Source organism: Proteus cibi (assembly GCF_003144405.1).
In the GTDB taxonomy this organism is placed as follows: domain Bacteria; phylum Pseudomonadota; class Gammaproteobacteria; order Enterobacterales; family Enterobacteriaceae; genus Proteus; species Proteus cibi.
This window is the reverse complement of sequence record NZ_PENW01000008.1, coordinates 115,344-173,014: the sequence shown is the minus strand read 5'-3', so window position 1 is coordinate 173,014 and position 57,671 is coordinate 115,344. Positions and strand designations below refer to the sequence as shown.

51 protein-coding genes (2 of these 51 cut by a window edge) are annotated in these 57,671 nt (G+C 36.3%); 16 read left to right on the top strand and 35 right to left on the bottom strand.

What is annotated here, in order from left to right; all coding sequences use genetic code 11:
- The 6 genes from DK865_RS03455 to phoH form a co-directional block, all read right to left on the bottom strand.
- Positions 1-291, bottom strand: the 5' portion of a protein-coding gene (locus DK865_RS03455) for a fimbrial biogenesis chaperone (protein WP_036912898.1). It extends 402 nt beyond the left edge of the window; the window shows 291 of its 693 coding nt (coding positions 1-291); it begins with the start codon at positions 289-291; its stop codon lies off the left edge, out of view.
- A gap of 25 nt (positions 292-316) precedes the next feature.
- The gene (locus DK865_RS03450; RefSeq protein ID WP_109391201.1) at positions 317-1,396 is read right to left on the bottom strand and encodes a fimbrial protein; all 1,080 of its coding nucleotides are present in this window, start codon (positions 1,394-1,396) and stop codon (positions 317-319) included.
- An 11-nt stretch (positions 1,397-1,407) separates the two neighbouring features.
- Positions 1,408-3,921: a fimbria/pilus outer membrane usher protein gene (locus DK865_RS03445; protein WP_228407722.1), complete on the bottom strand. Its 2,514-nt coding sequence runs from the start codon at positions 3,919-3,921 to the stop codon at positions 1,408-1,410.
- Between the two features lie 13 nt (positions 3,922-3,934).
- Positions 3,935-4,627, bottom strand: a complete 693-nt coding sequence (locus DK865_RS03440) for a fimbrial biogenesis chaperone (RefSeq protein WP_109391199.1) — start codon at positions 4,625-4,627, stop codon at positions 3,935-3,937.
- A 50-nt stretch (positions 4,628-4,677) separates the two neighbouring features.
- The gene (locus DK865_RS03435; protein WP_109391198.1) at positions 4,678-5,268 is read right to left on the bottom strand and encodes a fimbrial protein; all 591 of its coding nucleotides are present in this window, start codon (positions 5,266-5,268) and stop codon (positions 4,678-4,680) included.
- 467 nt (positions 5,269-5,735) lie between these two features.
- Positions 5,736-6,521 carry a phosphate starvation-inducible protein PhoH gene (phoH, locus tag DK865_RS03430; RefSeq protein ID WP_109391197.1) on the bottom strand — a complete coding sequence of 262 codons (786 nt, stop codon included), beginning with the start codon at positions 6,519-6,521 and terminating at the stop codon, positions 5,736-5,738.
- A 350-nt stretch (positions 6,522-6,871) separates the two neighbouring features.
- On the opposite strand from phoH, the gene DK865_RS03425 reads away from it, so the two are divergent.
- Positions 6,872-7,315 (top strand): methyltransferase family protein, encoded by a 444-nt coding sequence (locus DK865_RS03425; RefSeq protein WP_023582013.1) that lies wholly within the window; start codon positions 6,872-6,874, stop codon positions 7,313-7,315.
- A 15-nt stretch (positions 7,316-7,330) separates the two neighbouring features.
- On the opposite strand, the gene DK865_RS03420 is transcribed toward DK865_RS03425, so the two are convergent.
- Positions 7,331-8,308 carry an endonuclease gene (locus DK865_RS03420; RefSeq protein WP_109391196.1) on the bottom strand — a complete coding sequence of 326 codons (978 nt, stop codon included), beginning with the start codon at positions 8,306-8,308 and terminating at the stop codon, positions 7,331-7,333.
- A 232-nt stretch (positions 8,309-8,540) separates the two neighbouring features.
- On the opposite strand from DK865_RS03420, the gene DK865_RS03415 reads away from it, so the two are divergent.
- A complete protein-coding gene (locus tag DK865_RS03415; RefSeq protein WP_023582012.1) occupies positions 8,541-8,744 on the top strand; it encodes a hypothetical protein in 204 nt (67 codons plus the stop codon).
- Positions 8,745-8,748: 4 nt separating this feature from the next.
- Here the strand turns inward: DK865_RS03415 and DK865_RS03410 are convergent, their stop codons facing one another.
- The 7 genes from DK865_RS03410 to DK865_RS03380 all read right to left on the bottom strand — a co-directional run bounded on the left by DK865_RS03410 (position 8,749) and on the right by DK865_RS03380 (position 13,357).
- Positions 8,749-9,222, bottom strand: a complete 474-nt coding sequence (locus tag DK865_RS03410; RefSeq protein WP_036912879.1) for a threonine/serine exporter — start codon at positions 9,220-9,222, stop codon at positions 8,749-8,751.
- Positions 9,213-10,016, bottom strand: coding sequence for a threonine/serine exporter family protein (locus DK865_RS03405; protein WP_023582010.1), 804 nt, complete (start codon positions 10,014-10,016; stop codon positions 9,213-9,215). Before DK865_RS03405 ends, DK865_RS03410 begins: the two co-directional genes overlap by 10 nt.
- A 298-nt stretch (positions 10,017-10,314) precedes the next feature.
- Entirely contained in the window at positions 10,315-10,779 is a 465-nt protein-coding gene (locus DK865_RS03400) for a hypothetical protein (RefSeq protein WP_023582009.1), read from the bottom strand.
- Positions 10,780-10,941: 162 nt separating this feature from the next.
- A complete protein-coding gene (locus DK865_RS03395; protein ID WP_023582008.1) occupies positions 10,942-11,379 on the bottom strand; it encodes a universal stress protein in 438 nt (145 codons plus the stop codon).
- A 66-nt stretch (positions 11,380-11,445) separates the two neighbouring features.
- Positions 11,446-11,784, bottom strand: a complete 339-nt coding sequence (locus tag DK865_RS03390; protein WP_036912877.1) for a hypothetical protein — start codon at positions 11,782-11,784, stop codon at positions 11,446-11,448.
- 117 nt (positions 11,785-11,901) lie between these two features.
- Positions 11,902-12,330: a universal stress protein gene (locus tag DK865_RS03385; protein WP_036912874.1), complete on the bottom strand. Its 429-nt coding sequence runs from the start codon at positions 12,328-12,330 to the stop codon at positions 11,902-11,904.
- 142 nt (positions 12,331-12,472) lie between these two features.
- Positions 12,473-13,357: an NAD(P)H-hydrate dehydratase gene (locus tag DK865_RS03380; RefSeq protein WP_023582006.1), complete on the bottom strand. Its 885-nt coding sequence runs from the start codon at positions 13,355-13,357 to the stop codon at positions 12,473-12,475.
- 261 nt (positions 13,358-13,618) lie between these two features.
- Between DK865_RS03380 and DK865_RS03375 the strand changes: the two genes are divergently transcribed.
- The 4 genes from DK865_RS03375 (at position 13,619) to DK865_RS03355 (ending at position 16,850) form a co-directional block, all read left to right on the top strand.
- Entirely contained in the window at positions 13,619-13,840 is a 222-nt protein-coding gene (locus tag DK865_RS03375) for a DUF2594 family protein (protein WP_023582005.1), read from the top strand.
- Positions 13,841-14,585: 745 nt separating this feature from the next.
- Positions 14,586-14,948, top strand: coding sequence for a hypothetical protein (locus DK865_RS03370; RefSeq protein ID WP_023582004.1), 363 nt, complete (start codon positions 14,586-14,588; stop codon positions 14,946-14,948).
- Positions 14,949-15,242: 294 nt separating this feature from the next.
- Positions 15,243-16,220, top strand: coding sequence for a porphobilinogen synthase (gene hemB, locus DK865_RS03365; RefSeq protein WP_036912871.1), 978 nt, complete (start codon positions 15,243-15,245; stop codon positions 16,218-16,220).
- Positions 16,221-16,385: 165 nt separating this feature from the next.
- On the top strand, positions 16,386-16,850 hold the full coding sequence (locus tag DK865_RS03355; RefSeq protein WP_036912868.1) for an HIT family protein: 465 nt from the start codon (positions 16,386-16,388) through the stop codon (positions 16,848-16,850).
- A gap of 101 nt (positions 16,851-16,951) precedes the next feature.
- On the opposite strand, the gene DK865_RS03350 is transcribed toward DK865_RS03355, so the two are convergent.
- The 10 genes from DK865_RS03350 to betI form a co-directional block, all read right to left on the bottom strand.
- Positions 16,952-17,293 (bottom strand): low molecular weight protein tyrosine phosphatase family protein, encoded by a 342-nt coding sequence (locus DK865_RS03350; RefSeq protein WP_109391195.1) that lies wholly within the window; start codon positions 17,291-17,293, stop codon positions 16,952-16,954.
- Positions 17,294-17,295: 2 nt separating this feature from the next.
- Complete coding sequence (locus DK865_RS03345) at positions 17,296-17,514, bottom strand: hypothetical protein (RefSeq protein WP_036912865.1); 219 nt, start codon at positions 17,512-17,514, stop codon at positions 17,296-17,298.
- 142 nt (positions 17,515-17,656) lie between these two features.
- Positions 17,657-18,577: a hypothetical protein gene (locus DK865_RS03340; protein ID WP_109391194.1), complete on the bottom strand. Its 921-nt coding sequence runs from the start codon at positions 18,575-18,577 to the stop codon at positions 17,657-17,659.
- 14 nt (positions 18,578-18,591) lie between these two features.
- Positions 18,592-20,514: a dynamin family protein gene (locus tag DK865_RS03335; protein ID WP_109391193.1), complete on the bottom strand. Its 1,923-nt coding sequence runs from the start codon at positions 20,512-20,514 to the stop codon at positions 18,592-18,594.
- Positions 20,492-22,612 (bottom strand): hypothetical protein, encoded by a 2,121-nt coding sequence (locus DK865_RS03330; RefSeq protein ID WP_109391192.1) that lies wholly within the window; start codon positions 22,610-22,612, stop codon positions 20,492-20,494. Before DK865_RS03330 ends, DK865_RS03335 begins: the two co-directional genes overlap by 23 nt.
- Positions 22,613-22,995: 383 nt before the next feature.
- Positions 22,996-24,273, bottom strand: coding sequence for a cytosine deaminase (locus DK865_RS03325; protein ID WP_023581999.1), 1,278 nt, complete (start codon positions 24,271-24,273; stop codon positions 22,996-22,998).
- Entirely contained in the window at positions 24,263-25,513 is a 1,251-nt protein-coding gene (gene codB / locus DK865_RS03320; protein WP_109391191.1) for a cytosine permease, read from the bottom strand. Before codB ends, DK865_RS03325 begins: the two co-directional genes overlap by 11 nt.
- A 375-nt stretch (positions 25,514-25,888) precedes the next feature.
- Positions 25,889-27,559, bottom strand: a complete 1,671-nt coding sequence (gene betA, locus DK865_RS03315; RefSeq protein WP_109391190.1) for a choline dehydrogenase — start codon at positions 27,557-27,559, stop codon at positions 25,889-25,891.
- A 39-nt stretch (positions 27,560-27,598) separates the two neighbouring features.
- A complete protein-coding gene (gene betB, locus DK865_RS03310; protein ID WP_109391189.1) occupies positions 27,599-29,074 on the bottom strand; it encodes a betaine-aldehyde dehydrogenase in 1,476 nt (491 codons plus the stop codon).
- Between the two features lie 24 nt (positions 29,075-29,098).
- Positions 29,099-29,701, bottom strand: a complete 603-nt coding sequence (gene betI, locus DK865_RS03305) for a transcriptional regulator BetI (RefSeq protein ID WP_023581996.1) — start codon at positions 29,699-29,701, stop codon at positions 29,099-29,101.
- 209 nt (positions 29,702-29,910) lie between these two features.
- On the opposite strand from betI, the gene DK865_RS03300 reads away from it, so the two are divergent.
- Positions 29,911-31,953 carry a choline transporter gene (locus tag DK865_RS03300; RefSeq protein WP_109391188.1) on the top strand — a complete coding sequence of 681 codons (2,043 nt, stop codon included), beginning with the start codon at positions 29,911-29,913 and terminating at the stop codon, positions 31,951-31,953.
- A gap of 77 nt (positions 31,954-32,030) precedes the next feature.
- Here the strand turns inward: DK865_RS03300 and DK865_RS03295 are convergent, their stop codons facing one another.
- Positions 32,031-32,645, bottom strand: a complete 615-nt coding sequence (locus tag DK865_RS03295; protein WP_109391187.1) for a LysE family translocator — start codon at positions 32,643-32,645, stop codon at positions 32,031-32,033.
- A gap of 204 nt (positions 32,646-32,849) precedes the next feature.
- Between DK865_RS03295 and DK865_RS03290 the strand changes: the two genes are divergently transcribed.
- Both DK865_RS03290 and DK865_RS03285 read left to right on the top strand, forming a co-directional pair.
- Positions 32,850-33,725, top strand: a complete 876-nt coding sequence (locus DK865_RS03290; protein ID WP_023581993.1) for a LysR family transcriptional regulator — start codon at positions 32,850-32,852, stop codon at positions 33,723-33,725.
- 159 nt (positions 33,726-33,884) lie between these two features.
- Positions 33,885-35,042 (top strand): pyridoxal phosphate-dependent aminotransferase, encoded by a 1,158-nt coding sequence (locus tag DK865_RS03285; RefSeq protein WP_109391186.1) that lies wholly within the window; start codon positions 33,885-33,887, stop codon positions 35,040-35,042.
- A gap of 86 nt (positions 35,043-35,128) precedes the next feature.
- On the opposite strand, the gene oppF is transcribed toward DK865_RS03285, so the two are convergent.
- The 6 genes from oppF to DK865_RS03255 form a co-directional block, all read right to left on the bottom strand.
- The gene (gene oppF / locus DK865_RS03280) at positions 35,129-36,136 is read right to left on the bottom strand and encodes a murein tripeptide/oligopeptide ABC transporter ATP binding protein OppF (RefSeq protein ID WP_109391185.1); all 1,008 of its coding nucleotides are present in this window, start codon (positions 36,134-36,136) and stop codon (positions 35,129-35,131) included.
- Positions 36,133-37,119: an ABC transporter ATP-binding protein gene (oppD, locus tag DK865_RS03275; protein ID WP_109391184.1), complete on the bottom strand. Its 987-nt coding sequence runs from the start codon at positions 37,117-37,119 to the stop codon at positions 36,133-36,135. The genes oppF and oppD overlap by 4 nt, the downstream gene beginning before the upstream one ends.
- A 10-nt stretch (positions 37,120-37,129) precedes the next feature.
- Positions 37,130-38,038: an oligopeptide ABC transporter permease OppC gene (gene oppC / locus DK865_RS03270; RefSeq protein WP_023581989.1), complete on the bottom strand. Its 909-nt coding sequence runs from the start codon at positions 38,036-38,038 to the stop codon at positions 37,130-37,132.
- 18 nt (positions 38,039-38,056) lie between these two features.
- Positions 38,057-38,977 (bottom strand): oligopeptide ABC transporter permease OppB, encoded by a 921-nt coding sequence (gene oppB, locus DK865_RS03265; RefSeq protein ID WP_023581988.1) that lies wholly within the window; start codon positions 38,975-38,977, stop codon positions 38,057-38,059.
- A 79-nt stretch (positions 38,978-39,056) separates the two neighbouring features.
- Complete coding sequence (gene oppA, locus DK865_RS03260; protein WP_023581987.1) at positions 39,057-40,694, bottom strand: oligopeptide ABC transporter substrate-binding protein OppA; 1,638 nt, start codon at positions 40,692-40,694, stop codon at positions 39,057-39,059.
- A gap of 269 nt (positions 40,695-40,963) precedes the next feature.
- Positions 40,964-42,601 (bottom strand): ABC transporter substrate-binding protein, encoded by a 1,638-nt coding sequence (locus tag DK865_RS03255; protein WP_023581986.1) that lies wholly within the window; start codon positions 42,599-42,601, stop codon positions 40,964-40,966.
- Between the two features lie 1,179 nt (positions 42,602-43,780).
- On the opposite strand from DK865_RS03255, the gene DK865_RS03245 reads away from it, so the two are divergent.
- The 5 genes from DK865_RS03245 (at position 43,781) to DK865_RS03225 (ending at position 48,829) form a co-directional block, all read left to right on the top strand.
- Entirely contained in the window at positions 43,781-45,346 is a 1,566-nt protein-coding gene (locus DK865_RS03245) for an ABC transporter substrate-binding protein (protein WP_023581985.1), read from the top strand.
- A 77-nt stretch (positions 45,347-45,423) separates the two neighbouring features.
- Positions 45,424-46,467 (top strand): ABC transporter permease, encoded by a 1,044-nt coding sequence (locus DK865_RS03240; protein ID WP_023581984.1) that lies wholly within the window; start codon positions 45,424-45,426, stop codon positions 46,465-46,467.
- Positions 46,467-47,297 carry an ABC transporter permease gene (locus DK865_RS03235; protein WP_023581983.1) on the top strand — a complete coding sequence of 277 codons (831 nt, stop codon included), beginning with the start codon at positions 46,467-46,469 and terminating at the stop codon, positions 47,295-47,297. The genes DK865_RS03240 and DK865_RS03235 overlap by 1 nt, the downstream gene beginning before the upstream one ends.
- Positions 47,290-48,126, top strand: coding sequence for an ABC transporter ATP-binding protein (locus DK865_RS03230; RefSeq protein ID WP_109391183.1), 837 nt, complete (start codon positions 47,290-47,292; stop codon positions 48,124-48,126). Before DK865_RS03235 ends, DK865_RS03230 begins: the two co-directional genes overlap by 8 nt.
- The gene (locus tag DK865_RS03225; protein WP_109391182.1) at positions 48,116-48,829 is read left to right on the top strand and encodes an ABC transporter ATP-binding protein; all 714 of its coding nucleotides are present in this window, start codon (positions 48,116-48,118) and stop codon (positions 48,827-48,829) included. Before DK865_RS03230 ends, DK865_RS03225 begins: the two co-directional genes overlap by 11 nt.
- A 109-nt stretch (positions 48,830-48,938) precedes the next feature.
- On the opposite strand, the gene DK865_RS03220 is transcribed toward DK865_RS03225, so the two are convergent.
- A complete protein-coding gene (locus tag DK865_RS03220) occupies positions 48,939-49,583 on the bottom strand; it encodes a YchE family NAAT transporter (RefSeq protein WP_023581980.1) in 645 nt (214 codons plus the stop codon).
- A gap of 514 nt (positions 49,584-50,097) precedes the next feature.
- Between DK865_RS03220 and adhE the strand changes: the two genes are divergently transcribed.
- The gene (gene adhE, locus DK865_RS03215; protein ID WP_023581979.1) at positions 50,098-52,764 is read left to right on the top strand and encodes a bifunctional acetaldehyde-CoA/alcohol dehydrogenase; all 2,667 of its coding nucleotides are present in this window, start codon (positions 50,098-50,100) and stop codon (positions 52,762-52,764) included.
- A gap of 1,203 nt (positions 52,765-53,967) precedes the next feature.
- Here the strand turns inward: adhE and DK865_RS03210 are convergent.
- On the bottom strand, positions 53,968-54,564 hold the full coding sequence (locus DK865_RS03210) for a thymidine kinase (RefSeq protein WP_023581977.1): 597 nt from the start codon (positions 54,562-54,564) through the stop codon (positions 53,968-53,970).
- 509 nt (positions 54,565-55,073) lie between these two features.
- Between DK865_RS03210 and hns the strand changes: the two genes are divergently transcribed.
- A complete protein-coding gene (hns, locus tag DK865_RS03205; protein WP_023581976.1) occupies positions 55,074-55,478 on the top strand; it encodes a histone-like nucleoid-structuring protein H-NS in 405 nt (134 codons plus the stop codon).
- A 230-nt stretch (positions 55,479-55,708) separates the two neighbouring features.
- Here hns and DK865_RS03200 read toward each other — a convergent pair whose 3' ends face one another.
- Together DK865_RS03200 and galU are read right to left on the bottom strand one after the other, a co-directional pair.
- Positions 55,709-56,716, bottom strand: coding sequence for an NAD-dependent epimerase (locus DK865_RS03200; protein ID WP_109391181.1), 1,008 nt, complete (start codon positions 56,714-56,716; stop codon positions 55,709-55,711).
- 264 nt (positions 56,717-56,980) lie between these two features.
- Positions 56,981-57,671, bottom strand: partial view of a UTP--glucose-1-phosphate uridylyltransferase GalU gene (gene galU, locus DK865_RS03195; protein ID WP_109391180.1) — the 3' portion only. It continues 218 nt past the right edge of the window; 691 of the gene's 909 nt are visible here — the last part of the coding sequence; its start codon lies beyond the right edge, outside the window; it ends in the stop codon at positions 56,981-56,983.

The window sequence follows — 57,671 nt, the reverse complement described above, 5'->3', positions numbered from 1 at the left end:
AGGTAACCTGTTTTCTAATTGCTGTATTTTTAGTTGTAATCCACCATTTGCAGTAATTTTCACCATAGGTGGAATAACAATAAAAGGTGCCGTTGTCGTTTCGGGTGTGGACGCAATATTCCCTTCATCCACCCAACTTTGTATTAATGTTGACTGTTCACTTCGATTAAAAACTTGTAACAATATTATTGAGTTATCGGTAGGGAATATTAAACGAGTGCGTTCAAGTACTACACTTGCATAAGTAACATGTGTTATCAACATGAACAATAGCATTAAAACACCTTTCATTTTCGCTTCCATTTTTTATGGCTTATTAATCGTAAGACATCACAAGTGTTGCCGAACTTGTTATTTTTCCTTGCGTCACTGAATTAATATTATAAGGATAATAATATGCGCCCATATTTATCGCGAATGCAGAGGATATGGAGCCACCTTGATTAACACTGAAAATACTGGTCGCACTACCTTGTGTATTAATATTGTCAGATAAAATAAGCGGGCTTGCCGTGTTATCACTTTTTACTAGACGAAATCCAACACCATTCGCACCTTGTGTCGTTGTGTTAGTTAATACGGTTTTATCCGTTGCCAATAGATTTTGGCTTGATAAAAACATCTTAATATTTCTAGATGCTTTTGAACCACTTAAAAAATCTTGGCACGTAAAATTTAATGTAAAAGGCGTGTATCCTGCTTTATCTGCCGTTTTTGCATCGTTTACACTAACAGAGGGCAGTGAAACAACTAAACCCGCATTAGAAAAATTACAGGTTGTCATCACAGGATTATAGGTAATTAGCATGGGTTGTAAGAAAATATCATTTTGATCAACGGGCCATTGCCACGTTAATAAGAATTGCACAAGTTTAATAACAATATTAAGTAACCACTGAACTAACCCAACACTCGATGCATCTGACGCTAAAACAACTGGATTCACAACGACTGAACTTCCACTCACTTCGGTATAATTGGTTGAGGGCTTACTGCTCAATAACGTAAATTTTAAGGTGAAATTAGTATCTAAATCTGATGCAGGATGTATTCCCGCGGGAATATTCGTTACATTATCTTTTTCTAATGCTGTTAATGTAATAGAGACAAACTGCTTCCCACCATTAAAACCAATTGTTCCTGTTCGACCATCATTAAAAGGTGAGGCAATACCCACAGTATTAGGAAATAATATTCCTCTTGCATTACATTTAAAGGTACCTGGAAATGTTGTTCTACTCGATTTTGTCACAGTTGTTGAAGTTGCATTTAAATCTGCAGATAAGTCAAAGTTAATATTGGGTGCTGTAATCGTGTTCTCAGGTTTACAGTTAGCGATTGCCTGTTGGCTTATCGCACCTAATAACATTAAAAATATAAAAGCTGATGATTTCATAGCGCTTTCCTTTATCGACAAATATTACTATTTTTATCCATCGTATTAACTAAATGATTAATCACACACTCTGTTTTTCCTGTTTCATTTAATTTAATCGAGACAGAAGAAGGTAACGCATCACTTTTTAAATAAAGCACACTCGATTGACCAACATAACCGATACTCTGTTTCTTATTATTTAAAATTTCAGTACCAAAAGGTAAGCTTTCATTATTTTCTAAAGAAGCTCTGATAATGAACGTTTTACGCTGATCTGTCGTTAATGTGAGGTGATTAACCGCACCTAAATAAGGCGTAACATGCGTTATATTTCCTAAAACTTCTGCATTCGATGGATATTCTGTATTTGTTAATATATAAGTATTCGTTCGATAAGGGATTGTATTCGCGACTAAAACAACACCTTGATTATTGGTTAATGTCGCTTTATTCCCGTTGACCATCATATTATTCGCCATAGGCGCTTCAATAATGGTATACGTTTTTCCCGTATCCCCAGAAAACGCAATATGACTAGGAATAGCAACTATCGTTCCTCGAGTTCCCAATCCACCTTGACGATAATTATTTGCTTCAGTATAAGATGCAGATAAAGTGCTATAAGGATGGCGATAGCTCACATTAGCGCCGACTAAATTATTCCCGCCCGTTTGATTCGACCCCGTTAGAGTATAATTAATCAGGTCATCTTTACCTGCTGTTCCACTCATACTCAATGTAGATTGCTGATAGCGTGAATCCGTGGCATAGACGGAAGTATTAATATTTGCTCTTTTATCAAAAAATGAAATGGGCACACTGACGTTTAAATAATAACGAGTTTCTTCTTTATTATCGTAATTTCTTAATTTCGATACTGAAAGATTATAAGCAATATCTTTATAGTTATTTGAATAGCCTAGTTGATACTCTCGATTACTCTCTTCAGTATTCCAATAATTTCGATGCGTTCCTGAAAGAAAAATAACGCCTCGCTGTCCGCCTAAATATTGATTAAGGTTTACAGTAAACGTATTTTTTGCTCTAGAACCGCGTAGTGCATCAAATGCAGTGAGATCTAAATCAGATACAGCATTATTATTTCCTTGCTGTTTAGCCAGATCATTTTGATAATCTTTCCAAGCTTGATAATTATCATGAGCGTAAATTGAGTCCACAAAGCTATAATAATCACGGGTAGAATAACGATAAGCCGCCAGTGTTAAGTTCGTTAGTGTGGCATCCATATATTTGCTATATGCGAGACGAAAACTTTGCCCTGTTTTTTTGCCTGTTTGTAGATCTGCACTTGCATGAGTTATATCTGCAGAAATCGCCCCAAACTTGAAATTCCAACCACTACCAATCAATGCCGAATAATAATCTTCACTGGCAATTCCCCCCGCATAAAGCGTAACAAGGTTATTCAAACCATAATGAAATTCACCTTGTGCAAATTTAGGTCGATAATCAGTGTTATTAATACGTGACTCTCCCAATATCACGTTATAGCGATATACACCCTCTTTGAGCATATCGGGAACGGCTGAAAATGGCACCGTAAATGACTCTCTTCTACCATCTGCTTCTTGAACAACCACTAATAAATCACCACCACCAGCCGTTGGCTGAATATCACGAAAAGAAAATTCACCAGGTGGCACATTTTCTTGAAAAACTAAGTTTTCATTTTGATAAACACTGACTAATGCATTTGTTTGTGCAACACCTCGAATAATTGGAGCAAATCCTTGGCTTGAATTAGGTAACATTCCCATTTCTGTTGCTAACGATGCACCTCTAAATGAAATGCTAGTAAAGAGTGTGGCGGGCGTATAAAAGTCGCCAATTGTTAATCCCGAAATTATCTGACTTAATGCTTTATAAGCATAGCGCGTATTGTTTTTCCATTGACTTTTGCCATGAGAATAATAAGAGTAGTTAGATTCATCTCTAAACTGCCATGCACCTAAGTTAATTCCTGAATTAATATTGGCAAAAAAACTCTCGTTATTACTCTTATTCCCTTTCTTCTCTTTGTAGTTATAGTAATTTAAATTATAAGCTAAAATCAGCGCTGAATTACCTTGTTGCCAATAACTCGGATCAACATATCCCACTTCTGATTGTTTAACAGAAATCTGAGGTGCGGTGATATCCAGTCTTAATCTATTAATATCTAATGTTGAAGCAACACCTGTCGCCAATTCATTAGATAAAATTGCTTTTTGCTGTGCTATTTTTTGCTTTGCCGACAAAGATAAATTTAAACCTAACTTATTTACATCATCCGACTCAAAACTGATCCCTGCATTATTCCCTAGCACATTGACTTCAAATTGCCCTTTCCATGCTTGATTAACATATACATCAACAAGTTGCTTTCCTTCAGGTACTTTATCATCAATATAAAATCGTGAAATATCACCATTCTTTGATTTTCCTACTAATAAAGATGTATCAAATCCCTCTGCATACAGATTTTGAGTATAATTTTGTATTCCTAAAAAAATAAGGATTGAGAGATATCTTGGATTATTCACGATGTTGTCTCGGCTAGAGTTTAATATTCTGTGATTTATAAACACCAAAATCATCAACATAAATAACAACAGCAGAATCGCTTTTTAATGTATTAATTAAAGGTAACTCACGTGAAGATAACGGTGGGATCATTTCAGAATCGACAAGCGTAATACGAGGTGTCTCTTGTGTAGAAATAGAGGCTATTGTGAAATGATATTGTGAGTTATTTTTCACTAGAACTTTATTACCATTTAATTGATAAGTTATTTTTTCATTAATAAGATCTGGGTTATCAGTAAGTCCTTTAGGTCGATAGAAAACTTTAATTCTTGTTTTCATTGCTAATTGAAGATAGCTTTTCCCTTTTAGCGCTTCCGAATTTTCTGGAATATCTAAAATATTTAAATAATAGACTTGCTCAACATTTTCCGGTGATGTTTTATCGGAATTTTTTATTCTTAATGTTTGACCTTGCCTACCTGCAATTTTTACAATTGGCGGATATAAATAAAAAGGAGATTTTGCATCTTCAGGTGTTGAGTTTATATCACCATCATCTATCCAACTTTGTACCAATGAAGCTAAATCACCATTATTAGTTAATTGAATATTAACACTATCAGTTCCTTCATGATAAATAACACGAGTACCATTAATAATAATATTAGCAAATACACTCGTTGGTAATATCAATGTTATTAAAAAAACGATTAACTTTTTCATTATAAACATCCTAAAAAACCAGACCCAACATTGAGTCTGGCTTTTTTATATTATAAATAAGAAACAGTATAGATAACGTTAGAGTGTACTGGCCCCGTTTTAGCGGCTGTCGCATTTGTTTTATAGTAACTGGCAATTAAACGCAAAGTATCTGAATCTGGCGCTGTTTTATCGCCTTTAATACCTGTATCAAAGGTTGCGTTCAGTGGTATAGCAACTGTTGGTGCCGCCTGTGTTGATAAACTAAAGCCAACATTTTTTGCCACTAATGGATCATTTTCATTAGCAGTATCGTTGACTAAATATAATCCACTTGTGGAAATGGTATTTGCAGATGAAAAATGTATCTTTAAATTACTTCCACTTGGCGTAGATGCAGGCGCACAATCAGAGAATGTCAAAGCAAACTCTTTTTGGTTTTTGGCAATAACAGTATTTGCCGTTGTTCCAGCATCCGTTACAGTAATAGGATCTAATAAAATAGAAAAGTCTGCGCTATTTCCTCCATTAATTGTACAAGTGGTATCACTAATAGCACCAGAGAAAGAGATTATTCCACCAGCACTGTTGGTTGCGGCAAATGCCGACGTCGACAATATAGCCACTGATAATAATGACAGTGGGAGTTTATTTTTAAGCATATATAACCCCAAGAATAGACAAATATTTAATTAGCAAAAATAAGCTTCTATTATTGCCATCATTAACTAAAGGTGATGAAAGGAGACCCTAGTCAATTTGATATTAGCCATAATTTAAAAAAACAATAAATGAATTTATTGGCTTTTTTAAATTTGTGACTTAAGTCAAATTAAATTAATACTTATATTTAGTTAATATATAAACGTATTAATATTTTAACAATATCATTCATTTAAAATATTATAAACATAAGAACAATAACAATTAGCTTATTAATAAAAAATCAAAAAAAGAAATTCGTAAAAAGATTATTGGAATTATTTATTTGAATTAATTATTCTTTAATTAACAAAAAAGTTAAATAGAATAAAAATAAATTCAAAAAATAGCTTAACTCTAAAAAAATGATAAAGACCACATTACTATGTGGCCTTTATCATTCTATAAAAAAACATCTATGTTCTATTTAATCATTATAAGCCGCTAATACATGCTGACATAATGTAGAGCGTACACAATCTTCTTGCATAAATTTAATCACGCCCACTCGTTTATTAGCCTCAAATCGGCTAAGTCCATCCGCTAATCCAGACGGTACATTTGCGGGTAAATCACACTGTGTAATATCTCCATTGACCACAACAGTGACATTTTCACCCATTCTGGTTAGAAATAACTTCATTTGATTTACAGTCACATTCTGCGCTTCGTCTAAAATAACAAATGCATTCTCAAAAGTGCGCCCTCGCATATAAGCGAAAGGCGCAATTTCGACTTTACCGATTTCAGGACGTAAACAATATTGTAAGAATGAAGCCCCTAAACGTTTAACTAATACGTCGTAGACCGGACGAAAATAGGGTGCAAACTTTTCAGCAATATCACCGGGTAAGAAACCGAGATCTTCATCAGCCTGCAACACGGGGCGAGTAACAATGATACGTTCTATTTCTTTATTAATTAAGGCATCGGCTGCCATTGCAGTGCTGAGAAAGGTTTTACCACACCCCGCTTCCCCTGTGGCAAAAATAAGATCCTGATGTTTAATTGCATTTATATATTGCCGTTGTGCTTCGTTGCGAGGCGATAACATACGCTCATCACGCGTCTCTCTCGCCATACCAATAGTATTGATATCCCCAAATCCTGGTAAAACCATAACATTATCTCGATGTACCCCATTACGTTGTTCTTTACGTGAAGTGCGTTTATTTTCTCGGCGTAAACGTGTTGCTGCTTTTTGTCTACTCATAATGGTATTTACCCTTGTTAGTCTTCAAAAAGTCATCGACATCTCTGTTTGTATTCCATTCACTTACCGATGAGTCCCCTTCAGACTCTGTTGAGTCGCAGAAAACAAAAAAACCGGTCACAATCCTGAACATTAAACATCAATGAACGGTTGTTGCCGGTTTTCTGTGAGTAACGAGATATTTCCATTGCTTCTGTCATTCATATTCCCCATCATGGAGTTAGAGTGAAAATTAACGAAGCTTTATGACAGTATAATGACAAAAGAAAAATATTTTCAATAATGAGATGATTTATAACGAGACGGACTTAACATAAAAGTAACACTAAGTGTTATTTGGGGGGGAGTAAATGAATTTCTTGCGATTACCTTTTATTTATTGGTTACTACTTAACCTAATTCCATTTATTGGTTTTGAACTCCACTCTGGCTCTCTCAAAATGGGCTTCTTTTTTTACCTTGGTTTGCTCACCATTACCACTTCTGGGATCTGGCTTTTTTATTGTCTCTCATTTTTTATTAAATTAAAAACGTCTCCTAATCCCAATCATACACCTCGACAATTAGTGACAAGTGGCCCTTATAAAATAAGTCGTAACCCTATGTATCTTGGTTTTTTAGATATCAGTATTGGGCTGTTTTTTATTTTTGGTAATTGGGGATTTTTGGGCGCTGCAGTTGCGTTTTACTTTATTACTGATCGCTATACGATAGTACGTGAAGAGAAAATCTTAAGTGAATTATTTCCGCAAGCGTGGCAACAATATTGTCGCCACGTTCGTCGTTGGATGTAACCTAACTCATTGTGATTAAGGTTGTTTACAGTTATTAGCTAAACGGTAACCAGCCTTAATGGCATCGCTCTCTGTTTTAAACAAAACCGCATTTTTATCTGACATTGTTTTATAACCTGAGCAATGCGCAAAATGGTAAATCTTGCTATTTACATTACCTTTAATATCTTCAGATTGTGATGTATTTACTTGCTTAGGAGTTTCAGTTTTAGTGACAAGTGTACTATTTGATGCAGATAATCCGATGCCACTATTTTTATGCCCTAGTTGCCATTTCATTTCACCTGTCACAAAGGGATTGTGATATCCAACAATACGAGCAATACGGTTATCACGCTCTTTTTCCCATGCTGTTGGTGGATAAGCATTATCCCAAGCCATTAATAACTGTTGTTGCTGACGTGACATAGAGAGGTTATAGCGATCATGTAAATAGAAATAAACCCTCGCTACTTGTCCTTTAACTTCATTACGAGGTTCAAAAGTACGTGAAGCAAAATCAACACGGCTACGGCATTGTCCATATTGATAAGGTGCTTGTGCTGGTAATTGTCCAAAACTAAAGTTACTACGATCACCATTAACTTCACCAATAGATGGGGCTAAATTGTGTAAATCGGCTTCAATCTTACCAAATACAGGATCATTTTTTACACAGTTAGTTCTTCCCCCATTCTGCCAACATTGACGCTGGTGCCCAAATACCCATGCTGGAACAATATGTTCCCACTCAATACGCTCAGCTCTTGTTTGTTGTGTCCTTACTTGATAACCACAACTGGCTAAATCAACACGCCCTCCTGATTTACCCACCCATTCCCAATCACAACCACAATAAATCGTTCCTTGTGATTTTTGATTTTGATCATAATAAATACGTTCTTTTGCTATCTCTTTCGCTTTTGTAAAATTTTCAGGGGCCTGAGCTTGAACATTTAGCGTAATAAAAAACAAACTCAACACAACCGCGGTATAGTGTAATATTTTTCTCAAAGTGGTATCTGCCTTACTTTTTATCTTATTAAACCTAATAAGGATTATCTTTAATAATCAACTGATAATCTTATTTTTATTTAGCCTAATCTTACCTTTTTTTAATTTATTTTGGGCAATCTTTCTTGCTATTTTTTGTATAAAAAATAAAACAATAAGCGTGAATGGTGATAGAAAAAGCCGTTATTCTCGACATTAACGCAAAAGGGATTTGCTATGGTTTAGTCCATCAATGATTTGGAGAAATTTAAAAATGAATGAGAATATGCTGAATTTGATGGATGAATTAGTTGAGATAACAAAAAAGCATGCGAATAACGAAGATGTTAAAGCGCATGCTAGTTTAGAATCTGAGAATAAATTACGAATTCAAATTATTATTTCCGATAAAAATGAACTGGATATTACATTAAACTCTCTACAACACGCGATGTAAGTCATTATACACTCGGACGCTTGCGATATAACCATAACCCTGGCAAGGATAGCCCGATAGAGAGCGCACCGACAATAAATGAAGCTTTAAGGAAATTAGTAACTAAAGCTTCAAAAATTTCCGCGCTATAACCAATCTGCGTTAACTTCACCACTGAGATCATCGCTATATATGCATTTATTCCGGGAAACATAGGAATAACCGCTGCAACAGTAAAGACTTTAGGGTGTGCAAGCCACCAGCGTGACCATTGAATACCAATGCATCCCACTAAAATAGCGGCGCAAAAACTTGCCCATTCAATGTTCATACCACTCATCATTAAAACAGTACGAGAGCCATGACCTATTGCTCCTAATAGAGCGCAATATTTTAATGCCCTTAAAGGGACATTAAATACCATCGCAAAACCCACAGCAGGAATAGCGGCTAAAATCATATCTTCAATCAGGGTAAGCATTATCGTTATTATGCCCAATCTCTTAACCCCCATACTGCCATGGCTAAAATAACACCTAAACAGGTTGCCAATGTTAACATTGTTGCCATTGCCCAACGCGCTAAACCAGTATTAACGTGTCCTTTAAACATATCAGCAACAGCATTAATTAAAGGAAATCCGGGAACCAGCAATAAGACGCTGGCAGCCATTGAAATAGTCGCCGTAGTTTGAAAGTAAGAGAGCTTTAATAATAGGCCCGAAATTGAAGTCGCTACAAATGCCGTAATACAGAAATTAATTAATGGATTAATTTGGCGATGCGTTAATGCTTGGCGTACAAACATACCTAGACCACCACCAATGGCAGAAACTAAAAAGCCATCCCAATTACCTCCATTTAATTTAGAGAAACAACCACAAGATAAGGCAACCATAAAAATAATCACCCAACGCGGATAACGTAATGGTTTTATATGCTCAAAGCGTTTTCTGGCTTCATGAATATCTGCAAGATGGTGTTCAACCAAAATAACAATATGCTGAACTTCTGTCACAACATGCATATTAATGCCACGGTCAACTATCTTCCGTGTTGATGTTTGGCAATGCCCATTAACAATCGTAGTTAATACAACCGCATTAGCAGAAATTGCGCTTTCGACTTGATGTACACCTAAAGCTAAACCTAGACGGGTTGAAAGCTGCTCAACCAACATACTTTCTGCACCATGTTGCAATAGCAACAACGCAGTTTGAATACATAACTTGGTAATTTCACGCTGTTTATCTTGTGAAATGGCGGTGCACTCCGCCATTATCTCATTATCCATACTATGCCTTAGTTTTAATCAAAAACGAGCCATTGCTAATATAAAGCTTATCAGCATAGCTTGTTTCTCGCTCTATTATCTTTCAATACTATTATGAACAAATAAAATATTTTAGGCTGTAGGTAGATCAATTTTAGCGATGGATGGTCATAAATATGGTCACAGAAAAATAGGGTACAATGAAGAAATACCCATTCTTTTTTAATCACATAACCAAATAGCTATTACTCATTTAATAAAAAAGCACTCATACAAGTGCTTTATAAACTCATTTAATGAAAGAATTAATAAGGTTTACCTACCTCACCAATTCATTAGCTTGGATATACGACCCATCCAAAGTTTCTGCAACAAATACAGAAACACCATAAACAGCAGAAATAACCGACGAGAGTTGTTCGAGTTGCTCTTTGTCATTTTTTTGTGGATCGGCAGTCATTATCATGCCAGCGCAATATTCGCTAAGAAGCGTTTTTCCCCCTTTGAGCCAACGTCTAACCGCTTTCATCCCCTCCATATCTTCTTTTTTATGCTCGTTATTCTTTTTGTTGATAGTAGGATAAACCAAGACAAATTTTCTTTTTTCGTTTAGTACAATATCCATTTCAGCAGTCCAGTTATTTGCATCTTCTAATGTTTCTGGGAAGATTTTCATCGTAATAACAGGAAATTGTTCAACATCCATAACAATAAAATTTTTATTATTCAACATAATACTCATCTCTAATTGATCATAACCACTCCACTTTAGAATGACTATCATTCTCAATCAATATAGAACCAAGTATTTAAAATAAAACCGCATTAATAAGCAATCGCACTTACAAATCAATTTAAAATGACAGTGTTTGAAATATGAAAAATAAAAAACCCCTAAATAGAAATCTAGGGGTTGTATGTTATTTTCTAATTTTTATAAAAAATTTTAGCGAACAACTAACACAGATTGTTTAGCATACGCGACAATACCTGATGCATTTGAGCCCAATAGGTGTGTTGAAATACTTGGACGACGAGAACCTATTACAATCAAATCGGCATGAATTTTTTCAGCGAGCTCTAAAACTTTATCTCTTGCAGAACCAAATACAGCTGAAAATTCAACTTGTTCATTAGGCAAATCAATGCCATTGGCTAATTCTTGCAGTTGTTCTTGTACACGCTCAAGTGCTTTATTTGCAAAAGAACTGAGCATGTCATAGTGGTAACTATAACTAATAGAAAAACGTGAAATATCAGGAATGGCATGGAAAAGATGCAATTTTGCACCTTCTAATTTGGCAATATAAACAGCGTGTTGTAAGGCTTTAGTCGTTAACTCATCTTCTGAAATATCAACAGGTACTAGAATTGTCTTGTACATAGCAACTCCTCATTATCAGATTATTGTCTGTTTATTATTGTAGCGTTAAACCCACAGCTTGCTTATTTAATCTTCCTCAAGATGCCATTTATGCAATTGTCGATGAATAAAAGGTGTCACTACAAGCCCAATTGATAAAATAAAAACACACTGAAGAAATAAACCATAGATTGCAATAAAAAAGCGCCCTGTTGGGGTTGCAGGTGCCGGCTCTACCGGTTGACCACTTAACATAGAGATTGCATTTAATGAAGATTCCATAAAAGTATGCCCTTCAATTAAATAAAACCCTAATACGCCCGGTAATAATCCTAAGAAAAAGAAAATAGAGCCAATTACATAATAGCGTAAGATACGTAGAATAAAATGATCGAGCCTTAAAAGTTCTTGGGTAAATTTTTCCATTCTTATCCATTTTCTAGACTATTTATTCAATAAACTGCTTATTGGATAAACAAGATAAGCTACACAAAAACTAAAAAAATATGCTATGAGAAATGCTCATAGCATATTAGTAATATATTAACGAACAACTAACACTGAAATTTCAGCATAACGGACAACACCCGCCGCTGTTGAGCCTAATAAATGCGTGCTAATATTAGGTCTACGTGAACCAATCACAATTAAGTCAGCTTGAATATCTTTTGCTGTAACTAAAATCTCATCACGAGGTGAGCCAAAAGTAACCGTATAAGCGACCTTTTCAGCCGGCAAATCCACCGAATCTACCAACATTTGCATATCATTCTCTGCTTTCACTGTCGCTTTATCTTTAATTTCTGGATAACCCAATGAATAAGCATTAATGATTGCTGAAGAGATAGGAAGAACATGAATTAAATGTAGATTAGCTCCTGTTTCTTTTGCTAAATACACTGCATGTCGTACCGCTTTACTGGTTAACTCTTCTTCCACAATATCAATAGGCACTAAAATCGTTTTATACATAATAACTCCTCTCAACTCTCCATTTGCCTTAATCCTATCGCAATAACCCAAAGATTACTGTGAGTGAATTAACTAAAAACAATCTAACTTTAATATAAACCTACTTTAATTATTAATACGTTAAGATAAAAAATAAAAGTGATCACTCAAAATAGTTTGCATTATGTTGCTGTGTTAACGCCCATATTTGATTGCGAATATCTCGGATAGTATCAATCAATTCTGATGCCGTTAATCCTATTGGTCCAATACCTTTTTTAACTAAGATATCCGCCGCCATTCCATGTATCCAAACAGCACTTTTCACCGCATCAGACATTGTCATTCCTTGTGCTAAAAAACTTCCCATAACGCCAGTTAGTACATCTCCACTTCCTGCTGTTGATAATCCACTATTACCCGTTGTATTAATTGTGATTTCCCCTTTCGGAGAAGTCACTACGGTATTTTGACCTTTGATAATTGCCCAACAATGATAAATTTTTGCAATTTCTTTCGCCGCGTCTTCTCTATTATTTTGAATATCATTTAGCGTGCAATTAAGCAAAATAGAAGCTTCTTTAGGATGTGGTGTTAATACACAGTGATGATTCAGGGCGTGCTCTGATTTAAATTTAGCCATTAATACCAATGCATCCGCATCAAAAACATACGGTTTCTTTTCATTACGTTGTGCTAACACTATTGATAAGATCTCTTCAGAATTTGCAGACAACCCCAATCCACATCCGATCGCCCAAGCAGAAATATCTTGCTGATTTATCAATGCTTGTGCTGTTTTCAGCATAAGCTCTGGTGCACTATCAATAAAAGGAGTAGGAAGTTGTGGCTGCGCAAAACCCAGAAATACCTTTCCACACCCTGCTTTCAATGCACTTTTACCGGCTAACACAATAGCCCCGCTCATTCCCTCTGCGCTACCTACAATGCCTAATGTGCCAAATGTGCCTTTATGTGTATTTCCTGATTTGCGCTGATAAAGTGCGGGATAATGAGTGATTGCCTGTAATAATTGTTCTTCATTCATATTATTCTCCCTTCTTTTACTGCATTTTTTCTTATTGCTCGCAATGATTGTCTTACCATACTTTGTTTGTATTAACGTTCAAAGTATAGCGCGATTTCAACAAATAAAAGGGATCACTGGCTATTTTGTTTCTTTATCATGCTAACAATTTCAATATGATAAAATGCTTCCATTATCACTATTCATACCTCGCTGAGACTTTGCTATTCTAATGACCTAGCTTGATATGATTTGTAAATTAATGACAAAGGAACGCAAATAATGAACGAGAAGTTTAAAACACAAGCAGATGTGGAAACATTAGCAGACGAAGTGGCTTGCTTAAAAACACTAGTCACCTATATGTTAAAAGCACTAGGACAAGCAGATGCTGGGCGTGTTATTTTAAATATTGAACGTGCTATTGCAGAAGTTGATGACGAAAAACAAGCAGAAACATTCCGTAATACACTTAGCCAAATTAAGACAGCCTATCGTCAATAATACATTTATTTTTGAATTGAGTATTCGCACATATCTTTATTCTATTTTCTAAACTTTTTGTGCTGCACAAATAAACAAAATTTAGTTTCAAATTTTCTATATACTCAATCTCGAAATAAACCATTCTTTATTCATTTAGCTACCCCTCTATCCTTGTAGAGGGGATTTTTTTCTCTTATCCCCCCTCAATTTTTCTATTCAATTTATTTTCATGCTATTCAAATGATAATGAGTCCGTTTTCCTTTTGATTTTTTTATCTCTTAGTTACTATCAAAACTTCTTTTTGTTTAATGTTTTTAATGTTATTTAGATTAATTCGTAGAATTAGAAGTCTTGCTATCATTGCCAGCATGAACACAGATTAACCTATTAAATACAATGTATTAAAATTACTTTAATGCTTACCAATGGTTATTTAACTCTTTTTTATTCTGCTTTTTATATTTAAAACGCACATTTTGTTATTTTTAACACAAATAAAAACCAATCACATGAAATGTAAATAAAGATAAATCCTAATATTATTATATTTTACGCTATTTTATTTATTGTAAATTGTAAAATTTTATTAAGTGGAAAATTGCTAGCTTATTGTCCTTAAACACAATTATATCGAAAATCGCGAAAAACAATAGGATTAAAAATATTAACTATTTATATTTTTACACTTATTCTGATTTATCGTCGCTCCTGTTTATATGTTACACTCAATAAGTACGTACTAAAAATAAACATGAGGCTAAAATGAAACCACTTCTCTTATCTCTGCTATTATTACCTGCTGTTGCTTTTGCGAACCCAACAAAAATGGCTGATGATTACTGCGATACCTTTAAAGATATCTCAATTAAAGCTTATGATACAAAAGAGCCAGCAGAGAAAATTGCTAAAGATGCAATGGCCTCTCTGAGTGCAAAGAAATTTGATTTTGCAAAACTGGAAGCAACTGAAGCGCAATTCACTGAAGGGGCTATTGAGGTTGTTAATTCTTTACGTGAAGCCAAATCTGAAATTGGCTCACGCGCAGAATTCCAAGACGGTTTAACTCAAATTGTTGCGGCTTGTAAAATTCAAATGGTCGCGGCATTAGAAGAGCCCAAAAAATAATCTTCTCATTAAAAAATGAGTCGTAATCAATGTAAAGAGTAGAAATGATCCTGCTCTTTTTTATTCCCCTTCTTCCCTTATTTATCCCTCTTTTCTCTTTACCCATTTTCCTATAATTAACTTTCTATACTAGCGGGCGACAAGCAAATAAGACGCAAAGAGCATACATAAGTATGTAACTAGTGCAAATGAACGCAATCAACTTGAAATATGACGAGTATTCTATCTAGTGATATTAAGGGTTATAATACCTCGTTAACTACTTGTTAGTACTGGCCATAAAAAGGAGATATTGTGAGCAACGAACAATCCATCCAGCGTTTAAGAAGACTACGCCAGTCCGAAAACCTGCGCGCGCTCTTTCAAGAAACAACGCTAACTAAAAATGATCTCGCTCTGCCTATTTTCGTAGAAGAAGGGCTTGATGATTACCAACCGATTAAAAGCATGCCAGGTGTCGTTCGTATTCCTGAAAAACGTCTTGCTTATGAAATTGAACGCATTGCAAAAGCGGGCATTAAAACTGTCATGACTTTTGGGGTATCGCATCATCTTGACGAAACAGGAAGTGATGCTTGGAAAAGTGATGGCTTAGTTTCTCGCATGTCTCGTATTTGTAAAGATGCAGTACCAGAAATGATTGTCATGTCTGATACCTGTTTTTGTGAATACACATCACATGGTCACTGTGGAGTTTTACATGGTGAACATGTTGATAATGACGAAACCATCCATAATTTAGGTCTTCAAGCTGTTGCGGCTGCACAAGCTGGTGCTGATTTTATCGCTCCATCAGCGGCAATGGACGGTCAAGTTGCCGCTATTCGTGCCGCACTTGATAAAGCCGGATTTAGCGACACAGGTATTGTTTCTTACTCGACTAAATTTGCTTCTGCCTTATATGGCCCTTTCCGTGATGCAGCAGGATCTCGCTTAATTGGTGATCGTAAAACTTATCAAATGAATCCAATGAACCGCCGTGAAGCGATCCGTGAATCATTAATTGATGAGCAAGAAGGCGCTGATATGCTGATGGTAAAACCCGCAGGCGCTTATTTAGATATTATTCGCGATGTGCGTGAACGTACTTTATTACCTTTAGCCGCCTATCAAATCAGTGGTGAATATGCGCAAATTAAATTCGCAGCATTAGCCGGTGCAATTGATGAAGATCGCGTGGTGATGGAGACTTTAGGTTCCATTAAACGTGCTGGGGCGGATTTAATTCTGTCTTACTTTGCGCTTGATTTAGCGGAAAGAAACCTACTTTAACGACCTTATGCTCGATGAGTAGATACTCTAAATAATTCAAGTTGTCGCTAGGCGATAAGTGAATGAATCGCTAGGCGCATACAAGAGTATGTGACTAGCGCGAATGAATGTAGTCAACAACGCGACAACTTGAAGTATGACGAGTACTTTTATTATGAGGCTACTATGGATAATTGTATTTTCTGTCAAATCGTTGCTGGAAAGGCACCTTGCCATAAAATTTGGGAAGACGAACACCACCTTGCCTTTTTGTCTATATTTCCGAATACCAAAGGCTTTACTGTTGTTATTCCTAAAAAACACTATCCAAGTTACGCTTTTGATCTTAGTGATGAAGCCTTAGCTTTATTAGTGATTGCCACAAAAAAAGTAGCAAAAATCTTAGATAAAACATTCCCTGATGTTTCACGTTCAGGAATGTTTTTTGAAGGATTTGGGGTTGATCATGTTCATAGTAAACTGAGTCCAATGCATGGCACTGGTGATATGACAAAATGGGCGCCCATTGAAAATAAACAGAAAATTTTCTTTGATACATATCCGGGTTATCTTTCATCTCATGATTTTGAACGAGCCAGTGATGAAGAACTTGCACAATTAGCGGCACTGATCAGAAAAAACAACCAATAGTAAAACTCTCATCGGCTCTTCTTATATTTCATTTTCAAAATAAAAAAACGCCCAGTCTTATTTTTAAACTGAGCGTTTTTTTATCAAGGTTACAACATTACTTATGTTGGAAGCATGGCTTCCATGGGTAAATAAGGCTGAACTTTCTGTTCGAGGAGTTCAATTAATGCCGGATCGTTAAAGCGATAATTATCAGAAATTCCCAATACATGGGCTTTTTTATAGCGCATCGTTGCAGGAAAATATGCAGATAATCGATTTAAATGTTTAGATTCCATGACGAGCACCAAATCAGCCCATTTTAGTAATTCGTTATCAACTACACATTGTGCATCTTTGCGCGTCCCCGCTGAAAGTGTATTAATGCCTTCTCTATCTGCAAACAACAGTTCTGCGGTTGGGCTTCGCCATTGATTTTTACTGCAAATAAATAAGATATTCATTATTACTCACTATCAGATAACGCATTTAATCGACGCTGACTACGCGAAATTCTTGGATATTCAATTCCTAGTTGTGCAGCTCTGGTCATTTTAAGTGATCGAGTATATAAATTAGACCATTTTTTTTCTGGTTTAAACATCACTCGTGAACAACCCATTTCTTGATGTTTATTTTTGCGGTTAACACATTGACGCCAACCACGATCTCTTTGTGTAGACATAAAAACCTCTCAGATTAAAGGGATAGCAGCCGCAGTAATACGGAGAGGGTCTAACAATGAGTATAATACACGATAGTAATTAAATTCGATACTAAATAATACAGCCTGACTTTTTATCTTTATAGGCAGTTAGATTGATTTTTTAATTAAGTAGTCCATATTGTTTTAGAATAAGAAAAATAATTAGAGCTGTTTGAATAACTAAGAACATACTTAAACATAAAAACCTATTTTTACTCTTTTTATCATTATAAGCTATTTTAGCAACGATATTTTCTCTTTCTCGCTTACTCTCCTCAATAGAATTTAAAAAGTCATTCTTATTAATGAGATTCTTCTCTTCTATTTTTTTGTTAAGCTGATCACCTGTTTTATCTATTTTTTTATCATGTTCTTTTAGGTGTTGGAGTAAATTATCTTCAAGCAAATAAACACCATCATTAATATGACATTTCAATGCGCGTTTATCTTCTTCTAATCTATTTTTAAAAGTTTCAGCAAATTGTGTTAATTCTTTACTAAAGAAAGTATTATTCTCCGATGATATTCCATCAGCTTTATTAATAAGATCTTTACGCATCTTATCAAAACAGGTATCAAGATAACCTTTTACAACGTCAATTTTTTCTAAAATCTCTTTTTTATTTTCAATCAGTATAAGGTCATTTTCTTTTATTTTGTTAATAACTTCATTATTTTTAACTAAAATATTTTCTTGTAATTCATCTATCTGTTTATTGGTTTCACCAAATTTGTTATTTATATTCTCTTGGGTGAATTGATGTCTTGTTTCCTCTTCAAGAGATAAAAATGTGAGTGATGATTTAATATCATCCGTAGTAGAATTTAACGCTTCAAATGATTTTTTATGTAAACCAATTTTATTATTCACTCCTTTTATATTTTCATTTAAATTAAAACTTAACTCATCAATCCTCTCCATCAAAACATTTGAATTATCTTTAAATTTATCTTCAATAGAACTAACAAAAATATCTTGAACAAGCTCATCGAGCATTCTTTCTGATGAATCTTTTTTATTATCTTTAATTTTATTTTTCATGAAAACTTATCTCATTACATTAAAGGTTCTAAATTTTTTATATATAAAAAATCTTTTCTTAAAATACGGATTAAAAAAAGGTAAGAAAGTTGTTTTTCTCTATTTCCTTCACTCTTTTTAAAAAGAGTAGTTAATTCATGTTCTCTTTTTTTATATGAGTTATAGATATGAATATTGAAAAAACGACTATTTGAAATTTTTTCATCGAGTTGTAACAATTTAAATTTAAACACTTCGTTCACGGAAGACAATTCTTCTTTTTTTTCGAAAATATGCTGCTCATTTTTAGTGATAAAATATTGACTTTCCTCTATTTTTCTTGATATTGATCGTTCTTCGATTTTCTTTTTCTTTTTCTGTTTATTAAGAAAAGCATCTATAACTGATTGGGTTGCTTCAAATAATTCCTTTTGTGCTTCCTTAATCGCGGAGTGTATTGAAGAAACATCGTTATCATAATTACTATCAAAAAAATAGCGATCTATAGTATAATCGTCTAACTTATGGTATATAGAATAAAAACAGTCTAATGGATCATTTAAATATTTATTTGGATCATCCTCACTTTCAATTATTTTATAATTAAAATCGAGCCAATCATTGTAACTATCAATTATCTTCTGCTTTTCATTTAAAAGAAAAGCTTTCAAAATTCCTACTGATTTATTGCTACTGCTGAGATAATCAATGGATTGAAAACAAATAGGTTCAAGTTTCTTATTTTCATAAGAAAGTATTTTTTTCTTTTTTCTATTTTCTTTTAACGATTTGGAGATATCATCAAGTTCATTTTTTATTCCTTCAATTTTATTTTTATTTTCTCGATAATACGTTTTTTTACTTTCAATTTTTCCATCTATTTCATTTATCTCTTTGGTTAATTTATCTATATAAATATTATACTCTTCAATTTCTTTTTCTCTTTGTTGTTTTAAATATTCAGGCAACATATAACCTGTTTTTAAACGCGATAAAGGATTCATTGAATTTTCAATATCTTGGTATAATTTATTTAAAATGACTTTCCTTAACTGAATGCTTCTCTCTGTAAATTTATCATTACCTTTTATAAGACTATTCCAACTGCGACCACATTCAATAGGATATAGTTGTTCTTTAATACTTTGAGGTAATCTCAATTCCATTGTATTGATTTGTTCAAATATATAATCATTGAACGATTCTAATGAGTTGATATCATTATTAATGATTTTATCTTTTATCGATGCATTAGAAAAACTATGAGTTAAAATAACTTTATAAACTGTCGAATTAAAATACCAAGCTGATAACAATGGATTATCTAGTTCTTCATTTTTCAAAAAACCTAAACCATCAATTTTTCCTACCAGGAAGATCATATCCGCAGCGCTAATATAATTTCCAACAAGCTCTTTTACATAGCTATTTTCATTTTTGTTTCGTGCATTAATTCCTGGTAGATCATGAATAAGCAGATCGACGGCGTGATTAGCATCGGGTATAAAGTAAATATTTGGAATAAAAACATCTATTGTTGATATTTCTTTCGTTTTACCCTTTTCGACTTGAGTTCGTAACTCTTTTAATATCAATAATGCTTCTTCGTCATTAAACTGCTCTTCGCCCTTTTTTCTATGACTAAAATGCCAATATTGATCATCAGAGCGCCGATAGCGAGATGAACGTGAAGTTGCAGAATTACCTAATGTTTGCCCTGCCCTTAATACTTTATCAACTTGAGAAATTTTATTTTCATCAACACCTAACAACGTTAATATAAACGTTGTTTTTCCTACTTGTGTAGAGCCATAAATAATAATTGATGCTTGCTTTTTATTATTTAAATGCGTATTTATTAACCTATCAGAGTCAAATTTTTCAATAAAACTTTGATACGCATTTTCGGCCCATAATAAGCGTTCGGAATAAATATCATGCCAAAATGTTTGTTGCATCGATTAAATGTTCCTGAAGTGCTTTTTGAATGCTTTCTAAACGTATTCTGGCTAATGCCATATCACTTTTTAACGATAAATTATCAGGAATATCATAAAGTTGCTTTAGATTATTTTCGATAATTTCTCTTAAATCAGCCATTGCATCTGCATAAATGCTAACAACATGTTGTATATAACTGGTTTCAAAATTAAGCATTGTACTTTTAATAAATTGAATTTGAACTTGATCCGATTCTCTCACAATAGATGTTAATTGATAAAATGTATAAGCAGCTGTTATTGCTACCGCAGCTTTTCCTAAAATAGCAATAGGTGAAAATTTTGTATCAGGTTCAGGTTCATATTTTCCATCTAACTTACCATCTGCCAGATCTAACCCTAACAATACCGCTATTGAATTCTTGATTGGTGTGATTTGTTCTGTTCCATCAAAAAGTTTTTCTAGAAAGGTTTGAGGATTACATTCATTTGGATAAATGGTATCCGTTTCATTTTTTTCTGAAAGAATTAAATTTCCACGCATAAATTCCATGGCAAGTACGGGTATTAATGCCATTGCAAGTTTTTTATCTTGTGCTTGTATTTCATCTAAATCTTGCTTTTTCCCATATAGAAAACTTTCTAATGTTTTTAGAGGCATTTCTTTTACAGGAAGATTTTCAAGAGTATTATTACTATAGTTTAAAAGCTGATTAACTGATGTTGTTCTATTTTCAATCAGAAGATCATCGGCTTTACTGGTAATAAATCCATTCAGCCTAAATTCTGTACCATTTAAATGGGTTATTACATTACCAGTAATAATATTAATATTTTTTTTACTGTATTTATCTTTCCAAGCATCTTCAACTCTTTTCAGCCTTTCTCTTTGAATATCTTGCCCTTGCAGTGATAATCTTCGTCCTAAAATTTTAAGATTATTAAAAAAGCCCTCTTCTTCCTCTTTATATTTTTCTTCGCATGCATTTATTGCTGCTTGTGTATGATAACGAATATTATCTTTTAGTTTCTTGCGTAATTTTGTATTATATTTTTCGACATTTTTATCAAATTCATTTAAAAGTTCCTCAACAATACCTAATTTTCCATCATGTTTTTGGTTACAATCGCTGTTTAAATCATCAATTGTGGATAATATTCTTTCGATATCTTCATCTAATAATGTCTGAAATGCGTCAAGTAGATGCGTTTCTGTTTTTGAAGTCGAATGAATATATTTATTAATAGCTTTTTCTAGCTGTGTTGCCCACTCCGTTTTATTCCCACTCCCTGTTAAAACGATATTATCTATTTTAATCTCATGATTTTTTTCATTATATTCTTTATTAAAAACACCCGATGCAGTATTTGCTAATTGTATTTTGTCTTCTTGCGATATATTTTCGGTTTTCGTAACCGCTATAATAGGGCTTCGTTCAGAGAGAAAACAGGAAAGATCTTGTGTAATATATTGTTGGTTATTGTTAGCTAATAAAACACCATCTGTCGCAATAATGATCCCACTTGCATTTACAAAAATATGTTTCATCAGGTTTTGCCAAACATGATTTTTATAGTTTTCTTTTTCATAGCCAGGCAACAATACCCAATTCAATTTTTCCTTAATAAACGCTTTTTTACTTGGTATATATAATTTAGGGTAGAGAATACTTAAGTTTTCATTACTAAATTCAGTATTGAAATCATTCCAACCTTGCAATACCTGTTTTAGCTCTTCTTTGGTTATATTGTTTTTTTCTATAATTTTTCTTGTTTCTTTTTCTAAACAAACAAAAACTGCTTTAGGTTCAGTCAATTGTTCATCTTCAACTTGCTCAATAAATAAAGGGACTTGTTCACCTCGCCCAGGATTACCCTCTAGCCAGTCATTTGATATATTTAACATTTCCTTAACCAAGGTTGTTTTACCCGCACCTTGAGTTCCACCAATCGCATAAATATCTTTTTCTTGTAATAAAATCGTGAGCTCTATTTTTCTAATTACATTGACAATATGCTCAATCTCTTCTTTAGAAGCCTTATTTTCAATATAAATTGATAAGGTAAAATTTAATGCCTTTTTTAACTCGTTTAATAAAGATAAATTGATTTTCATTTTGTTATGCCTATTTTTCACCAGCCGACCAGTCTAAAAAATGCACCAATGTTATTTTTTTGTTAATAGTATTGGTAATGCTACCGCCATTATTTTGTCTAGTGGCAAAGTGTTTTGTTACTTAAAATATTTAACGAATGTAACCTTATAATATATCGTATATAGATAAAATAGTAATTTTAAATTAGGCAAAAATACGATTACTGTTTTAAATAAGATGTATTTAAATTTATTGATAGAATTACGTATTTCCAACTAATCAAATAAGAGGTGTCTTTTTTATTTATTTTTAGAAATTTAACTTAATAAAACAGAATAAAAAAGGATGACCCATAAAGATCATCCTTAGCCTATTTCTGTTATTACACTAAAATATGATGTGATTATTTATAATTAATCCGCGTTGGCTTGTCTAACATAATTTCTGTTTTTGCGGGTTCTGTTTGTGCAATGACTTTACCTTGACGAATGGAATAACGTACCGGTACTTGGCGACGTAAAGCGTCAAATCCATTATCTGCGGGTAAGATGATAAAGTTTGCACTGTTTCCTACTTCAACACCATAATCCGTTAAAGCAAGTGTTTTGGCACTGTTATGGCTAATTAACTGTAAGCCGTTATCAATTTGACCATAGCCCATTAATTGGCAAACATGCAGTCCCATATGTAAAACTTGGAGCATATTTGCTGTACCTAATGGATACCAAGGATCAAAAACATCATCATGACCAAAGCAGACATTAATATGACTTTCTAGCATCTCTTTTACGCGAGTAATACCACGACGCTTTGGATAAGTATCAAAACGACCTTGCAAGTGAATATTTACTAAAGGATTCGCCACAAAGTTAATACCTGACATTCTTAATAAGCGGAATAAACGCGAAGTGTACGCCCCATTATAAGAATGCATTGCAGTTGTATGACTTGCTGTCACCCTTGAGCCCATATTTTCTTTATGTGCTAAAGCGGCAACAGTTTCAACAAAGCGAGATTGCTCATCATCAATTTCATCACAATGAACATCAATTAAACGATCATATTTTTGTGCTAACGCAAAGGTTTTATGCAGTGATTCCACACCATACTCACGCGTAAATTCAAAGTGTGGAATAGCACCGACAACATCAGCACCTAATTTTAATGCTTCTTCTAATAAAGCTTCACCATTAGGGTAAGATAAAATGCCTTCTTGTGGAAAAGCAACGATTTGTAAATCAACCCAAGGTTTAATTTCTTCTTTCACTTCCAGCATTGCTTTTAATGCTGTCAGCGATGCATCCGAAACGTCAACGTGGGTTCTAACATGTTGAATGCCGTTAGCTATTTGCCATTGAAGTGTTTGCCATGCACGTTGTTTAACATCGTCATGAGTTAACAACGCTTTTCTTTCAGCCCAACGCTCAATACCTTCAAATAATGTTCCCGATTGATTCCAATTCGGCTGTCCTGCTGTTTGTGTTGTATCTAAATGAATATGAGGTTCAACAAAAGGAGCGTGAACTAAACCACCTTGCGCATCTAATGCTTCAGGATGAAAATGATTTTCAGGTTGTGGCTCTATCGTTTCAATCTTGTTGTTTTTAAGCGTAATGCGCCATAAACCTTCTTTCCCAACGAGACGAGCATGATTAATTTGTTCGATATTCTTACCCAGCATGACTTATCTCCGCTTGTCGAGCTGCACGACGATTTAATATTGGATTTAACACAGCGTAACTCATTGCACCACCTAATACTGCATTAACTGGTACGATACCCGGTAACCAGTGTCCCGCCATAATACCAATTGCAACTGACAGTAACGCAACCCAGTTAACTGATTGCATTTTATCAATATTGAAAGTGTTATAACGCGCTTTATTCATCAGATAATCTGCAATAATAACCCCGCCGACAGGTGGAATTGCTGCAGATAAAAAGGTTAACCAGCCTACAAAGTTATTATAGAGCCATAATGCACACAGTGTACCGACAATGCCATTTATTACTGAAAGCGTCTTACTTGATAAGCCCGTAATATTGGCAAAACCTAATCCAGAGGCATATAACGCATTATCATTAGTTGTCCAAATATTTAAGCCGAGTACAACAATCGCTGGAAGCAATAGTCCTTGCGCAATCATCACATCCGAAATATCTGCCATTCCCAGTGAAGCCGCCCCAGCAGCACCAAAGACAAACATCAATGTATTTCCTAAGAAGAAAGCAATAATTGCGACAATCACTGCAACTTTAGGATTTCGTCCAAAACGGACAAAGTCAGCGGTAAGCGTTCCCGCACTAATAAATGATCCGACAACCATTGCCAGTGCTAAATTGAAATCTAGTGGCTGAGCCGGTTTAACCGCCATTAGCGTTGAAAGCCCACCCATATCATGTATAGCAAGATAAACAGAATAACTTCCAAGGATAGCGATAGCAGGAACAGCAATGACAGAGAGAATAGTGAGAGCGGAAATGCCGAAGAATACAGTGATGGTCATTAAAATGCCAGAAACGGCGATGAGAAGATTAATATCAATGCCTGTCGCTTTTCCTACTGGGATGGCAAACATTGCCACACCCACACCAAACCAACCAACCTGAGTACCACCGAGTAAAAATGAGGGAAGCCAAGAACCTTTAATACCGAAAGAGTAACGCGCGAGGAGATGAGTAGTAAGACCTGTTTTTGAACCAATAAAACCAAGAAATGCGGTGTAGATACCAAGAAGAAGATTACCAATTAGAACTGCGAGGAAGAAATCATTAAAGGAAAGACCAGTACCAAGAGCGCCGCCAGTCCACATACTGGCTGAAAAAAACGTTAATCCCAACATCACAAAGGTTAACGCTAATCCACCCTTTCTTGCGGATATGGGCACAGGGCCCTGACTATAATTGTTGTCCTGAGACACTTTAACCCCCTATTAATTTCACCAGGCCAAAAAAATCTGACGAATTCTATCTACATAAAAATATTATGCAAACGTTTTCGTTGTCTGTTAACGATAATTAATGGAATGCTTTATTTAACGCGAGTTGATATTCGTCACAAAAATGGCAGAACAATCGTTGTTTTACTTGAATTTATCTCGTTATTTCGAATACGAATTATAAAGTAATTTTATTTAGAAATATTTATGATAGGAATTAATCATATTCCCTTTTCCAAAAACTCCAATTTACATAAATATTTTTTATGTAAATTTTTAGTGCTATAAAAAGGAAATATTGATAAAAGCACAAAAGAGGAATTTTCATCCCTCTTTCGTATATTGTTAATGACTCACTTAAATTCGTCTTTTTACTGGCGTATTATCTGCAACATAGTATTTAGCCTGACTTTTAGGTAATGGCGGGAGCCCTTTTATCTTATCAGCTATCTTTTCTGCTATCATAATGGTTGTTGCATTCAAATTGCCCGTGATAATTAAAGGCATAATAGATGCATCAACAACCCTTATGTTTTCGATACCATGCACTCGCCCTTCACCATCAACAACCGCCATTTCATCTGTTCCCATTTTACACGTACCACAAGGATGAAATGCGGTTTCTGCTCGTTCTCTAATAAAGGCATCAAGCTCGTCATCACTTTGGATATGTTTGCCCGGACTAATTTCTTCTCCACGATAAGCATCTAATGCCGGCTGTGCCATAATTTCTCGTGTGATCCGAATCGCCGCTCGAAACTCTTCCCAATCTTGTTCTGTAGACATGTAATTAAACAAAATACTGGGATGTTGATGAGGATCTGTAGATGATAATCTTACACGACCTCTACTAAGCGAGCGCATTGAACCTACATGCGCTTGGAAGCCATGAACTTCTACCGCATTGGTTCCATTATAATTAATGGCAACGGGCAGAAAATGGAACTGAATATTAGGCCACGCAAACTGTTCACTAGAGCGAATAAAACCGCCCGCTTCAAATTGATTACTTGCTCCGATCCCTGTTCCTTGGAATAACCATTGCGCACCAATTTTAGGCTGGTTATACCATTTTAAAGCAGGATAAAGTGAAACGGGTTGTTTACATTCATACTGCAAATACATTTCTAAATGATCTTGAAGATTTTCCCCAACACCCGGTAGTACATGTACAGGTGAAAGATTAAATTCATTTAATACTGCCTCAGGTCCAATACCAGAACGTTGTAAAATTTGAGGTGAGGCAATGGCACCCGCACAAAGTAATATTTCTCGATTGGCTTTCACATGGTGAGGTGTAGTATTTTCCCCTGAAAAATAGCGAACACCAATGGCTTTTTTACCTTCAAATTCAATAATATCTGTCGTGGCATGAGTCTCGATCGTTAAGTTTTTTCGTGCTTTCGCTTGATCAAGATAACCTCTCGCGGTACTTGCTCGGCGGCCTTTAGGTGTAACCGTTCTATCCATGGGACCAAAACCTTCTTGCTGATAACCGTTAAGATCATCAGTTTTAGGATATCCCGCCTGTACGCCAGCCTCGATCATCGCATGAAAGAGAACATTATTACCTTTTTTGGGTGTTGTGACACTCACAGGCCCTTTATTACCATGGTAATCATTAGCACCAATATCACGCGTTTCCGCTTTACGAAAATAAGGCAAACAGCTTAAATAATCCCATTCTTCAAGACCGGGTAATTTTGCCCATTCATCAAAATCCATCGCATTACCACGGATATAACACATGCCATTAATGAGCGATGATCCCCCCAGTCCTTTACCACGACCACACTCCATGCGTCGATTATTCATATAAGGTTCAGGCTCAGTTTCATAAGCCCAGTTATATCGCCTACCTTGTAACGGATAAGCTAATGCCGCTGGCATTTGTGTACGAAAATCGAACCTGTAGTCCGGACCTCCAGCTTCAAGGAGCAGCACAGTAACTTCAGGATCTTCTGTCAAGCGGGTTGCAAGAACGTTACCGGCTGAACCAGCACCGATAATAATGTAGTCATAGACCATTGTTATCTCCTCTGTTTCAGTCATTAAAAAAAGAATGGATTAAAAAACGGATGAAAACTCCCCAAGTTCGATTTGAATAGATTTTATTTGCGTATAATTCTGTAATGTGACGAGTCCGTTTTCACGCCCTACTCCAGAATGTTTATACCCCCCAACGGGCATTTCTGCTGGAGACTCCCCCCATGTGTTAATCCAACAAATCCCTGCATCCAATTGGTGAATAACACGGTGAGCGGTTGTAAGATCTTTGGTAACAAGACCCGCGGCTAAACCATAAACGCTATTATTTGCGCGTAAAATCACTTCATCTTCGGTTTGATAACTCAGAATACTCATCACCGGACCAAATATTTCGTCTTGCGTAATTTGCATATCATCCGTGCAATCAGTGAAAACTGTCGGTGCAACATAAGCACCTTGCGCAAAATTACCGTCTAATAAACGATGGCCACCACACAGTAATCTCGCCCCTTGCGATTTTCCTAATTCAATATAATTCAAGACGTTTTCAAGATGAGGAAAGCTGACCAATGGTCCAAAATTGGTGTCCATTTCAAGAGGGGAACCGACTCGAATGCGAGAAACACGTTCAGTGATTTTGGCTTCAAATGCTTTTTTTAACTTTTCTGGTATAAATACACGCGTTCCATTAGTACATACTTGACCTGAACTATAAAAGTTAGCCATCATTGCAATATCAGCAGCAGTATCTAAATCGGCATCATCAAAAATAATTAAAGGGGATTTTCCACCAAGTTCCATTGTCACTTCTTTTAAACTTGATGCAGAAGCATTTGCCATTACTTTCTTACCTGTTTCAATTCCACCCGTAAAAGAAACTTTCGCAATGTCAGGATGTTGTGTTAACCATTGCCCCACCTTGGCTTTTCCAGTCACAACGTTAAAAACCCCTTTGGGTAATCCCGCCTCTGTGTATATTTCAGCCAGTTTTAGTGCGGTCAGTGAAGTCATTTCACTGGGTTTGAAGATCATGGCATTCCCTGCAGCAAGTGCTGGTGCAGATTTCCACAAGGCTATTTGAATGGGGTAATTCCATGCACCAATGCCTGCCACTACGCCTAATGGCTCACGGCGAGTATAAGCAAAAGCGGTTTCTCTAAGAGGGATTTGCGTTCCTTCAAGTGCGGGAATTAGACCTGCGTAGTACTCTAAAACATCAGCGCCTGTCACAATATCGACATAACGTGTTTCAGATAGTGGTTTACCTGTGTCTAAGGTTTCTAAATGAGCCAATTCATCATTACGCTCGCGTAAAATATCAACAGCACGTCTCAAAATTCGCGCTCGTTCCATCGCAGTCATTGCACACCAAATTTGTTGCCCTTGCTTTGCACTCTCGACAGCCCAATTGATATCTTCTTCACTTGCAGATTGTAAATGTGCAATCACTTCGCCATTAGCTGGATTAATTGCATCAAATTGTTCACATTCCGGCTCTGCACAATCGACATATCCACCATGAATATAGAGTTTATGTAACGGTGGGTTTGGCATACTTTCTCCTTGATTATTACTTTTTTAAGTCTTTATTTGACTCCGATTTGTCAGTTGCATATCGATATATTCATTAGTAATGGCTTTGGCTTCTTCCAGAGAGAAAGGTACGTTGCTCAGTGCACTTCGTAGCCATAAACCATCAATTAATGCAGCTAAACCTTTTGCTGCCAAACGTGCTTGATCTTTGGTAAGAACACGCCCAAACTCGTAACTTAAGTTGGAATAAAGCCTTTTATCATTAACCTTTTGTAAACGATTCAAATTAGGCTGATGCATACTACTCGCCCAAAATGCTAGCCATGTTTTCATTGCAGCTTCGCTGGTTTGAGTCGTATCAAAGTTACCTTCAACAATGGCTTGAATACGTTGCTTTGGGGTTGCATCACTTAACATTCTTAAGCGTATCGCCACTGCAAAACCTAATTGATACTGAATATGGCGCATGGCTGCTTCCAACAATCCATTTTTATCACGAAAATAGTGACTAATAATGCCGTTAGAAACACCCGCTTTTCGAGCGATCAACGCGATGCTCGCCTCTTGCATTCCAACCTCATTAATGACGGCTAATGTCGCTTGGATTAATTGCTGTTTACGTATCGACTGCATTCCTATCTTCGGCATGTTTTAAAGACCTAAAAAATACATTGAACACGGTTATTAAACGTTTTTTTAATTGAACATTCAATCAATATTAACTATTGTTTATCACAATTAATTTACAATTTGATTTAGGAGGACAGTGTGAAAATTTGAATCTTTGCAACTAATTCAATTAGTTAACAAAGAATGCAACTTTTAACTTTTAGATAAATAAATTTTTGGAATTTCTGATGACAACTCTTAACAGCACAAAAAAACCACAGAAAGATAAGCTAAACACTGTCGTTTTTTTCGCTTCCGCAACGCTAATTTTAGCGTTTTCTTTTTTCACTATTTTGATGACAGAAACAGCAAATACTTGGATTGTGGCAACACTGGGATGGGTATCAAAAACCTTTGGCTGGTACTATTTATTAGCCGCAACGTTATACATTGTATTTGTTATTTTTGTTGCCACGTCTCGTTTTGGAAATATCAAATTAGGACCTGAACAATCAAAACCTGAATTCAGTGTTTTAAGTTGGTCTGCAATGTTATTTGCAGCCGGTATTGGGATTGATTTGATGTTTTTCTCTGTAGCAGAGCCAATTACACAATATATGTTACCGCCAACTGGCGAAGGTGAAACAATAGAAGCAGCCCGTCAGTCGATGGTGTGGACTTTATTCCACTATGGCCTGACGGGCTGGTCTATGTATGCACTTATTGGTATTGCACTAGGTTATTTTAGCTATCGATATAATTTGCCGTTGACCATACGTTCTGCACTTTATCCTATTTTTGGAAACCGTATTTATGGTCCAATTGGTCACACCGTTGATATTGCCGCTGTATTGGGAACCATTTTTGGTATTGCAACAACGCTAGGAATTGGTGTTGTACAACTTAATTATGGCTTAAAAGTTCTTTTTGACTTGCCCCAAGGATTAGGTGTTCAAGGTGGATTAATTTTATTATCGGTAATTATGGCCGTTATTTCGGCAACGTCAGGTGTTAATAAAGGGATCAGGATTTTATCTGAACTCAACGTATTACTCGCATTGGGACTTATTTTATTTATCTTATTTGCCGGTGATACTGAGTTTTTATTAAATGCACTGGTATTAAATGTCGGTGATTATACGAATCGCTTTTTAGGTATGACATTAAATAGCTTTGCATTTGATAGACCAACAGATTGGATGAATAGCTGGACACTCTTTTTCTGGGCTTGGTGGGTTGCATGGTCACCTTTTGTGGGTCTATTTTTAGCACGGATCTCAAGAGGACGAACAATTCGACAATTTGTTATAGGTACCTTAATTATTCCTTTTGTTTTTACACTGCTGTGGTTATCAATCTTTGGTAACAGTGCTTTATATGAAGTGATCCATGGCAATAAAGAACTGGCACAAACCGTATTAGAAGCCCCCGAAAAAGGATTCTATTCATTATTAGAACTCTACCCCGGTTTTGGTTTAACCGCTTCTGTCGCCACCATTACAGGGCTATTATTTTATGTCACTTCTGCTGACTCCGGTTCATTAGTATTAGGTAATTTTACCTCCCAATTAAGTCATGTTAATAACGATGCGCCTAACTGGCTTCGTATTTTCTGGTCTATTGCTATTGGATTATTAACATTGGGTATGCTCATGGCTGATGGTATTTCTGCCTTACAAAATACGACAATAATAATGGGATTACCCTTTAGTTTTGTTATTTTCTTTATTATGGCTGGACTTTATAAGTCATTAAAAGTCGAAGACTTTCGACGTGTTAGTTCACTCAATACCAATGCCCCCGCTCCACTTTATGGTAATACCACGATGAATTGGAAACAGCGTTTAGGACGAGTGATGAATTTCCCAGGAACAACATATACACAACGCATGTTAGATTTAACCTGTATGCCAGCAATGCAAGATGTGGCTAAAGAACTTTTATTGCGAGGTGCTAAAGTCGAATTCAATTATTACCCAATTGAAGATAATGAACGCTTACATCATTTAGAACTTGTGGTCGATCTTGATCAAGAACAGAATTTTATTTATCAAATTTGGCCACAGAAATACTCAGTGCCTGCATTTACCTATCGTGCTCGTCGAGGTAAATCAGATTATTATCGTTTAGAAACGTATTTATGGGAAGGCACACAAGGGAATGACTTAATGGATTACACCAAAGAGCAGGTTATTACCGATATTTTAGACCAATATGAAAAACACCTGAACTTTATTCACCTCAGTCGTGAAGCACCCGGTGCGACATTAACGTTCCCAGAATCAAACTAAGTAGTGAATTAAAATATAGTCACTAAAAATAAAGAAAGGAGATCACTGTTTGATCTCCTTTTTATTCAACTAATTTTCTATTTTACTGAAATAAACAATAATCCAACACCCAAAAGAATTAATAATACACCAATAATTTTATCCGCAATTTTCTGATGAGAAAGTATTTTAGCTCGCAGACGCGGAGTGGAGAAAAAGAGAGCAACACAGCTAAACCAAATCCAATGAGCAATAGAGATAAACATGCCATAAGAAAGATTTACCCAAAGTGGATTACTTAAATTAGCCACTTGGGTATAAAGTGCAATCACAAATAACATTGTTTTAGGATTTAAAGCGTTAGTAAAAAAACCAACACGTAATGCCTGAAATACACTAGGCGCTGAATTTAACGCATTTTCAATCGTCAATTGTGTTTTATTGGTTAATGACTTAAAACCTAAGTAAATTAAATATCCCACTCCTAATAATTTCATAATAAAAAAGAGCGTTGGTGATCCCATAATAATAAAAGAGATACCAAATACGGTGTAAAAAACATGGACTTGTACTCCAATCGCAATCCCCATTGCTGTAATAAGTCCAACTTTCACGCCGTAGGAATAACTGTTTTTTGTCACCATAGCAAAATCAGGTCCAGGGCTAATCACCGCCAATATTGTGATCATTGCCACTGCAATTAGTTCACTCATTGTTTTCCTTTCTCTCATTGCTGAGTTAATTATAAGTAATAAAAAGTGACATAAAATACGTTCTTATTTTAAGAAAAAACCTTTTATCTCACTGGAAACCACTCTATTTTGCTAATTTGACTAAAAATAAAAAGCGATTTATCTTGCAGTATATCTGTGACTTTTCATCGTCTATTTTTATGACTTAATTTATGGTTTACTCCTATGAAAGTACCCTCTTTAACATCATTACGTTTTTTTAATAGTGCAGCAAAAACAGGCAGTTTTGTTAATGCAGCAGAACAACTTCATGTCACACATAGTGCGGTAAGCCGACAAGTACGATTATTAGAAGATGAATTAGGTATTCCTTTATTTGAGCGTCGTAATCGAGCGGTTTATTTAAATGAAGCAGGACGATATTTATATAAAACAACCTCTTCAATCTTTGAACAACTTGAAGAAACCGTCTCACATCTGCGTTCCCCTTTAAATAGCTCTGTGTTAGTGGTTTCATGTGAGCCCACTATTGCGATGAAATGGCTTATTCCTCGTTTATCTTATTTTTACGCTTTATATCCTGAAATAACACTGCATTTAGTTGCCGCGGGTGGCGCTATTGATTTCAATAAAGAAGGTGTCGATTTAGCATTTCGACGAGATGATTTTTTATGGCATAAGAATATTTATGCAATAAAAATATGTGATGAAAGAATTGCTGCTGTCGTAAAGCCGAATAATATCCATCATTCAAACAATCAATTAACAACATTATCGCGTCCGCAGGCTTGGCAAGATTGGTATCAATATTCAGGTATACACTCTACTTATCTCCATACCAGTCAGTATGAACATTTTTATCTTGCTATTCAGGCGGCTCTTGCTGGATTAGGTACAACCATTGCTTCTTTTCTTATGGTACAAGATGAGTTAAAAGATCAACAACTTATTGCCACACATGGATTTGTTAAAGATAACTCAAGCTATTACTTGCTCTCGCCTGATGAAATCATCCCCAACTCTAAACAAGATAAGTTTAAAAACTGGATCATTGCTGAAGCAGAAAAATGCGCAATAGAGACTGAAAGATCACAGGGATAATCATATTTTCATCTCAAAAGTACTCAGCTATCTGTTTACTCCCATAAAAAAAAGATGAATAAATAATTACTTTTTTATCATATTTATTTACTTTTATCTTTTTTTTAGTAATCTATGAGAACTAATAAAACATAGAATAGTTTACTTGGGAAACATAACATGAATCGTCGGTCATTTTTAACATCATCAAGCCTTGTTATTGGTGGATTATCACTCAGTTCTTTTGTAAGTTCTGCATATGCCAATGAGACATTAAAAAATAAATTGGTATTTAATGCAGAAAATCCGTTATTGCTTAATTTCAATGAAAACTCATTAGGTATGTCGCCCAATGCCCAAAAAGCGATTATTGATGCTTTACCCAATGCATTCAGATATCCAGATGATGCACGCAGCGAATTAATTAGTGAATTAGGGAAAGAATTTAAACTTTCAGATAAACATATCACTTTGGGAAATGGCTCATCAGAGACAATTCAAGCAGCCGTACAATTTGTGGCAAACAAAGCACAAAAAGAAGGTAAAGCCGTTCAGCTGATTGTTCCTGATCCGACATTTAACTATGCTGAGCTTTATGCCGAACCTTTAGGTGTAAAAATCGTTAAAGTCCCTGTTGATAAAACGCTGGCATTTGATTTAGCAACCATGCAGAAAAAAGCGCAAGAGTTTGATGGTATTAGCATGGTGTATTTATGTAATCCCAATAACCCAACTGCGATGTTAACCCCTAGTGCAGAACTATCGAATTGGGTGAGATCAGCAAAAGAGAATGTCTTTTTTATTATTGATGAAGCGTATGCCGAGTTTGTTTCTACCCCTGCATTTGTCAGTGCAATTACGCTCGTGGCTGAGGGTTATAAAAACCTGATTGTGACTCGTACCTTCTCAAAAATTTATGCATTAGCTGGACTTCGTGTGGGGTATGGGGTTGCCGTGCCTGAAGTGATTGCACAGGTTGATGTGTTTGTTTCTATTGATAATACCAATACTGCAGGTGCAGTTGCTGCATTAGCCTCATTAAAAGATAAAGCCTATGTGGAATATAGTCGTAAATCGATTGATGTTTCTCGTCAGATGGTGATTGATGTCTTAAAAGAGCTGGATATTGAATATGCCCCTTCTCATGCAAACTTTATTTTTCATAAAGTTAAGGGGGATGTAAAAACGTATCAAAATAGAATGAAAGAGGCGAATATTATGGTTGGACGTGAATTTCCGCCTGCTTTCGGTTGGAGCCGTTTAACTTTAGGCACACCCGAAGAGATGAGCTATTTCGTTTCTACATTAAAAACCTTTAGAACTAAAGGTTGGATTTAGTCTGATTAACACTTGTTTTATTGATGAAAATGCCCTTGTAAATAATATCAAGGGCATTTTCTTTGTTATTTAATCATTCAATTGCATTAAAGCGGATCTACTTTTAAGCAAGAGACAGCATGGCGGAAGCTCCCTTCTAATAAAGGACGAGTTTTGGCACATTCTTCATCCGCCATCGGACAACGTGTACGGAAAATACAACCTGATGGTGGATTAATCGGAGAAGGCAATTCTCCCTCTAATAAATCAATATGCTTGTTACGCTCTTTATCGGGATCAGGAATAGGCACTGCGGACATCAATGCTTTGGTATAAGGATGTAGTGGATGATGATAAACTTCATCATAGGTTCCTAATTCCACGGCATGCCCTAAATACATCACCAATACACGATCTGAAATATGTTTCACCACCGCCAGATCGTGAGCAATAAAGATTAAAGATAATCCCATCTCTTTTTGAATATCTTTCAGCAAGTTAACCACTTGAGCCTGAATTGATACGTCTAGTGCTGAAACGGGTTCATCACAAATGACTAATTTAGGTTCTAGAATTAACGCGCGAGCAATACCAATACGTTGACACTGTCCACCTGAGAATTCATGAGGATAACGGTTGATTAAGTTTGGTAATAATCCGACTCGCATCATCATGGCTTTGACTTTTTCAACCACCTGCGCCGGTTTCATTTTCGGGTGATAGGTTTTAAGCGGTTCAGCAATAATATCGCCAATCGTCATTCTTGGGTTTAAGGAAGCCAGCGGATCTTGGAAAATCATCTGGATATCTTGGCGAATATCGCGCCATTGTTTATTACCCATTCCCAATAAATCATTGCCTAACCAAGTGACTGTACCACCAGAGGCTTTGACTAACCCAATAATAGCTCGCGCAAATGTCGATTTGCCACAACCCGATTCACCAACAACGCCTAATGTTTCACCTTCATATAAACGCAATGTGACACCATCGACGGCTTTGAGGCTTTTTTTAGGTTGCCAGAACCACTGTTTATTATCTTGAACATCGAAGTAAACTTTTAAATCATTCACTTCTAAAATAACTTTTCTATCTTGTAATGTGGCTTGAGTCATACCAATTCCTCCACCGCTTTAAAACAGGCACGTAATCGCCCTTGTGCAAACTGCGCTAATTGAGGTTCACTCGTTAAGCATTGTTCTGTTGCATACTGGCAACGAGGTTGGAATGGGCAGCCTTTGGGTAAACGTAATAAATTAGGCGGATTTCCCGGAATGGTGGCTAGTCGTTCATCTTCACCGTCTAAGCGAGGAACAGCCTGTAACAATCCGATAGAGTATGGATGTGATGGTTGATAGAAGATATCTCGCGCTTTACCGTATTCCATGGTACGTCCTGCGTACATCACCAATACTTTATCGCAGATACCCGCCACCACCCCCAAATCATGGGTGATCATAATAATCGCCGTGTTTAAATCATTCTTAAGCTCATTGAGCAAGGTCATGATCTGTGCTTGAACTGTCACATCAAGTGCGGTTGTCGGTTCATCAGCAATTAACAGTTTGGGTTTACAAAGCAATGCCATCGCGATCATTACGCGTTGGCGCATACCGCCTGAAAACTCATGAGGATACATACTCATTCGTTTATGGGCTTCTGGCATTTTTACCGCATCTAACATGCGTACTGATTCTGCATAAGCATCATTTTTGCTCATGCCTTTATGCAACATTAATACTTCTATAAGCTGCGCACCGACTTTCATATACGGGTTTAATGAAGTCATTGGATCTTGAAATATCATAGAGATTTCTTCAGCACGCATTTTATTTAATTCGCTTTGGCGAAGATTTAAGATCTCACGACCATTAAAATTTGCGCTACCCGCGGTGCGACCATTTTTCGCTAATAATCCCATTAATGCGAATGCCGTTTGGGATTTACCTGAGCCCGATTCACCGACGATCCCTAGGGTTTCACCTGCCGCTAATTCAAAATTCAGTTTATTAACCGCAGTGACATCACCATCAGCAGTCCCGAAAGTCACGCTGAGATCTTTAACACTTAATAACGACTTATTTGTTGTATTTGTCATTTTGTTCTCCTTAACGATCTTTCGGATCTAATGCGTCACGTAAGCCATCACCGATAAAGTTAAAGCAAAACAGTGTGACAACTAAGAACGAAGCCGGGAAAAGTAACAACCAAGGAGAAACTTCCATTGAGTTTGCACCATCACTTAATAGTGCTCCCCAACTACTTAATGGCTCTTGTGTTCCTAAACCTAAGAAGCTTAAGAAGGATTCAAATAAAATCATACTAGGGACTAATAAAGAGGCGTAAACCACAACAACACCGAGTACATTAGGTACGATATGTCTTAACACGATATTGCGTGATGACACACCACAAACTAATGCCGCTTCAATAAACTCTTTACGTTTTAAACTTAAGGTTTGTCCTCTTACAATACGTGCCATATCGAGCCAAGATACCATCCCGATCGCAACAAAAATCAGTAAGATATTTTGACCAAAGAAAGTCACCAATAAGATCACAAAGAACATAAATGGGAATGAGTTTAAGATCTCCAGTAAACGCATCATTACAGAGTCAACACGTCCACCAATATACCCTGCCATTGCGCCATACAGCGTACCAACAATGACAGCAACAAAGGCAGCCGCGATACCAACCATTAATGAAATACGTCCACCAATCGCAACACGAACTAATAAGTCACGACCAGATGAGTCAGTACCAAAATAGTGAGAGGAGGCAAAATCAGGTGCCATTGACATCATTTCCCAATCGGTATCGTCATAAACAAAGGGCGATAGCATTGGGGCAAAAATAACAAATAATAAAATAAAGAAAAGTAATACAAGGCTCGTAATTGCCGCTTTATTGTGCATAAAACGACGACGAGCGTCTTGCCATAAACTACGACCTTCAATATCGAGCTGCTCCGAGAAATTCCCCAGAGCTTCGCTATTTTCCTTCAGTGATAACATAACGCGCTCCAGTGTCTATTAATAACGAATTTTCGGATCAATAACGGCATATAAAATATCGACAATCGCATTAAAGAAAATCGTTAATGCACCTACGATAATGGTTAAGCTTAATACCAATGAGTAATCTCGATTTAAAGCACCGTTAACGAACAATTGTCCAATACCCGGTAATCCAAAGATGGTTTCAATCACCATCGAGCCCGTAATAATACCGACGAATGCCGGTCCCATATAAGAGATAACAGGTAGCAACGCAGGTTTTAAAGCATGACGCAGTACAATTCTTTTCATCGGCAAGCCTTTCGCTTTTGCCGTTCTGATAAAGTTTGAGTGTAAAACTTCAATCATTGAACTACGGGTAATACGCGAAATACTGGCAATATAAGAAAGCGACAACGCAATCATAGGTAACAACATATATTGCACCGCGCCGCCATTCCAGCCACCAGCGGGTAGCCATCTTAAGGTAATGGCAAAAATAAGTACCAGCAATGGTGCGACAACGAAACTCGGTATTACAACCCCCGTCATGGCAAAAGTCATGACGGTATAATCCCATTTGGTGTTTTGATTCAGTGCGGCTATCACGCCTGCCCCCACACCTAAAATCACAGCAAAAATAAATGCCGACAGCCCTAATTTAGCTGAAACAGGGAATGCTTTACCGACTAAGGTGTTCACACTGTAGTCTTTATATTTAAAAGAAGGCCCTAAATCCCCTTTCGACAATTGAATTAAATAATCGAAGTATTGTTTATAAATGGGATCGTTTAAGTGATATTTCGCTTCAATATTTGCCATCACCTCTGGTGGAAGTTTTCTTTCCCCTGTAAAAGGGCTACCAGGTGCTAATCGCATCATAAAAAACGAAATTGTTATTAGAATAAATAGAGTCGGTATCGCTTCTAAAAAGCGACGAAAAATAAATTTGAGCATTGCCCGTTCCTATAACACAAACCTATTCAGGCATGACGATAAAAAGACCTTGTCTTACAGAAGACAAGGTCTCGCCCGATTACTTAGCAATAATGTACAAATCTTTAGTATGTAAATTATCTAATGGATCTTTACCGGAATAACCACCCACATAAGGTTTAACTAAACGGGTGTTTACATAGTAGTAAAGGGGAACAATCGCCGAATCTTTATCTAATACGCCTTCAGCTTTTTGATAAATAGCGGCACGTTCGTCATCAGATTTCACACGTAAAGATTCTTTGATCAATGCGTCAAATTCTGTGTTTTTATAGTGAACGGTGTTGTTACTGCTGTAAGACAGCATCATGTTCAGGAATGAAGAAGGTTCGTTATAATCCGCACACCAGCCCGCACGTGCAACATCATAAGTTCCTTGGTGACGTGTATCTAAGAACGTTTTCCACTCTTGGTTTTCAAGAGACACATCTGCACCTAAGTTTTTCTTCCAAATTGAAGAAGCGGCAATCGCGACTTTTTTATGTAAGTCGGATGTATTGTACAGCAGTTTAAATTTCAGTGGGTTTGCTTTGTTATAGCCCGCCTCTTCTAACAATTGGCGTGCTTTTTCATTACGTTGTTCTTGAGTCCACGTTGCAAACCACTCTGGTTTGCTCTCTTTAATTCCATCTGTAAATGGAGGGGTAAAGCCATAAGCTGGGATATCACCTTGGTTTTTCACTTTATAAGTGATGATATCTCTGTCCATTGATAATTTTAGTGCTTCACGAACACGCGGATCGTTAAACGGTGCTTTCTCATTATTAATTTCATAATAATAAGTACATAAATATGGACTTATACGCAATTCATCAGGGATCTCTTTTTTCAATTTTTGGAAAAGTTCGATCGGTAGATTGCTATATGTCATGTCGATTTCACCCGCACGATAGCGGTTTACGTCAGTGACTTCTGATGAGATAGGTAAAAACGTAACTTTATCAATAACGGTATTTTTGTTATCCCAATAAGTTGGGCTACGCTCTAAAACAATACGTTCGTTGACTGTCCAGTCTTTTAAATTATAAGCGCCGTTACCGACGAAATTAGCAGGTTGTGTCCATTTTTCACCAAATTTTTCAATGACTTTTTGGTTGACTGGCGACATGGAGGAGTGAGCTAATAGTTTTGGTAAATAAGGCACCGCTTCAGATAAAGTGATTTCTAATGTGTTGTTATCTAATGCCTTAACACCTAATTCGGTGGCTTTTTTCTTACCTGCAATAATATCGTCGATATTCACGATATGTGCATATTGCAGATAGCTTTCATAAGGAGAAGCTGTATTAGGGTCCGCTAAACGTTGCCAACTATAAACGAAATCTTGTGCGGTAACAGGGTCGCCATTTGACCATTTAGCGCCTTCGCGAATTTTGAATGTCCAAACAGTAAAATCTTTATTTTCCCAGCTAGTTGCTGAACCGGGTAAAATTTCACCATCTGGACCAACAATAGTCACACCTTCGAAAAGATCACGCGCTAATGCAGATTCAGGTACACCTTCGATTTTATGAGGGTCAAGTGATTGTGGCTCAGAGCCGTTATTGCGCACCAGCACTTGTTTTTCAGCCAATTTCACCCCGTCTGGAACAACAGCGGCATGAGCCGTTAGTGCTGACAATCCAAAGATTGCGCTTATTGCAATCGCCAACGCACTCTTTTTAGTTAAATTACTCATCTTATAAAATACTCCCAGTTAGTGAGTTGGTTGTTAGACAACCATTCTGTGATGTTCAGTTGTGTTTTAGAACGGTTTACACAACTTATTGTTTTTACAAAAAATAAATCAAATTTTCTTATTTGTTATCAGTGCTTAATTGCCAGATAGCATTATAATTTTTTATGCCGTTATCTTTTTGTGTCGCTTTTTATTATTTAACTACTTTTTAAGTCACTTTTAATAATTCAAATCGCACATAACTATAGAATATCGATAATTTACCAGTTTTAGTTATCTGCCTTTATAAAATAGCGCTTTAAGTCCGTATAATCAAAGGGGTCTTTACCGGTAAATCCGCCTACATTTGGACTAACTAATCTAACACTGACACGATAATAAACAGGTACTATCGCAGAGTCCTTGTCTAGCAAGGCTTCAGCACGCTGATAGAGTTGATGGCGAGCACCTTTATCAACAGCAATTGAGGCATTATTTAATGCAGCATCGTAGTCATTATTTTTATAAAAGACGGTATTAAGGCTACTTGAGGAAAGAAACGAGTTTAAAAACGAGGTCGGTTCATTGTAATCGGCACACCACGTTGCTCTTGCGACTTGATAATTTCCTTGATTACGGTTTTCTAATGCTGTTTTCCACTCTTGGTTTTGCAACGTCACATTTGCCCCAATACTTTTTTTCCACATTGACGCAGCCGCGATTGCCTGCTGTTTATTTTGATCAGACGTATTGTAGAGCAAAGTAAACGTCAGAGGGTTTTGTCCATCAAATCCTGCTTCTTTTAATAATTCACGCGCTCTTTCATTGCGTTGTTGTTGTGTCCAATACGCCCATTTTGGTGGCTTAAAATTGCCATTACCAATAAAAGAAGGGGTAAACGAATAAGCGGGTATTTGCCCTTGTCCCATTATTTTTTCAGCAATAACTTCTCTATCAAGTGTCAGTTTCACTGCTTCTCGAACACGAGGATCATCAAAAGGCGCTTTTTTATTATTTAATTCATAATAGAAAGTACATAAATACGGTGTGACGTGTAAATTCTCTGGCTGTTCTTGTTTCATTTTTCGATAAAGAACAGGAGGAATAGCGCTATTAGTGATATCTATTTCACCGCTACGATAGCGATTTATATCACTGGTTTCGGAGCTAATGGGTAAAAATGTAGCTTGCTCAATAATGGTGTTTTTATTATCCCAATAAAGTGGATTACGTTTTAAAATGACCTTTTCATTCACAACCCAATTTTCAATAACATAAGCACCATTACCGACAAAGTTTTCAGGGCGAGTCCAATTCACACCATATTTTTCAACAATCTCTTTTTTAACTGGTTTTAATGGAGTATGACTGACCATATCGACTAAATAAGGAATTGGCTTGGTTAAAGTGACTTGCAAAGTGTGAGGATCTATCGCTTTCACACCTAATGTTTCGGGAGACTTTTTACCACTCAGAATATCTGCAACATTTTCAACATAAGCATATTCGAGATAACTGGCATAAGGTGAACCTGTTTTAGGATCGACCACGCGACGCCAGCTATAGACAAAGTCTTCAGCTGTAACCGGCGTGCCATCACTCCACTTTGCATCTTCTCGCAAAAAGAATGTCCACACCTTGTTATCATCCGTTTCCCAGCGTTGTGCAACACCGGGCAGACTTTCACCATTAGGTCCAACATAGGTCAGCCCTTCTAATAAATTTAAAATAATATTTGTTTCTGGTGCGCCTTCTACTTTGTGCGGATCAAGTGATGAAACTTCAGTACCGTTATTAATCACAATATTCTGTTGTTTTGCCAGAATAGTGCCTTCAGGAAGAGTGGCTGCATGAGAAAAAAAGGAGGTTAATACAAGTGACATAATACTGAGTGGAAACACCGTTTTTAACGTAACTTTATTTTTCATGGGTACCTCTCCTAATAAACAATAATTTATAGCGGGGTCGCTCAATTAACGATATGTATCGTTGTTAAATTTTGGTTGTAATATTTGTGGCTCTCAAAGATTTAAAGATATTAACGAGATAAAAATGATACCAACACTCTTCTTTTTTACACTTATCGTAAATTTTGTCAATTAATGCGGTATTCTTATCACTTAACTTTATTGAGCCCTCTAGAGTTCTATCCTGAGAAAATAAAATATATATATCGAGAGAAGCAAAACAACAAATAAACATTAAATTAACATCATGCAAGTTTTATAGATAGAAAACCTACTTAGCTCACAAAATTAATATAATTAGGATGAGTTTTATCCGACTTGCAGAACTTTATGATGCTTTATTTGTAAAGAGTTTCTCTTTGAAATTAATTAAAAATAACAATAAATTCATCTTTAAACTGAATAGCAATGCTAATCTAAACTTATTTATAGATTATTAAACATTCATTTTTATTATTTATTTTTAAAATTTAATCTAAATGTTTAATAAAAAATAGAATTAAACAATTTTTCATTTATATTTCTAGGTGTTAGATAAAGAAAACCCCTTTAATATTCATATCGAATATTAAAGGGGTTTTTAATTTTAAAATGATGACATCACTTTTTTCAGCTATTTAGCCGACGTTGATTAAAACCATTGTAGCTTATCATTCAGTTTGACAACCTCTCCCACAATAATCAGAGCAGGACTTTCCATTGTTTCTGCCATCTCTGTCAGTTGACATAATTGACCAACAACCACTTTTTGTGTTGCTAACGTCCTCTTTTCGTTTATGCAACGCGGGATTCTTCATAAAAGACAATCATATTAACGTCTTCAGAGCCACCCTTATCATTAAGCTTTTCAATATAACAGAGCCCCACCATACCGTTACCGATGATCACCGCGTGTTTTCTTGCTTATTTTAGCCTAAGACTAAAGATTTCTAAGGCTAAAAGCGGCGTTGATCATTATGTTCTTGCGGTTAATTATTCTTCTATCATAATTAATCTTAACTACTTATAACGAAGTGTTATATGTAAGCGTAATTAAAACTTTGCGCATTGGTCACGTTTTGCCTAAGTTAATTTCACAAAGTAATAACTAATAAGTTATTGACATAACGACTTTAGCAACACCGTTTCAGGGAGCGTCTCATGAAAGCAAAATTATTATCATTATTCGTTGTGGGTGCCCTTTCCGTACCGGCATTTGCAGCAACACCGGCTAATACATTAATAGTGGTACAAGGGCTTGATGATATTGTCAGCCTTGATCCTGCTGAAAGTAATGAGCTATCAAGTATTCAAACTGTGCCGAGTTTGTACCAACGTATTGTTCAACCTAATCGTGATAATCCAGAGATTAATGAGCCAATTTTAGTTGAAAGTTGGCAAGCCAATCCTGAACAGAAAACAATCGTATTTAAAATTAAACCCAATGCAAAATTCGCATCGGGTAACGCTGTACGTCCTGAAGATATTATCTTCTCTTATCAGCGCGCAATCACCATGAATAAATCACCGGCATTTATTCTCAATGTCTTGGGTTGGAAAGCCGATAACATTAATTCGTTACTGAAAAAGGTCAGTGATAACGAACTGGAAGTACGTTGGACTGCCGATGTTAGCCCTGATGTTGTGCTCAATATTCTTTCAACACCAATTGCGTCTATTGTTGATGAAAAGCTAGTTTCCGCCCATGTTAAAAATAATGACTTTGGTAATAACTGGCTGAAAATGAATTCAGCAGGAAGTGGCGCATACAAAATGCGGGCTTATCAACCACGCCAAGCCATTGTGTTAGAAGCTAACCCTCTATCACCTACTGGTGCGCCTAAAATGGCAAATATTATTATTAAGAACGTGCCCGATCCAGCATCACGTCGCTTGCTAATTGAAAAAGGTGATGCAGATATTGCTCGTGAACTGGGTACAGACCAAACTGCCGCGTTAGCAGGCAAAGCAGGGATAAAAATATTAGATATCCCTTCCGCAGAACAAGTGTATATGGCGTTTAATACTGCCAGTGGAAATCCAGCACTGAGTAACCCTGCATTTTGGGAAGCCTCTCGTTATTTAATTGACTACAAAGGTATTACTGAAGATTTAATGCGTGGTCAGTATTTTATTCACCAAAGTTTCTTACCTGTGGGTTTACCCGGCGCATTAAAAGATAACCCATTCACTTTTGATCCAGAAAAAGCTAAAGAAATTTTAGCCAAAGCCGGGATCACTCATGCACGCTTTACATTAGATGTTGAGAACAAAGTCCCTTACATTACGGTGGCACAATCCATTCAAGCAAGCTTTGCTCAAGCAGGTGTACAAGTGGATTTATTACCAGCAGCAGGTAGCCAAGTGTATAGTCGAGTGCGCGCGAAACAACATCAAGCCGCGATCCGCTTTTGGATCCCTGATTATTTTGATGCACATTCCAATGCCAGTGCCTTTGCTTATAATGACGGACAATCCAACACGGTTGCTTGGTTAAATGGCTGGAATATTCCTGAGTTGAGTCAGCAAACCTTGACTGCACTTAATGAAGCGGACAAAACAAAACGCCAATCACTCTATACTGAAATGCAAAAAGAGTTACAGCGTAGCTCACCATATGTATTTATCGATCAAGGTAAAAACCAAATCGTCATGCGCGATAATGTCAAAGGTTATGCGCAGGGGCTAAATGCAGATATGGTCTATTATGATAAAGTAACTAAGTAATATTTTTTCCTGAAACCCTTCACAGTCATGCTACTGTGGAGGGTCTATTTTTTGCCATTTCACTAGGCTATTGCTGTATGAATACTGCTATGACGTTACCTTTTCGTCTAAAAGGTCAGTTAATGACCTTTGCTCAAGGGATATTGACACTGGTGCTGACTCTTTTAGGACTTCTTGTCATCACCTTTACACTTTCTGCACTTTCACCTGTTGATCCTGTTTTACAAATTGTCGGTGATCATGCAAGCATCGAAACCTATAACCAAGTAAAACATGAATTAGGGCTGGATTTACCTATCTACATGCAATTTTTTCACTATGTAGAAGCCCTACTACAAGGACATTTAGGTACAGCGACATCAACAGGTCAGCCTGTGCTTGATGATTTATTAGCAACTTTTCCCGCCACCTTGGAATTAGCAACGGTTGCATTACTAATTGGTGCCAGTCTTGGTATTTTATTCGGCGTTTTATGCGCGCGATTTGTGGGAACACCGCTCGATTTTATTTTACGAATTCTAACGTTATTAGGCAGTTCAGTTCCTATTTTCTGGTTAGGGTTGATTTTGCTATTGATCTTCTATGCCACATTACAATGGACGGCAGGTCCCGGGCGATTAGACGATATCTATCAATTCACCATAGAGCCCATAACAGGTTTTGCATTAATTGATACATTATTAGCTGGCGATAAAGATGCTTTTTTTAATGCGTTATCACACCTTATTTTGCCCGTTTCTCTATTAGCTTATTTTGCCCTTGCTTCTATCACTCGTTTAACGCGTTCAGCCTGCTTAAACGAAATGAATAAAGAGTATGTCACGTTAGCGAGAGCAAAAGGGATTGGCGAATTACGTATTCTTTTTTATCACGTATTGCCTAATATTCGGGGGGTCTTAATGACCATTATCGCCCTCTCTTATACTGGTATGTTAGAAGGTGCCGTATTGACAGAAACAGTCTTCTCTTGGCCGGGAATTGGTCGATATCTTACAACCGCACTTTTTGCGGGTGATACCACAGCCATTATGGGCGGGACTTTAATTATCGGTTTATGCTTTGTCTTTATTAATAATATAACTGATATCGTTATTCGTTTGACTGACCCGAGGCTCCGCTAATGTCATCTTCATTTTTAAGAAAAATAATGCGTTCGCCTTCTGCCTTTATCGGTTTATCGCTACTTATTTTGCTGTTAATTATTGCTATTTTTGCACCTTGGTTAGCTCCTTATGATCCAAATTGGCAACATGCTGCCCAACGTTTGTTAGCTCCCAATGCTGAACATTGGCTAGGCACAGATAATTATGGGCGCGATATACTTTCTCGTCTTATCTATGGTACTCGCCCAATGCTTGGCTTAGTGGGGTTGGTAGCACTTATCACACTGCCGTTAGGATTGTTGATTGGGATTTTATCTGGATATTACGGTGGTTGGACTGAACGCATTTTAATGCGTTTTACCGATATTGTGATGTCGATGCCTTCTCTTATTCTTGCGTTCGCCTTTGTTGCAATGTTAGGTCCGGGTCTACTCAATGGTGCATTAGCACTGGCTTTAACAGCATGGCCAGCTTATGCGCGACAATCACGCAGTGAAATTCAACATTTACGCAAGAGTGATTATCTTGCTGCTGCTGAAATGATGGGAATTAAAGGTATCCGACTGTTATGGGGACATATTTTACCCCTATGTTTACCTTCAGCCATTGTCCGTTTAGCGCTGAACTTAGCAGTGATTATCCTCGCGGCAGCAGGATTAGGCTTTCTTGGATTGGGTGCTCGCCCACCGATGGCGGAATGGGGAGCAATGATCGCAGAAGGCATGCCCGTTATTTTTGATCAATGGTGGGTTGCTGCGATTCCGGGTACGGCAATTTTAATCAGCAGTCTGGCATTTAATTTGTTGGGTGATGGATTACGCGATGTATTGGGAGATACCCATGAATAAAACCCCCTTAATTGAGGTAAACAACCTCTGTATCGATTTCCCAAAGGCAAGAGTGGTCAATAATGTCTCTTTCACTTTAGGGCAAGAGCGTTTAGCGGTTGTCGGCGAATCAGGTTCAGGCAAATCAATGACCGCTCGTGCACTCATGGGATTAGTTCGCCATCCGGGGAAAGTCAGTGCAGATAAACTGAACTTGCAGGGAAGTAATCTATTAGATTTCTCATCTCGCCAATGGAATAACATCCGAGGTAATACAATTTCAATGGTACTACAAGATCCTCGTTACGCCTTAAATCCGGTAAAAACCATTTATCAGCAAGTAGAAGAAACCGTAAAACAACATCAAAAACTTTCGCGCCAAGATAGACGCCAACTGATCATCGATACCCTGCTGTCTGTCGGTTTACCTGAACAGAATATTTATCGCTATCCTGGTGAATTATCAGGGGGAATGGGGCAACGAGCAATGATAGCTATTGCGCTAATTAATAACCCTACTATTTTAATTGCCGATGAACCAACATCCGCACTTGATGCTCAGCTTCGCCATCAAATCCTTGAACTCATTACCACCCAGTGTGAACAACGTAACATGGGTTTATTGCTCATTAGCCATGATTTACCCCTTGTTGCCGAATATTGCGAACGTGTCATGGTGATGTACCAAGGCGAACAAGTTGACGAGCTAAATGCTAAAGCGCTACCGACTGCCACGCATCCTTATACTCGTACACTTTGGACATGCCGACCTAATGCAAGCACTTATGGTACTCAATTGCCTGTCTTAGATAGAACACTTAATTTCAAGGGACTGCACCATGCTAATTGATATTCATGATTTACATGTTCAATTTGAGCAAGGTAAACAAGCAAAGCACGTTGTAAAAGGGATCAATCTCCATGTTCGACAAGGTGAAACTTTTAGCTTAATAGGTCGTTCTGGTTGTGGAAAATCAACGGTTTTACGAGTCATTGCCGGATTATTGCCTGATTGGCAAGGTAATATATCGCTTTTAGGGCAAAAAATTAAACCTCAACAACGTTTTCAAGGGACATTACGCCGTAATATACAAATGGTGTTTCAAGATCCCTACGCCTCTTTACACCCTCAACACCGTATTGAGCGTGCATTTTCTGAGCCTTTAAAGATCCATAAAATGCCTTTTGATAAAGATACGATTGAACAAGCATTAGCCCAAGTTGGTTTGCCTGTGGATGTGACAAGTCGTTATCCTCATCAACTTTCTGGTGGACAGCGTCAACGTGTCGCTATTGCAAGAGCCCTTTTATTACAGCCTCAATTATTACTTTTAGACGAGCCAACCTCAGCGCTAGATATGTCAGTACAAGCCGAGATTTTAAATCTGCTTAACACACTGAAAAAAGAGCATAATATGACATATTTATTAGTCAGCCATGATGCCGATGTTATTGCACATATGTCGGATAGAGCCGCTTTAATGGAAAATGGTGAACTAACACAACATTATGATCGGGATGCGCTATCAAAAGGGATACATCGTCTCGATTGAGAAAAGAGAATAAATAAAAGAAAGGATCTGAGCAGTATTGCGTTATTAATACTGCTCTTTTTAAGAGTACTGTTTAGTCGTACCGTTTTTTCATTGTTCTGCGCTGTGTTTAAGCTAATAAGCCAGGAAAAATAGAACGTAATCCAGTCACAATAAATTCAATACCTAACGACATTAATAATAAGCCCATTATACGAGTAACTACGTTAATACCGGTTTGCCCTAAATATTTCACTAAGAGCGTTGCACTGCGAAACAGCAACCAACAACAAAATGCAAAAAAGATACTGGTCGCAGCTAATCCTAAAAAGTTAGTAAAACCTTCCCAACGAGAACTCCATACAATACAAGAACTAATCGCCCCCGGTCCTGCCATTAATGGTAATGCTAAAGGTACAACAGCAACACTATTACGCACTGCGGATTCGTTTCGTTCTTGATTGTTTTGCTTATCTTCCCCTAAACGTCCATTTATCATGGTCATCGCAATGGTAACAATCAGCATTCCCCCTGCTATACGAAATGAGTCGATAGAAATACCGAAAATACTCAGTATAGAGTCACCGATTAACAGAGAAGAAACCAAAATAATTGCAACGGAGCCATTCGCAATTAAGTTTGTTTTGTTACGCCCTGCATCTGTTTGATAACTCGTCATACTAATAAAGACAGGCAAAATACCAATTGGGTTTACAATCGCAAAAAGACCGACAAAAAATTTAATATAACCGGATAAATCCAGCAGTGACCCCATGAAAAGCCCCTTCTTGGCTAATAAACATGCGAATTATTCTATAAAAGATAGAATAACTTCAAAAAATGCGCGTTACTTTAAATCAATAAACCAGTTAATTCTATTAGTTAACAAGTTTTTACCTAAAATATTCTTTTGCAAACCGATCAAAACCTAGTGGTTTAATTTTATATCGAAATAAAGTGTACGACAAAAAAATCGTTGAACATTTATTACATATAAGAATCATTCTCATAAAAAGCCTTGCTGAAAGGTGTCAGCTTGCTAGTTTTGTGATATACATCACGTTAATTAATTAGAAAGATGATAAGCTGTTATCATTCAAAGAAAGAGGGTTACTTTGAAAATATATTTATCTTTATTATTGTTTTTTTTAAGTTTTTTAAGCAAATTATGCCCTCTAATAATGATTACTGAAAAGAGCGCATTATCATCTATCTAGGCTATTCTTATTAGTTATGATGAAAACGGCTAATTTGCTTAAAAAATTTAACATTTTATCAGGAGTCTCTTTATGTCTGTAACTAACGTTACTGAACTCAATGATTTGGTTGCTCGTGTAAAAAAAGCTCAACGTGAATTTGCTAACTTCTCTCAAGAACAAGTTGATGCTATTTTCCGTGCTGCTGCATTAGCTGCCGCTGATGCCCGTATTCCTCTTGCAAAATTAGCTGTTAAAGAGTCTGGTATGGGTATTGTTGAAGATAAAGTGATTAAAAACCACTTTGCTTCTGAGTATATCTACAATGCGTATAAAGACGAAAAAACCTGCGGGATCTTATCTGAAGATCTCACTTACGGCACAATAACTATTGCTGAACCTATTGGGATCATCTGTGGTATCGTACCAACAACTAACCCAACCTCTACTGCGATTTTTAAAGCATTAATTAGCTTAAAAACACGTAATGGTATTATTTTCTCTCCACACCCTCGTGCAAAAGAAGCAACAAACCGTGCGGCTGAAATCGTCTTAAATGCGGCTATTGCTGCAGGCGCACCAAAAGATATTATCGGTTGGATTGATGAGCCTTCTGTCGCCCTATCTAACGCATTAATGCACCATGATGATATTAACCTGATCTTAGCGACAGGTGGTCCAGGCATGGTTAAAGCGGCGTATAGTTCGGGTAAACCTGCTATCGGTGTTGGTGCAGGTAATACCCCTGTTGTTATTGATGACTCTGCGGATATCAAACGTGCAGTGGCTTCAATCTTAATGTCTAAAACTTTCGATAACGGTGTCATTTGTGCATCAGAGCAATCCGTTATCGTTGTTGACAGCATTTATAAACAAGTTCGTGAGCGTTTCTCAACTCACGGCGGTTACATGCTGACCGGTAAAGAATTAAAAGCTGTTCAAGATATCATCTTAAAAGACGGTAACTTAAACGCGGCTATCGTGGGTCAACCTGCAACAAAAATTGCTGAAATGGCTGGCATTGAAGTTCCTGTAAATACCAAAATTTTAATTGGTGAAGTAAAAGAAACCACAGAAGCAGAACCTTTTGCTCACGAGAAATTATCGCCACTATTAGCGATGTACCATGCTCAATCGTTTGAAGATGCTGTATTAAAAGCTGAAAAATTAGTTGAGATGGGGGGTATCGGTCACACATCTTGCCTATATACAGACCAAGATAACTGCCCTGAGCATGTCGCCTACTTCGGCGATAAGATGAAAACATCTCGTATTTTAATCAATACTCCAGCATCTCAAGGTGGTATTGGTGACTTATACAACTTTAAATTAGCTCCTTCTCTAACATTAGGTTGTGGTTCATGGGGTGGTAATTCCATTTCTGAAAACGTAGGGCCAAAACACCTTATCAACACTAAAACCGTGGCGAAAAGAGCAGAAAATATGTTGTGGCATAAACTTCCTAAATCTATTTACTTCCGCCGTGGTTGTTTACCTATCGCATTGGAAGAGATTGCGACAGATGGTAAAAAACGTGCCTTTATCGTGACCGATGGTTTCTTATTCAACAATGGTTATGTTGACGAAGTAACACGTGTACTGAAAAAATTTGGTGTTGAAACAGAAGTCTTCTTTGAAGTTGAAGCTGATCCAACATTAAGCGTTGTGCGTAAAGGCGCAGAACAGATGAATAGCTTTAAACCTGACGTGATCATCGCATTAGGTGGTGGTTCACCAATGGATGCGGCAAAAATCATGTGGGTTATGTATGAGCACCCAGAAACTCACTTCGAAGAACTCGCATTACGCTTTATGGATATCCGTAAACGTATTTACAAATTCCCGAAAATGGGTGTGAAAGCCCAAATGGTTGCTATCACAACAACATCGGGTACAGGCTCAGAAGTCACACCTTTTGCGGTAGTAACGGATGACGAAACAGGTCAAAAATATCCATTAGCAGACTATGCATTAACACCTGATATGGCTATCGTTGATGCAAACCTTGTGATGAATATGCCTAAATCTCTATGTGCATTTGGTGGTTTAGACGCAGTGACTCACGCATTAGAAGCCTATGTTTCTGTATTAGCGAACGAATATTCTGATGGACAAGCTCTGCAAGCATTAAAATTACTGAAAGAATATCTGCCTGCTAGTTATCATGAAGGTGCGAAGAATCCTGTTGCTCGTGAACGTGTTCATAATGCGGCAACTATTGCAGGTATTGCTTTTGCTAACGCCTTCTTGGGTGTTTGTCACTCAATGGCGCATAAATTAGGCTCTGAGTTCCATATTCCTCACGGTTTAGCTAATGCGTTATTAATTTCAAACGTTATTCGTTATAACGCTAATGACAACCCAACAAAACAAACTGCATTTAGCCAATACGACCGTCCTCAAGCACGTCGTCGTTATGCAGAAATCGCTGACCACTTAGAGCTTTCCGCACCGGGTGACCGTACTGCTGCTAAAATTGAGAAATTATTAGCTTGGTTAGAAGAAATGAAATCTTCATTAGGGATTCCATCTTCTATTCGTGAAGCGGGTGTCCAAGAAAGTGATTTCTTAGCAAAAGTTGATAAATTATCTGAAGATGCGTTTGACGATCAGTGTACTGGTGCTAACCCACGTTACCCACTGATTTCTGAACTTAAACAACTTTTATTAGATTCTTACTACGGTCGTGAATTTAATGAACATCCCGTTGTTGAAGTGAAAGAAGAGACAAAACCAGCTAAAAAAAGCAGTAAAAAATAATTGAAACACGCTGTGTTAGTGTGATCCTCACTATTTCGATTATTTGCTTTTAAAAATAGAAACCCAGTCCTATGGCTGGGTTTTTTTATGGTTGATCACTTGTTTATGTGTATTTTGCTACTGACCACTGAGATTGAGGAATAAAGCGAGATAAGACACTATTCAGTCATAAATATTAAGTGTTTATACTTAGCTACTGAGCTTGGTTTTTACTATAAAAACAGTGTCTTCCTTTATGTGTTCATAATTACCCCTGAGGAAGACGCTGAGCAACTTATCAGTCAAGTAATACAATCACGTTACCACATTATAAAAAATGCCGTATAAGTGATTACAGAGCGCATCAAACTCTTTTCCTCTTTCATTAGTTGGTATAATTATTTCATTCTTGCCTTATTTTCTTCATCAAATGACGATAAAAAATGCGATTTGAAACCATCATGTTTGCTTCGCGATTTACAATCGTATTTTTCTTCTTATTCGATAGAAATAAATAGACTTCATCATTTTGATTATTAATTCGTGTTAGAAATATTGAAATATAAATATTTTATATCCATATCGGCATTGGATTTATAAAAAACATAGTTTCAATAAAATATTATCAAGATGAAGCTTACTAACGTAATGAAGGTCGCTATTTGTGCATTCCACTGAAGAAATTACTCCTTTAGTAGTATAGAGGGGGACTATTTATCGGTATTAACAGGCATACATTGAAGTGCTTTATTTATTCAATAACAACTTAAGCACCTTATAATCAGCATCTATAAAACCTGATATAAATGTTTCATTATACCAACCATAGATAGCAAATATTTTTGCGTCTTTTATGACTACCTTTATTCAATTTTATTAAACTATGAATAATATAAACGCGTCAAATGTCTCTCTCTCTTATCATTTGTAAAAAACAATATCGGCATCACAAAACAAACACCTTACGTATATTTGATTATGTCTTTTTTGATTAATGATAATGAAATTGATGAAATAAATAAATTTTCCCATCAAAAAATAACATATCTTCACAAAAGAAAACCAAACTCACCGCAATTTGATATAAAAAAAGCCAATAAATTGGCTAAAATTTAAAAACATATAAACATTTTTTAGTATTACGTAATATAACACTTTATTTGAATTCTTATTTCATCCCCTCTTTCACTCTGACAAATTAGTAAAAGAGGGAATTTAAAAAGGTTACTCTTGTTCAATACACCCTTTTAGCGTTGCCTGCGTATAATGTTTACGGCAGACTGAAACATATTTTTCATTTCCACCTATTTCAACTTGCGCACCATCACTCAGTACATTTCCTTTATCATCTAAGCGTAATACTTTATTTGCTTTTCTACCGCAGTAACATACTGTTTTGAGTTCTACGAGCTTATCAGCCCATGCTAATAAATAAGCACTGCCTGTAAATAACTCTCCTCTAAAATCCGTTCTTAACCCATAAGTAAGAACGGGAATATCATAGGTATCCGTTATTTCGCAAAGTTGTTCGACATGCGCTTTACTTAAAAATTGGCATTCATCAATCAAGACACAATGAATAGGCTGTTTGTTATGTTCAGCAACAATAACGTCTCGTATATTCATATCATCACTAAAGAGTAACGCATCCGCACTTAATCCTATTCTTGAGCTAATCTTCCCCTTTGCAAAGCGTGTATCAATAGCCGCAGTGAAAATCAATGTGCGCATACCTCGTTCATTATAGTTATAAGAGGATTGCAATAAAGATGTTGATTTTCCAGCATTCATGGCTGAATAATAAAAGTAAAGCTGAGCCATCAGCTCTCTCCTTAAATAGTGTTTATTTTCACGAGCGACAGTCTAACATAAACAATCTACAAGTTATCCATAACAAGTATTTATTACCTTTATTTCTATTCTAGATATACCATCAAAAGATAAACTTCGTTGTTAATGCTAATTTTTGCTTAAAAAATAAATAGCTTTAATAAGTACTTAACATATTAAAACACACCTTGATATACCTTTATTAAAGTATGAAAGTTAGTCCGATTCCATTTTTAGAAAAAAGTCCGTTATTATAAAAAAATGAACAAAGCTTTCTATTCTTTAGCATTAGCGTTATCATCAGTTAAAAGATGCATTTCCTTACTAATATTTCCTTTATTGACTAAAGATGCCTCAACTTTTATTATTTTTTCCGTTGAGATATTAGTTTAAAAAAAAGAAATTTTACGTAAGGTTTGTATTTAGGTATTGCAGAAATTTAAATAGCAATCTATTATTAGTATTACATCAGCCAACAACATTTATTTGAGACCAGGAAAATGAGCGAATCTTTAAAAATATTAAATAACATCCGTACTCTTCGTGCACAGGCAAGAGAAACTTCTTTAGAAACTTTAGAAGAAATGCTAGAGAAACTCGAAGTTGTCGTTAATGAGCGTCGTGAAGAATTCTCATTAGAAAAAGCAGCTGAAGAAGAACGTGTTCAGAAATTACAAAAATACCGTGAAATGTTAGAAGAAGCCGGTATTGATCCAACAGACTTACTTGAAGCAAGCTCTGTTAATAAAACTGGCCGTGCTAAACGTGCAGCTCGCCCAGCTAAATACTCTTACGTTGATGAAAATGGTGAAACTAAAACTTGGACAGGCCAAGGTCGTACACCAGCTGTAATCAAACGTGCTATTGATGAAGAAGGCAAATCATTAGACGATTTCCTGCTGTAATTTAAGTCAATACTCTATTTGAAATACCCTTTTAATTATTTAAGAGGGTATTTTCTTGTTTGCCCCATTTAATTAAACAAGCGTTTAATTTTAATATGTGCTGATGTTGTTTGTATTAGATATGGGTAAGCAAAAATAGAAATGTAATAACTTCGTTATTTATTTTTATTTATAATGAAAAAGGAGCTTTTATAGCTCCTTTTCTCTTTGATTTAATTAAATTAATATTACTAATTTTTATAATAAGTTAAATACCAATCAACAAACTGTTTTACGCCATATTCGACTTCTGTATTCGGCGAGAAACCTATTGTCTCAGACAAGTCTTGGCAATCAGCACAAGTAGACAGAACATCACCATCTTGCATCGGCATTAAATTCAATTTAGCTTTAATATTTAATGATTTTTCTATCGCTTCAATGAATGCCATCAATTTTGTTGGTTGCCCATTACCCACATTATAGATTTTATAAGGTGCAGAACTTGAAGACGTTTCACCTTTTTCTACTGTCCAGCTTTCATCGGCTTTCGGTACAACGTTGACCAATCGAACAACAGAACTCACAATATCATCGATATAAGTGAAATCACGCGTCATATTTCCGCCGTTATAAACATCAATAGGTTCACCCGCTAGCATTGCCTTAGTGAATTTAAATAATGCCATATCAGGACGACCCCAAGGACCATATACCGTGAAGAAACGTAATCCTGTTGTTGGTAATTGATATAAATGTGAGTAGCTATGAGACATTAACTCATTGGCTTTCTTTGTTGCCGCATATAATGAAACGGGGTGATCAACACTATCTTCTGTTGAGAAAGGTTGCTTCTGATTTAAACCATAAACAGAGCTTGAAGAGGAGTAGATAAGATGTCCGACTTTATTATGGCGGCATCCTTCTAATATATTAATATGACCAACAATATTCGCATCAATATATGCCATTGGGTTTTCAATTGAATAGCGAACACCTGGTTGAGCGGCTAAATGGATTACTCGGTCAAATTGGTGTGATTCAAATAGTTGAGCCACTTTTACTGAATCAACGATATCAAGTTTCTCAAAATGGAATTTTTCTAGCTGTTGTAATTTAGCTAATCGAGCTTCTTTTAAACGCACATCATAATAATCATTCATGTTATCTATTCCGACAACATGATAACCCATTTCGATTAAACGCTGACTCATATGATAGCCAATAAAACCCGCCGCACCTGTTACCAATATTTTCATATTATCACTCAAACCCAATAATTTGTTTTTATGTCAACGCTATCATGCTTAATATCACCTCGATTAAACATCATAACGCTTAACATCGTCATACATTACAGAAATCAACATGGCTCAATACTAAACGCATTGAGCCATACCTTAATCTCTTACAATCGCTTTATCTAGCTTTTTCCATAAAATAATCAGCTTATTATGCATCATGCATTTATGGGTGTTATGCAATGAGATAAGCCATATAAATGATTATTAATAAGCTCTATTTCACTGTATCTTTAATGATTTTAACCATTGTGAAAAATCTTCACCAAACTCTTCGTGCTGTATTCCATATTCTACGAAGGCTTTCATATACCCTAATTTATTACCACAATCGTGGCTTTTCCCTTGTAGGTGATAAGCTTCAACAGCTTCTTTTTCAATCAACATTGCAATTGCATCCGTCAACTGAATTTCATCTCCAGCACCAGGTGCGGTTTTCGCTAATAGTGGCCAAATATTTTCAGATAATACATAACGCCCTACGATAGATAAATTCGAAGGAGCTTCTTCTTTCTTCGGTTTTTCAACAACACGAGTAATTGGTTTACTCTCACCAGGGCATAAGTTTTCACCCATGCAATCAACGATACCATAATTAGAGACTTCCTCTTCAGGAACAGGTTCGACAAGGATTTGACTTGCACCTGAATGTTCAAAGTGAGAAAGCATCTCTCTTAAGTTAACTTTCGTTAAATCAGCACTGTATCTATCTAAAATAACATCTGGCAGGATAACAGCGAAAGGCTCATCACCAATTAATGGCTTAGCACATAAAATGGCATGACCTAATCCTTTTGCTATTCCCTGACGAGTTTGCATAATAGTGACATGACTTGGACAAATGCCTTGAACTTCTTCTAGTAACTGGCGTTTAACGCGTTTTTCTAAAATCGCTTCTAATTCAAAACTCGTA

Bases quoted from the DNA above. Each gene is read 5' to 3' on its own strand.
- betB (WP_109391189.1), bottom strand. From the start codon at position 29,074: ATGCCAAACCCACCGTTACATAAACTCTATATTCATGGTGGATATGTC.
- DK865_RS03300 (WP_109391188.1), top strand. From the start codon at position 29,911: ATGACAACTCTTAACAGCACAAAAAAACCACAGAAAGATAAGCTAAAC.
- DK865_RS03335 (WP_109391193.1), bottom strand. From the start codon at position 20,514: ATGCAACAAACATTTTGGCATGATATTTATTCCGAACGCTTATTATGG.
- DK865_RS03450 (WP_109391201.1), bottom strand. From the start codon at position 1,396: ATGAAATCATCAGCTTTTATATTTTTAATGTTATTAGGTGCGATAAGC.
- DK865_RS03345 (WP_036912865.1), bottom strand. From the start codon at position 17,514: ATGTCTACACAAAGAGATCGTGGTTGGCGTCAATGTGTTAACCGCAAA.
- DK865_RS03395 (WP_023582008.1), bottom strand. From the start codon at position 11,379: ATGTACAAGACAATTCTAGTACCTGTTGATATTTCAGAAGATGAGTTA.
- oppC (WP_023581989.1), bottom strand. From the start codon at position 38,038: ATGTTATCACTGAAGGAAAATAGCGAAGCTCTGGGGAATTTCTCGGAG.
- DK865_RS03220 (WP_023581980.1), bottom strand. From the start codon at position 49,583: ATGGGGTCACTGCTGGATTTATCCGGTTATATTAAATTTTTTGTCGGT.
- oppF (WP_109391185.1), bottom strand. From the start codon at position 36,136: ATGACTCAAGCCACATTACAAGATAGAAAAGTTATTTTAGAAGTGAAT.
- DK865_RS03385 (WP_036912874.1), bottom strand. From the start codon at position 12,330: ATGTATAAAACGATTTTAGTGCCTATTGATATTGTGGAAGAAGAGTTA.
- DK865_RS03350 (WP_109391195.1), bottom strand. From the start codon at position 17,293: ATGAATATCTTATTTATTTGCAGTAAAAATCAATGGCGAAGCCCAACC.
- adhE (WP_023581979.1), top strand. From the start codon at position 50,098: ATGTCTGTAACTAACGTTACTGAACTCAATGATTTGGTTGCTCGTGTA.
- DK865_RS03200 (WP_109391181.1), bottom strand. From the start codon at position 56,716: ATGAAAATATTGGTAACAGGTGCGGCGGGTTTTATTGGCTATCATATG.
- DK865_RS03295 (WP_109391187.1), bottom strand. From the start codon at position 32,645: ATGAGTGAACTAATTGCAGTGGCAATGATCACAATATTGGCGGTGATT.
- DK865_RS03415 (WP_023582012.1), top strand. From the start codon at position 8,541: ATGATTTGGAGAAATTTAAAAATGAATGAGAATATGCTGAATTTGATG.
- DK865_RS03390 (WP_036912877.1), bottom strand. From the start codon at position 11,784: ATGGAAAAATTTACCCAAGAACTTTTAAGGCTCGATCATTTTATTCTA.
- oppA (WP_023581987.1), bottom strand. From the start codon at position 40,694: ATGAGTAATTTAACTAAAAAGAGTGCGTTGGCGATTGCAATAAGCGCA.
- DK865_RS03290 (WP_023581993.1), top strand. From the start codon at position 32,850: ATGAAAGTACCCTCTTTAACATCATTACGTTTTTTTAATAGTGCAGCA.
- DK865_RS03245 (WP_023581985.1), top strand. From the start codon at position 43,781: ATGAAAGCAAAATTATTATCATTATTCGTTGTGGGTGCCCTTTCCGTA.
- DK865_RS03425 (WP_023582013.1), top strand. From the start codon at position 6,872: ATGAATTTCTTGCGATTACCTTTTATTTATTGGTTACTACTTAACCTA.
- DK865_RS03325 (WP_023581999.1), bottom strand. From the start codon at position 24,273: ATGCTGGGTAAGAATATCGAACAAATTAATCATGCTCGTCTCGTTGGG.
- DK865_RS03405 (WP_023582010.1), bottom strand. From the start codon at position 10,016: ATGGATAATGAGATAATGGCGGAGTGCACCGCCATTTCACAAGATAAA.
- DK865_RS03370 (WP_023582004.1), top strand. From the start codon at position 14,586: ATGAAACCACTTCTCTTATCTCTGCTATTATTACCTGCTGTTGCTTTT.
- DK865_RS03400 (WP_023582009.1), bottom strand. From the start codon at position 10,779: ATGATAGTCATTCTAAAGTGGAGTGGTTATGATCAATTAGAGATGAGT.
- DK865_RS03355 (WP_036912868.1), top strand. From the start codon at position 16,386: ATGGATAATTGTATTTTCTGTCAAATCGTTGCTGGAAAGGCACCTTGC.
- oppD (WP_109391184.1), bottom strand. From the start codon at position 37,119: ATGACAAATACAACAAATAAGTCGTTATTAAGTGTTAAAGATCTCAGC.
- DK865_RS03340 (WP_109391194.1), bottom strand. From the start codon at position 18,577: ATGAAAAATAAAATTAAAGATAATAAAAAAGATTCATCAGAAAGAATG.
- betA (WP_109391190.1), bottom strand. From the start codon at position 27,559: ATGGTCTATGACTACATTATTATCGGTGCTGGTTCAGCCGGTAACGTT.
- DK865_RS03240 (WP_023581984.1), top strand. From the start codon at position 45,424: ATGAATACTGCTATGACGTTACCTTTTCGTCTAAAAGGTCAGTTAATG.
- DK865_RS03375 (WP_023582005.1), top strand. From the start codon at position 13,619: ATGAACGAGAAGTTTAAAACACAAGCAGATGTGGAAACATTAGCAGAC.
- betI (WP_023581996.1), bottom strand. From the start codon at position 29,701: ATGCCGAAGATAGGAATGCAGTCGATACGTAAACAGCAATTAATCCAA.
- DK865_RS03255 (WP_023581986.1), bottom strand. From the start codon at position 42,601: ATGAAAAATAAAGTTACGTTAAAAACGGTGTTTCCACTCAGTATTATG.
- hns (WP_023581976.1), top strand. From the start codon at position 55,074: ATGAGCGAATCTTTAAAAATATTAAATAACATCCGTACTCTTCGTGCA.
- oppB (WP_023581988.1), bottom strand. From the start codon at position 38,977: ATGCTCAAATTTATTTTTCGTCGCTTTTTAGAAGCGATACCGACTCTA.
- phoH (WP_109391197.1), bottom strand. From the start codon at position 6,521: ATGAGTAGACAAAAAGCAGCAACACGTTTACGCCGAGAAAATAAACGC.
- DK865_RS03225 (WP_109391182.1), top strand. From the start codon at position 48,116: ATGCTAATTGATATTCATGATTTACATGTTCAATTTGAGCAAGGTAAA.
- DK865_RS03285 (WP_109391186.1), top strand. From the start codon at position 33,885: ATGAATCGTCGGTCATTTTTAACATCATCAAGCCTTGTTATTGGTGGA.
- DK865_RS03440 (WP_109391199.1), bottom strand. From the start codon at position 4,627: ATGAAAAAGTTAATCGTTTTTTTAATAACATTGATATTACCAACGAGT.
- DK865_RS03235 (WP_023581983.1), top strand. From the start codon at position 46,467: ATGTCATCTTCATTTTTAAGAAAAATAATGCGTTCGCCTTCTGCCTTT.
- DK865_RS03435 (WP_109391198.1), bottom strand. From the start codon at position 5,268: ATGCTTAAAAATAAACTCCCACTGTCATTATTATCAGTGGCTATATTG.
- DK865_RS03380 (WP_023582006.1), bottom strand. From the start codon at position 13,357: ATGAATGAAGAACAATTATTACAGGCAATCACTCATTATCCCGCACTT.
- DK865_RS03230 (WP_109391183.1), top strand. From the start codon at position 47,290: ATGAATAAAACCCCCTTAATTGAGGTAAACAACCTCTGTATCGATTTC.
- DK865_RS03210 (WP_023581977.1), bottom strand. From the start codon at position 54,564: ATGGCTCAGCTTTACTTTTATTATTCAGCCATGAATGCTGGAAAATCA.
- DK865_RS03330 (WP_109391192.1), bottom strand. From the start codon at position 22,612: ATGAAAATCAATTTATCTTTATTAAACGAGTTAAAAAAGGCATTAAAT.